Annotated in this window: 49 protein-coding genes (2 of these 49 running past the window's edge); 38 read left to right on the top strand and 11 right to left on the bottom strand. The window is 57.8% G+C overall.

Translation table 11 applies throughout. The annotated features are described in order from the left end of the window. From BEQ56_03730 to BEQ56_03760, 7 genes are all read left to right on the top strand, one after another. On the top strand, positions 1-288 hold the 3' portion of the coding sequence (locus BEQ56_03730) for a molybdate ABC transporter substrate-binding protein (protein ID AOH42663.1). 555 nt of this gene lie to the left of the window's left edge; the window shows 288 of its 843 coding nt (coding positions 556-843); the start codon falls outside the window, past its left edge; its stop codon occupies positions 286-288. Positions 289-445: 157 nt separating this feature from the next. After that, a complete protein-coding gene (locus BEQ56_03735; protein AOH42664.1) occupies positions 446-1138 on the top strand; it encodes a molybdenum ABC transporter permease subunit in 693 nt (230 codons plus the stop codon). 3 nt (positions 1139-1141) lie between these two features. Then, positions 1142-2185 carry a hypothetical protein gene (locus BEQ56_03740; GenBank protein ID AOH42665.1) on the top strand — a complete coding sequence of 348 codons (1044 nt, stop codon included), beginning with the start codon at positions 1142-1144 and terminating at the stop codon, positions 2183-2185. Between the two features lie 86 nt (positions 2186-2271). Beyond that, entirely contained in the window at positions 2272-3288 is a 1017-nt protein-coding gene (locus tag BEQ56_03745) for a molybdopterin-binding protein (protein ID AOH42666.1), read from the top strand. Between the two features lie 20 nt (positions 3289-3308). Further along, a complete protein-coding gene (locus BEQ56_03750) occupies positions 3309-3650 on the top strand; it encodes a hypothetical protein (GenBank protein AOH42667.1) in 342 nt (113 codons plus the stop codon). A 226-nt stretch (positions 3651-3876) separates the two neighbouring features. Next, positions 3877-7881 carry a hypothetical protein gene (locus BEQ56_03755; GenBank protein AOH42668.1) on the top strand — a complete coding sequence of 1335 codons (4005 nt, stop codon included), beginning with the start codon at positions 3877-3879 and terminating at the stop codon, positions 7879-7881. 1 nt (position 7882) lies between these two features. Then, a complete protein-coding gene (locus BEQ56_03760) occupies positions 7883-8551 on the top strand; it encodes a hypothetical protein (protein AOH44390.1) in 669 nt (222 codons plus the stop codon). Between the two features lie 110 nt (positions 8552-8661). Here the strand turns inward: BEQ56_03760 and BEQ56_03765 are convergent, their stop codons facing one another. From BEQ56_03765 to BEQ56_03785, 5 genes are all read right to left on the bottom strand, one after another. Further along, positions 8662-8862: a hypothetical protein gene (locus BEQ56_03765; GenBank protein ID AOH42669.1), complete on the bottom strand. Its 201-nt coding sequence runs from the start codon at positions 8860-8862 to the stop codon at positions 8662-8664. Then, positions 8859-9512, bottom strand: coding sequence for a transcriptional regulator (locus BEQ56_03770; GenBank protein ID AOH42670.1), 654 nt, complete (start codon positions 9510-9512; stop codon positions 8859-8861). Before BEQ56_03770 ends, BEQ56_03765 begins: the two co-directional genes overlap by 4 nt. Then, positions 9502-9912: a glyoxalase gene (locus BEQ56_03775; GenBank protein AOH44391.1), complete on the bottom strand. Its 411-nt coding sequence runs from the start codon at positions 9910-9912 to the stop codon at positions 9502-9504. Before BEQ56_03775 ends, BEQ56_03770 begins: the two co-directional genes overlap by 11 nt. A 45-nt stretch (positions 9913-9957) precedes the next feature. Next, the gene (locus BEQ56_03780) at positions 9958-10881 is read right to left on the bottom strand and encodes a DNA-binding transcriptional regulator (protein AOH42671.1); all 924 of its coding nucleotides are present in this window, start codon (positions 10879-10881) and stop codon (positions 9958-9960) included. Between the two features lie 246 nt (positions 10882-11127). Beyond that, on the bottom strand, positions 11128-11568 hold the full coding sequence (locus BEQ56_03785) for a hypothetical protein (GenBank protein ID AOH42672.1): 441 nt from the start codon (positions 11566-11568) through the stop codon (positions 11128-11130). Positions 11569-12139: 571 nt separating this feature from the next. On the opposite strand from BEQ56_03785, the gene BEQ56_03790 reads away from it, so the two are divergent. Beyond that, positions 12140-12607 (top strand): GNAT family N-acetyltransferase, encoded by a 468-nt coding sequence (locus BEQ56_03790; protein AOH44392.1) that lies wholly within the window; start codon positions 12140-12142, stop codon positions 12605-12607. Positions 12608-12790: 183 nt separating this feature from the next. Here BEQ56_03790 and BEQ56_03795 read toward each other — a convergent pair whose 3' ends face one another. Next, positions 12791-13741 carry a fructose-bisphosphate aldolase gene (locus tag BEQ56_03795; protein ID AOH42673.1) on the bottom strand — a complete coding sequence of 317 codons (951 nt, stop codon included), beginning with the start codon at positions 13739-13741 and terminating at the stop codon, positions 12791-12793. A gap of 42 nt (positions 13742-13783) precedes the next feature. Then, a complete protein-coding gene (locus BEQ56_03800; protein ID AOH42674.1) occupies positions 13784-14947 on the bottom strand; it encodes a phosphofructokinase in 1164 nt (387 codons plus the stop codon). Positions 14948-15379: 432 nt separating this feature from the next. Between BEQ56_03800 and BEQ56_03805 the strand changes: the two genes are divergently transcribed. From BEQ56_03805 to BEQ56_03825, 5 genes are all read left to right on the top strand, one after another. Next, complete coding sequence (locus BEQ56_03805) at positions 15380-16372, top strand: peptide ABC transporter ATP-binding protein (protein AOH42675.1); 993 nt, start codon at positions 15380-15382, stop codon at positions 16370-16372. Continuing rightward, positions 16372-17391 (top strand): peptide ABC transporter substrate-binding protein, encoded by a 1020-nt coding sequence (locus BEQ56_03810; GenBank protein AOH42676.1) that lies wholly within the window; start codon positions 16372-16374, stop codon positions 17389-17391. Before BEQ56_03805 ends, BEQ56_03810 begins: the two co-directional genes overlap by 1 nt. A gap of 81 nt (positions 17392-17472) precedes the next feature. Further along, positions 17473-19866 carry a hypothetical protein gene (locus BEQ56_03815; protein ID AOH42677.1) on the top strand — a complete coding sequence of 798 codons (2394 nt, stop codon included), beginning with the start codon at positions 17473-17475 and terminating at the stop codon, positions 19864-19866. 229 nt (positions 19867-20095) lie between these two features. Next, positions 20096-21151, top strand: a complete 1056-nt coding sequence (locus tag BEQ56_03820; protein ID AOH42678.1) for a hypothetical protein — start codon at positions 20096-20098, stop codon at positions 21149-21151. Positions 21152-21167: 16 nt separating this feature from the next. Then, entirely contained in the window at positions 21168-22208 is a 1041-nt protein-coding gene (locus BEQ56_03825; protein AOH42679.1) for a hypothetical protein, read from the top strand. Positions 22209-22288: 80 nt separating this feature from the next. On the opposite strand, the gene BEQ56_03830 is transcribed toward BEQ56_03825, so the two are convergent. After that, positions 22289-22585, bottom strand: a complete 297-nt coding sequence (locus BEQ56_03830; protein AOH42680.1) for a hypothetical protein — start codon at positions 22583-22585, stop codon at positions 22289-22291. 288 nt (positions 22586-22873) lie between these two features. On the opposite strand from BEQ56_03830, the gene BEQ56_03835 reads away from it, so the two are divergent. The 17 genes from BEQ56_03835 to BEQ56_03915 all read left to right on the top strand — a co-directional run bounded on the left by BEQ56_03835 (position 22874) and on the right by BEQ56_03915 (position 45595). Continuing rightward, positions 22874-24673: a hypothetical protein gene (locus BEQ56_03835; protein ID AOH42681.1), complete on the top strand. Its 1800-nt coding sequence runs from the start codon at positions 22874-22876 to the stop codon at positions 24671-24673. A 12-nt stretch (positions 24674-24685) separates the two neighbouring features. Beyond that, positions 24686-26488, top strand: coding sequence for a hypothetical protein (locus BEQ56_03840; protein AOH42682.1), 1803 nt, complete (start codon positions 24686-24688; stop codon positions 26486-26488). Positions 26489-26690: 202 nt separating this feature from the next. Continuing rightward, positions 26691-27446: a methyltransferase gene (locus BEQ56_03845; protein AOH42683.1), complete on the top strand. Its 756-nt coding sequence runs from the start codon at positions 26691-26693 to the stop codon at positions 27444-27446. A gap of 285 nt (positions 27447-27731) precedes the next feature. Then, complete coding sequence (locus BEQ56_03850) at positions 27732-28118, top strand: reactive intermediate/imine deaminase (protein ID AOH42684.1); 387 nt, start codon at positions 27732-27734, stop codon at positions 28116-28118. An 18-nt stretch (positions 28119-28136) separates the two neighbouring features. Continuing rightward, positions 28137-29168 (top strand): glycosyl transferase, encoded by a 1032-nt coding sequence (locus BEQ56_03855; protein AOH42685.1) that lies wholly within the window; start codon positions 28137-28139, stop codon positions 29166-29168. A gap of 102 nt (positions 29169-29270) precedes the next feature. Further along, complete coding sequence (locus BEQ56_03860; GenBank protein ID AOH42686.1) at positions 29271-30695, top strand: hypothetical protein; 1425 nt, start codon at positions 29271-29273, stop codon at positions 30693-30695. Between the two features lie 9 nt (positions 30696-30704). After that, positions 30705-32753: a hypothetical protein gene (locus BEQ56_03865; GenBank protein AOH42687.1), complete on the top strand. Its 2049-nt coding sequence runs from the start codon at positions 30705-30707 to the stop codon at positions 32751-32753. After that, entirely contained in the window at positions 32746-33774 is a 1029-nt protein-coding gene (locus BEQ56_03870) for a hypothetical protein (GenBank protein AOH42688.1), read from the top strand. Before BEQ56_03865 ends, BEQ56_03870 begins: the two co-directional genes overlap by 8 nt. Further along, positions 33771-34901 (top strand): hypothetical protein, encoded by a 1131-nt coding sequence (locus BEQ56_03875; protein ID AOH42689.1) that lies wholly within the window; start codon positions 33771-33773, stop codon positions 34899-34901. The genes BEQ56_03870 and BEQ56_03875 overlap by 4 nt, the downstream gene beginning before the upstream one ends. Then, entirely contained in the window at positions 34898-36100 is a 1203-nt protein-coding gene (locus tag BEQ56_03880) for a hypothetical protein (GenBank protein AOH42690.1), read from the top strand. The genes BEQ56_03875 and BEQ56_03880 overlap by 4 nt, the downstream gene beginning before the upstream one ends. A 103-nt stretch (positions 36101-36203) precedes the next feature. Next, positions 36204-36551: a hypothetical protein gene (locus tag BEQ56_03885; GenBank protein AOH42691.1), complete on the top strand. Its 348-nt coding sequence runs from the start codon at positions 36204-36206 to the stop codon at positions 36549-36551. An 87-nt stretch (positions 36552-36638) separates the two neighbouring features. Beyond that, positions 36639-37976: a hypothetical protein gene (locus BEQ56_03890; GenBank protein ID AOH42692.1), complete on the top strand. Its 1338-nt coding sequence runs from the start codon at positions 36639-36641 to the stop codon at positions 37974-37976. A 17-nt stretch (positions 37977-37993) separates the two neighbouring features. Then, positions 37994-39226 (top strand): hypothetical protein, encoded by a 1233-nt coding sequence (locus BEQ56_03895; protein ID AOH42693.1) that lies wholly within the window; start codon positions 37994-37996, stop codon positions 39224-39226. 45 nt (positions 39227-39271) lie between these two features. Next, positions 39272-40630: a hypothetical protein gene (locus BEQ56_03900; GenBank protein AOH42694.1), complete on the top strand. Its 1359-nt coding sequence runs from the start codon at positions 39272-39274 to the stop codon at positions 40628-40630. Continuing rightward, positions 40627-43227, top strand: a complete 2601-nt coding sequence (locus BEQ56_03905) for a hypothetical protein (GenBank protein AOH42695.1) — start codon at positions 40627-40629, stop codon at positions 43225-43227. Before BEQ56_03900 ends, BEQ56_03905 begins: the two co-directional genes overlap by 4 nt. Then, positions 43224-44348 (top strand): hypothetical protein, encoded by a 1125-nt coding sequence (locus BEQ56_03910; protein ID AOH42696.1) that lies wholly within the window; start codon positions 43224-43226, stop codon positions 44346-44348. The genes BEQ56_03905 and BEQ56_03910 overlap by 4 nt, the downstream gene beginning before the upstream one ends. After that, positions 44345-45595, top strand: coding sequence for a hypothetical protein (locus BEQ56_03915; protein ID AOH42697.1), 1251 nt, complete (start codon positions 44345-44347; stop codon positions 45593-45595). The genes BEQ56_03910 and BEQ56_03915 overlap by 4 nt, the downstream gene beginning before the upstream one ends. 87 nt (positions 45596-45682) lie before the next feature. Here the strand turns inward: BEQ56_03915 and BEQ56_03920 are convergent, their stop codons facing one another. Next, positions 45683-46531 (bottom strand): hypothetical protein, encoded by an 849-nt coding sequence (locus BEQ56_03920; GenBank protein AOH42698.1) that lies wholly within the window; start codon positions 46529-46531, stop codon positions 45683-45685. A 30-nt stretch (positions 46532-46561) separates the two neighbouring features. Next, positions 46562-47644, bottom strand: a complete 1083-nt coding sequence (locus BEQ56_03925) for a hypothetical protein (GenBank protein ID AOH42699.1) — start codon at positions 47642-47644, stop codon at positions 46562-46564. A gap of 172 nt (positions 47645-47816) precedes the next feature. On the opposite strand from BEQ56_03925, the gene BEQ56_03930 reads away from it, so the two are divergent. The 6 genes from BEQ56_03930 to BEQ56_03955 all read left to right on the top strand — a co-directional run bounded on the left by BEQ56_03930 (position 47817) and on the right by BEQ56_03955 (position 54857). Then, positions 47817-48830: a hypothetical protein gene (locus BEQ56_03930; GenBank protein ID AOH42700.1), complete on the top strand. Its 1014-nt coding sequence runs from the start codon at positions 47817-47819 to the stop codon at positions 48828-48830. 39 nt (positions 48831-48869) lie between these two features. Then, positions 48870-49631, top strand: coding sequence for a hypothetical protein (locus BEQ56_03935; protein ID AOH44393.1), 762 nt, complete (start codon positions 48870-48872; stop codon positions 49629-49631). Further along, the gene (locus BEQ56_03940; protein AOH42701.1) at positions 49622-50611 is read left to right on the top strand and encodes a hypothetical protein; all 990 of its coding nucleotides are present in this window, start codon (positions 49622-49624) and stop codon (positions 50609-50611) included. Before BEQ56_03935 ends, BEQ56_03940 begins: the two co-directional genes overlap by 10 nt. A gap of 173 nt (positions 50612-50784) precedes the next feature. After that, complete coding sequence (locus tag BEQ56_03945) at positions 50785-51204, top strand: hypothetical protein (GenBank protein ID AOH42702.1); 420 nt, start codon at positions 50785-50787, stop codon at positions 51202-51204. 24 nt (positions 51205-51228) lie between these two features. Next, positions 51229-52983 (top strand): ABC transporter, encoded by a 1755-nt coding sequence (locus tag BEQ56_03950; GenBank protein AOH42703.1) that lies wholly within the window; start codon positions 51229-51231, stop codon positions 52981-52983. Next, on the top strand, positions 52980-54857 hold the full coding sequence (locus BEQ56_03955; GenBank protein AOH42704.1) for a hypothetical protein: 1878 nt from the start codon (positions 52980-52982) through the stop codon (positions 54855-54857). The genes BEQ56_03950 and BEQ56_03955 overlap by 4 nt, the downstream gene beginning before the upstream one ends. Positions 54858-54911: 54 nt before the next feature. Here the strand turns inward: BEQ56_03955 and BEQ56_03960 are convergent, their stop codons facing one another. Continuing rightward, positions 54912-55568 (bottom strand): methyltransferase type 11, encoded by a 657-nt coding sequence (locus BEQ56_03960; GenBank protein AOH42705.1) that lies wholly within the window; start codon positions 55566-55568, stop codon positions 54912-54914. 149 nt (positions 55569-55717) lie between these two features. On the opposite strand from BEQ56_03960, the gene BEQ56_03965 reads away from it, so the two are divergent. Together BEQ56_03965 and BEQ56_03970 are read left to right on the top strand one after the other, a co-directional pair. Next, the gene (locus tag BEQ56_03965; protein ID AOH42706.1) at positions 55718-57625 is read left to right on the top strand and encodes an NAD(+) synthase; all 1908 of its coding nucleotides are present in this window, start codon (positions 55718-55720) and stop codon (positions 57623-57625) included. Continuing rightward, positions 57618-57671, top strand: the beginning of a protein-coding gene (locus BEQ56_03970; protein ID AOH42707.1) for a hypothetical protein. It continues 1218 nt past the right edge of the window; the window shows 54 of its 1272 coding nt (coding positions 1-54); its start codon is at positions 57618-57620; the stop codon falls past the right edge of the window. Before BEQ56_03965 ends, BEQ56_03970 begins: the two co-directional genes overlap by 8 nt.

Consider the following 57671-nt stretch of genomic DNA (forward strand, 5'->3'; position numbering starts at 1 on the left):
GCGGGAAGCGTCACCTACGGTTCGAACGTGAAAGAGGTCACGACGCAGGTCTCCGAAGGGACGGTCGACGCGGGAATTATTTATCAGACGGACGCGTATTCCGCGAAGCTGACCGTCGTTGATACGGCCACGAAAGAAATGTGCGGGCAGGTGATCTACCCTGCCGCGATCATGAAGCCGTCGAAGAACGTCGAGGCCGCCGAAGCGTTTCTCGATTTCCTTCAGAGCGACGAGGGTGGGAAGGTTTTTGAAGCGGTCGGGTTTACTCCGATTCAGGCCGAAAAGTAAGGGGTCCGCGATTTGTGCGAGCCATGAGGCGTTTCGAAAGTCGGATCCCGGCTTCCGAAACGCCTTTTTTCCGGGTCCGTCCGCGAGCTGCGGGCGAAATAATTGAATCGCGCCGCCGTCGAACGGCGGCGAAGCGCGTTCGGAAAGGCCGGTGAATTTGGATTTATTCCCATTGTGGAACTCGCTGCGAATTTCGGCGATCAGTACGGTCATCATCTTTTTCGTCGGAATCTTCGCCGCGTACACGATCGCGAAAGCGCCGAAGATCGTCAAAGGGGTTTTAGACGTTCTTTTAACGTTGCCGCTGGTTCTCCCGCCGACGGTTGTCGGTTACCTGCTCCTCCGCGTTTTGGGTCCGAAGCGCCTGATCGGGGCATGGTTCTTATCGGAATTCGGATTGAAGCTGACGATGACCTGGTGGTCGGCGATTTTCGCGACGACGGTCGTCATTTTTCCGCTGATGTACCGGACGGCGCGCGGCGCGTTCGAATCGTTTGACGAAACGCTCGCCTATTCGGGCCAGTCGATCGGCTTATCCAACACGTATATTTTCTGGCGGATCCGGATGCCCTGCTGCCGGCAGGGGATTCTGGCGGGAACGGTCCTGGCTTTCGCCCGCGCGCTCGGGGAGTATGGCGCGACGAGCATGATTACCGGGTATACCCCCGGGCGGACGTCGACGATTTCGACGACGGTTTATCAGCTCTGGCGGACGAACGACGACGCGCTGGCGTTCCGGTGGGTCCTGGTGAACATGGCGATTTCGTTCGTCGTCCTGATGACGGTGAACATGCTGGAGCGCAAGGCGGGCAAAACGACGGGTGTCCGGCAAAACGCGGCGGAGGAATAGCGCATGTCCATTTTCGCGGATATCCGCAAGAACTTTGGCGATTTCCGCCTCGACGTCCAATTTTCCGGCGGGAACGAGATCATCGCGCTGTTGGGGGCGTCCGGCTGCGGAAAGAGCATGACGCTGAAATCGATTGCGGGGATCGAGAAGCCGGACAGCGGAAAGATTATGGTCGACGGCGTGGATCTGTTCGATTCCGGGGCGCGGATCCATCTCACGCCGCAGCAGCGTCGGACCGGGCTGCTTTTTCAGAGCTACGCGCTCTTTCCGAATATGACCGTCCAGCAGAATATTCAGGCTGGGGCGCGGCGCGAAAAAAACAGTGCCCAACGCGCCAGACTGACCGAATCTGTGATCGAAAGCTTCGGGCTGCGCAGGCTGGTTAACCGGTATCCGAGCCAGCTTTCCGGCGGGCAGCAGCAGCGCGTCGCGTTGGCGCGGATCCTGGTCTCCGGACCGAGGATCCTGCTGCTGGACGAGCCGTTTTCTGCGCTGGACAGTCATTTACGCTTTCAGCTCGAACGCGAGGTCGGCGAGGTTTTACGCGGGTTTGGGAAAACGGTGATCCTCGTTTCGCATGACCAGGAGGAGGTTTATCGTTTGGCGGATAAAATCGCGGTTATGAACGCGGGGCGGATCGAGCGGTTCGGGTTGAAGGACGAGGTTTTTTCGGACCCGCGGACGAAAAGCGCGGCGCGGCTGACCGGGTACAAGAATCTTTCGCGGGGAGAGCGGCTCGGCGAGACGCGGTTTTACGCGGCGGACTGGGGCGCGGAGCTGACGGTCCGGGGCGAAAGCTCGGACGGGACGTACGCCGCGATCCGCGCCCGCGATCTCCGGCCGGCCGGGGACGGAGACGGGATCGATTGCCGAGTGGAACGGGCGGTCGAGAATCCGTTTACGTACACGCTGGTTTTGAAGGCGGCTGAAACGGCGGGGACGAAGGCGCTGCTTTGGGAGGTCGATAAAACGTGGTGGGAGGCGAACCGATCGGAACGCATCCGCGTCGAGCTTCCGCCGGAGCGTGTCGCGATCGTTGGCGATTAGAAGCTCTTCCTTCCGGATCGGTATTCAGGATCGGAAGGCCCCGGCGTTGAGGCGGGGGATCAGGAAGGGCAGGAAAGGGGAAAGTTATGAAAAAGGTCAGGGTAGAAGAAGCGGTCGGGATGGCGATTTGCCATGATATCACCGCGATGCGCGATGGGTTCAAGGGCGCGGCGTTTAAACGGGGGCACGTTATCCGTAAGGAGGATATTCCGAGCTTACTGGATATCGGGAAGCGTACGGTTTTCGTCTGGGAGGAGAACGCGGGCGAAATTCATGAGGAGGACGCCGCCCGGCGCATGGCGGCGATGGCGCCGGTCGAGGGCGCGGTTTACGAGGGCCCATCCGAGGGAAAAATGACGCTGATCGCGGAGCGCCGCGGGATGTTCCGGGTTGACCGGGAGCTGCTGCGGTTGATAAATCTGATCGGCGATCTGACGATTTGCACCCTCCCGGACCATTATCCGGTCGAGGCCGGGATGAAGCTCGCGTCGATGCGAATCGTGCCGCTGGTTACGAAGGAAACGCAGCTGATTCAGGCGGAAGAGCTCTGCGCAGGGAGGAAGCTGTTGAATCTCCGCCCGTATCGGGAATTGAAGGTTGGGGTCCTGATTACCGGGTCGGAGGTGTATTCCGGACGAATTCAGGACAGGTTTGAGGGGGTTGTTCGCGCGAAGCTGAGCCGGTATCCGGCGGAGATCGCCGGCGTTTCGATCTGCGACGACGATTTGGAGATGATTACGGCGGAGGCGGAGAAGTACCTGGCTCAGGGCGCGGATTTCCTGATTTTTACCGGCGGGATGTCGGTCGATCCTGACGACCTGACGCCGGGCGCGATCCGCCGGCTCGGCGCGGAAATCGTGACGCATGGCGTTCCGGCGCAGCCGGGGAACATGACGCTGATCGCGTATCGGGACGGCGTGACGATGATGGGCGTTCCCGGCTCGGCGATCAGCGTGCCGGTAACGATGTTTGACGTGCTGCTGCCTCAGGTTTTCACCGGCGACCGCTTTACGAAGGAGACGCTCGTCGGTTTAGGGGAAGGCGGCCTCTGTCAGCCCGGCTCGGGGGCTCATTTCCCCGACTGCACGTTTGGACGGTATTAATGAAGCGAAGGGCGGAGGAGATGAGGAAGACGGCGGCGGTAATTACGATCAGCGATAAGGCTTCGCGCGGCGAACGGGTCGATACGAGCGGTCCGGCGCTTTGCGCGCTGCTGGAGGCGGACGGATGGGAGATTGCCGCGCGGACGCTGGTCCCGGACGACGCGGCGCGGATCCGTTCGGAGCTGGTCCGCTGTTCCGACGAGTCAGGCGTTGACCTGATCCTGACGACGGGCGGAACGCTGATCATCAACCTGCCGGGAAGCGAGCGGGCGGCGCGGGAAAACTTCGCCGCAATTCGCGGCGTATTGGATCATGCGGTTGAGATGCTGCGATCGAGGGGATCGGCGGACTGCGCCGGGTGAAGAGGTGGAGAAAAACTGCGGCAAAGAAGTCTTGACAAGGCGCTCAGATTCGGATAAGATCATTGAAAATGACGGTTGTCGAAATGTTCGGAAATACCTATTTCTCTGTAGTCTGAGTGGCACGGTGGATTCTGCTTCGATGAAAGTAAACCGGCAGATTTTTTGAATTGGCGCGGCAGAGACCCGCCGCGCCAATTCTCTTAGCTGGATGGCTCTTTAAGGAAGTATGAAACGAAGCTTTCTTTTCCGGCGTTTTCCTCTTTCTTTCGCGATGCGGTTCCTGCTGGTCGCGATCGGGGCGGCCGCGTTCTCGATCCTCTTCAATACATTTCATACCGCAATTACGGAAACGGTCTCGAATCACTGGCGCGGCGGATATGATCTGCTGATCCGCGGGAATGATTCGCAATCCGCGACCGAAAAATCGAACGGGTTGATGGATGGGAATTTTTTAGGCGAGGCGACGTATGGGATTACGCTGGACCAGCTGCGCCTGATTCAATCGCTCGATGGCGTGGAGATCGCCGCGCCGCTGGCGCCGATCGGATACGCGCTGAACGATACGCAGGGAATCGTTTTTCAGCTCGCCGATCCGGAGCCCGATACGATTTATCGATTTTCATACCGGATTTCCGGGGATCAGAATCAGCTGATTGCCGAAAACGACGTAATCTGTCTGGATAGCGACGGACCGGTCGGTATTGATTGCCTTGGCGCCGACAGCCTGATTGGCGGGGGTCAGGAACCATTCCTGATATTAACCGGGTATCTTCCGGTCGGCTGGAAGCTGATCGCCGGGATCGATCCGGTTCAGGAAGACCTGCTGACCGGGCTGTCGGTCTCGGTTCCGCGGTCGCGCGGGAACCGGTATTTATCCGAGAACGAGAAGCTCCTGAACGTTCGATCGCATACGGCCCTGAAATCATTGGAGATTCCGCTGATCGTGAATCAGACGGCGTACGTCGATCAGACGTTAACCTGGTCCGCTTCGGCCCGCGAGACTCCGATTGAGCGGTTCGTGGAGAACGGCGCCGTCGATTGGGACGCGGTGGAGGAAATTTTTGCCGATTCGGACGCGGCTCCGTCCGCGTCTTATTCGGTCGATCTGGCTGACAATATTACCGCTCTGAATACAAGGAACGTTTTCCTTGATCCCGACGGGAATGTTTCCTTTTCAGCGAACGGGTTCAGTTTTTATTCGGATACGCAGCTTCTCCTTCTTCCGGATCCTTTCGAATACGAGGCGGATGCCGGCGGTTCGGTCTTTCGGGTCCGCCCCGTTGGAAGCTGGGGCGCGGACGTGGTCCCATATTTACATGAGCTGAAATTAAATCCGAATTATCAGGATCAGCCGTGCGATCTTCCCCCCGAGACGCTTTTATATCGAAAGCTCGCCGTCGTCCGTCCGTCCGGCTTCCGGCTGAACGTGATCGGGACGTACGATTTTGAGAAGTTGAATTCGTACGCCGATCCGCTGACGTACGTTCCGCTCGGAATTTACCAGCCGCCGCGCGCGCGCGGCGAGGACGGAACGGAAGTTCGTCCCGACCTGAATCCGGCGGGGTTCATTCCGCAGCCGGCTTTCGGGCTGACGAATTTGACGGCGGCGAAGTACCTGATCGGGCGCGAGGATTTTATTTCTTCGATTCGGGTCCGCGTCGGCGGGATCGATTCGTATACGCCGGAGAACGTCGCCCGGATCCAGCGCGTCGCGTCGCAGGTTCGGAGTCTGACGGGATTGCGCGTCGACGTCGTCGCCGGTTCCTCTCCGCGCGAAGTCCGGGTCGAGGTTCCCGACGCGGGCGCGGTTTGGGAGAATTGGACGACGCTGGGCGAGGCCGCGCGGATTACGTCCGGATTCAACCGGATTAACGCCGTCTTCTTTTTCTTATTTGCGCTGACCGCGGTTTCCTTCCAGATGACGATGGCGCGGCTGGAGGTTCAGAACAGCCGGATCCTTGTCGGCGTATTGAAATCCGTCGGCTGGCGCCGGCGCGATATCATTTCCGCCCTGCTCCGCGCTCAAATCGTGCCGTTCCTGATCGGGGTTACGGTTGCGACGCTGTTCGGCTTGATTTTCTCGGCGAGGCAGGGCGTTCGCTTCAACCCGGTCGGTTCGCTTCTGATTTTATTCGCGTTTGGCGTGATCCTGTTTCTTTCCGCTTATCTGGCGATCCGAAAGGCCGCCGTCCGGCCGCCGGCCGCCGATTTCGCGGTCGGGAGCGGCGTCGAAGATCCTGCGGCGGATCGATCGGCTCGTTTCGGCGATTCGCCGTCGAAAAATGTCTTCCGTCTGGCGCTGAGTCAGATCCTCCGGAGACCGCGGCGAATCGCGCTTTCGATTCTGGCTCTGGCGCTGAGCGTTTTCTGCGCCGTGTTTACCGGTTTTGCGATTTTGAATTATCACCGGCAGCTGACGGTCAGCCTCCTGGGGGCCCGGATCGGGATTGAGATCGGCGATGCGCATTTGCTGATCGTTCTGGCGATGAGCCTGATGAGCGCGCTGATCGTGTACGCGGTTTTGTGGATGAACGTTTCCGAGCGCGCCGACGAATACGCGCTGTTCCGGGCGTTTGGGTGGAGGCGGAGAACGATTCTTTCTGAAATCCTGATCGAGGGCGGCGCGGCCGGCGCGGCGGGGGGCGTGATTGGAAGCGTCGCCGGATTCGCCGCGTTTATCTTTCTGACCGGATCGGCGCTGAAGGTTTCGATGCTGCTGACTGCGTTGGCTGCTGCTGCGGCGGCGATCGCGGCGTCCCTCTGCGTCGCCGGGGTGATCGCGAACAGGATGATTTTCCGGACGAGCGCGAACCGATCGGCGGAACGCTCGATTCATGTTCAATTTCCGTGGATGGTTCCGCCGCGGAGAAACGGGATCGTCCTGTCGCTGCTGGCGGCGGTTTTTGCGATCGGATTCTCGTTTTTTCTGACGAGCTCCGACGCGCCGTTAAACGAACGCATCCCCTGGGTCAGGGAAGAGATTCACCGGCGCGCGGTTACGGACGAAAACATCTCCGGCTATCGAATCCTGAATCACCTGAACGCGCTGACGCGGTTGGGGGAGCGCAACGGCGGAAACGAGGCGGAGGCGAGCGCGGCGGATTATATTCAGGCTGCGCTGGAGAGATTGGGGTTCGACGTTTCCCGCGATGCGGTTCCGACGAATACGCTTCAGGTTCAGGTCGGGAACCGAATCGTGGAATTGTGGACGACGGGAAGTTTTGTTCATGAAAGCCGCTTGAAGCCCGGCGGGTCGATTATTGGCGAAGCTGTCTTTCTGACGGAGGATGACGGTTTCCCGGCGAAAGAAACGCTCAAGGGCAAAATCATTCTGTTCGGCGTCGAGCTGAATTCAGGTTCTACGTTCGAGACTTTTACGAAGCGTTTCTTCGAGGAATACGGACCGGAAGATCTGAAGGCCGTTTTCTTCTTCGAGCTGTCCCCGCCGCTGCGGCAGGTTTTAGCGCAGAATTCGACGGATCTGTTTGCGGAGATGCGCCTGGGTACGAATATCAGCGCCGCGCTCGCGGGAGAGGACGCTTCCGCTCCTGGGGTGATGCTGTACGCGCATTACGATTCGAATCCGGGCAGTCCCGGGGCGAATTCGGGAACGGGCGCGGCCGTGCTGCTCGACGTTGCGCGCCGTCTGGCTGAAAGAAGGACGGATCGATCTGTCCGGCTTGTATTTCTGACCTCGACGGAAAGAAAGTTTGCTTGGGGAGTTCCGTTCGGTCCGGAAGGCATGATCCGTTACGTGAAAAAGCATGACGCTGAATTTCGCGCGTACGGGACGATCGTGTCCGTCGACCACCTTGGCGTCTGGAAAAAGCTGCTGATCGGTTCGGCGGCGGAGCCCGCGGACCTGGCCGTGAAAGAAGATTTTTACAGCTTCTATTTTGAACGGGAATTGAGTTATCAGGACCTGGACGCTCTGCGTATTTTGAAAAAAGAGGTTCCGCCGCTCACGGCTGATCTGGAAACGGTTGAACGCTTTGTTTCGATCGGCGAAGGCCGTGGAATAGACGTAACGCCCGCCTCTGGCTATGGGGCCTGTCTGACGGATGGATTCCATGCCGCCGGGATTCCGGCGATCGGTTTTTGCGGCGATGGGGACGAGCTCGCCGATACGGCTTTAGACGACATGGCGAATATCCAGGTCGAACAATTGTATCAGGCGGCGGCGATCCTTTACGACGCGCTGTTTGGTCAGGGGGCGACGAATGAAAAATAAACTGTATGAAATTACCCAGCTTACGAAAATCTATCCGGGCGTGCGGCCCGTTACTGCGCTTTTCGAAATCAGTCTTGATATTTATGAAGGCGAATTTCTGCTGATAACCGGGCCTTCCGGCTGCGGTAAGTCTACGCTGCTGAACCTGATCGGGACGCTGGACGTTCCGACGTCGGGCGAGATTCTTTATCGCGGCGAACCGCTGACGTCAGCGTCGGAGGCGCGTCTAGCGGACTATCGCCGGAACGAGATCGGCGTCGTTTTCCAGCTGTTCCGCCTGATTCCTGGGTTGACGGTGTTGGAGAATGTCGTGCTGCCGACGCTTCCTTTTCGGAAAGAACTTCGGGAGGCCCCGGAAATCAGGGGCGAAGAGCTGCTGCGGCTGGTTGGGCTTGACGCGCGCGCGGATCATTATCCTTCTCAGCTCTCCGGCGGCGAGGCCCAGCGGGTCGCGATCGCGCGGGCGTTGATCCAGTCGCCGAGCGTTGTTCTTGCGGACGAGCCGACGGGAAATCTGGATTCGGAGGCCTCCAAAGAAATTATCCGCTTGTTAAAGAAAATTAATACGGAGGAAGGCAAAACGATTGTCTTGGTGTCGCATGACTTGAGGAACGAGGCCGTCGCGGATCGGAAAATCGAGCTGGTCGACGGGCGGATATCGGCGGGTTAGCGCGATTTCTGGTCGTTCCGCGCCGCGGTCATCGCGGGTATGGGACTGATATACAGGAAGGGCCGCGACTCGGGCGGCCCTTCCTGATTTGCCAGCGTTGAAACGGCGGGTTATTTCGCGACGAACCTGCGGACGTCGTCGAGCTGACCGGCGGAGCCGAGGAGCACGTTTTTATTGGCGATGAACTTGGCGTATTCATCCATGAAGACCTTCCCGATCGGGCGCAGGTCGAAGTTTCCCGGGTGATCGCGGAAGTATTCGCGATGGACGCGGGTCCAGACGAGGCGGCCGTCGGTATCAGGAGGCCTCAATGCGCTGACTTTGAATTGTCAGCTTTCTTTATCGGATGCCTGATGACAGTCTTCAGCTTTTCGGGCGTGGCCTTTCTGGCGTCTCCCAGGTAGATTTCGTGATGATGCCGCCGTTCCGTAATGTCGAGCGCATACCCCTGCTGTTCCATGAAGCTATGCATAAGCTTCACAGTCGCGGGCTCATCATCGTATGGGCCGATATGCAGACACTGAACGCAGATTCCTTCATCATAAGTCAGGAACTCTACCTTCGAGAAGTCCGCTTTCTTTTTTTTGGCTGCCTCGTTGATCGCCCAGTCGAGATCAGTCTTTGTGACGAAATCCGGCAGCCGGATGACGGAGATCCATTTGAAGGACTCCTTATGGGAATAGTCGACGCCACGCATACCGTCCTGCCACCAGAAACCTTCGAGCGGAGGAATCACATAATCGAAGTAACCGTCTATGCGGCGATCGCTTTTCTTGCTCATTTTAATTGTAAATGCTATGCCGTAGAGCAAGCCAATCGCCCGCTTGTATTCACCGTCTTCTTCATTCGGATTGCCCTGCCCACGGACGGCAATATAATTCATGCCCGGCACATTTATGATGCCGGGCGTGTTTTTCGGCATATAGAATTCCTTATACTCTTTTTTGTAGTCAAATGCCATCTTTGCCATCTCCTTTCACGAAAGAACCGATCTCGATCAGGTTCCCTTCCGGATCGGCAACATAACAAGTTCGCTGCCCCCATTCCTCAGTTGCCGGCGGCATGACAGGTGCTGCCCCTTTTTCAATCACTTCTTTATACGCTCTGTCGACAGCGGCGTAATCTTTGACGGATAACGCAATTTCATAATGCCCATTGATCTTATCTGCATAGGAAAAACCGCGGCCAGTCATTTTTTCAAAGTCGCTGCGCCGGAACAGGAGAAAAAGCGTGCCATCCTTTTCCAGATAAACATTGCTGGCATTCTCATCCTCTTGAATTTCAAATCCGAGAACGTCCCGGTAAAAGCGAACCATCGTTCCCATATCTTTTACAAAAATTCCAAATCCATCTAACCGCATTGTTTTATCCTCCATCGTCTTGATATTCTTATCATAGCAGAGGAATCAGGACACCTGTATGTCATGTTTAGAATATTTTTCTATTAAATCTTTCCCGAATCTCTTCAAATCTTCCCGTATCTCGCAAGGCTCCAGTAATTCAATTCCATCGCCAAATGACAACACCCATGACTTTATGGCGCTAAACTCTGTAAAGCCAAATGAAAACAGAAGTGTGCCGTCTGTCTGCTCTTTGAAGGATTCGGGGCCAAAGTCCTCCAGTATGCGAAAACGGTATTCAGATTGTATGACTGCCTTTACTATGTAACGATGCGGGAAAACACGCTCATTTGATAAATCGGGATATGGAACAGCGCGCGGCGTAAATGTTTCGCCGGACGATATTTTTGTTATTCTGTTCAGTTTAAACAATCTGAAATCATTTCGCTCTTTACACCAGCCCCATACATACCAGCTTGACCATTCGAAAATCAAATAGTAAGGTTCAATCTTTCTGTCGCTCTCTCCTGACGGAGATGAATAATGAAAATACAGGCAGCGTTTTCCCTCGATGGCTCCATGAATCATCTCTACTCGCGCGGACACAGCCGACTTGTTCCACGGCGCAAGGTTGATCAGGATATGACCGTCGCCGGGAAGCACAGTTGTTGTCCCGGCCGCTAACTTTTCCATCAGCTGCAAATATCGATTCGTTCCGCTTACGCTGTCCAAACTGCGAAGTCCGGCCAAGATAGCCTGCATATCAGCGTTTGAAAGAATGGTCCGGTCTACTCTGTACCCGTCCATGATCCGAATCCCGCCGTTTATTCCCTGTGTGGTCAGAATAGGAATCCCCGCGGTACAGAGTGCTTCAATGTCTCGATTAATGGTTCTTCGGGAAACTTCAAACAATTCCGCAAGTTCGGGAGCCGTGACTTTGTCCCTTTGAAGCAGCACGGAAAGAATACCGATCAATCTCTCTATCTTCATCCAATCCCCTTTACCATAACGATAAGTTCAGAATCAGGACATAGGCATGTCATGTTTATTCTAATCTGAGCCTTGACGATCTAAAAGCCGCCTTTGATAGAATCCTTTTTTTACATTCTGATGGGCTCAACAAAATCGTTCGGATAAGTTCAAAAACTGACATTTCCATAAACAGGATAAGAAAAAAGCACTCCACATTTTCTGCGGAGTGCGCCTCGAAATCATTCACTTTGTGTTCTTATCTTCTCAACCAGGGAAGCGTACTTCTTTTTTTTGTATCCTCTTGCCGATCGGCGTGGACAGGATACCTGCGGCGATGCCAATAATCCACACATATTTCCAGCCGATAAGAAATCCAATCAGGTTTATTGCCGCAATAACAATTAACCAGTATGTCAATAGGAATTTCCCATTCGCTTTATTCAATTCTCCGATAATATCCATACCATCCGAGGAATAAGGCGCATTTTCTATAAATCCCGCCGCTCCCGCGCAGGAACGAAAACCGGAGCGGCATTCTTCAGCGGCGCGTCCGTATGCTCTATTGTTCAGGACTTCCTGGACTGCGGATCGGATGCCGTTGGCAGAATCATCGTTCAGCATAAGTCCGGCGCCGATCTCTGTAACTCTTCTTGCGACAGCTTTTTGCTCGCTTGTCTGCGGATAGAGAGTCATCGGTGCGGCCATGTACAGGCTTTCAGAAACGCTGTTCATTCCGCAATGTGTAATAAAAACATCTGCGCAGGATAGAATATCAATCTGAGCGACGTAAGGGCGTTGAAGTTCTCGCCGGTAAACGCAATCGGCGTAAATATCTTGCGTCCCCGGTTATAAATCCGTTGACGGTCACTCGTTCCATCCCTCAATGCGGAAGGCAGGTCAATTCATGCCAAAATAAAGACAGAGATGACACAACCAAATCTCTAAAACTAAAGATTTTAAGCAAGCAAAAATAGATTACGCTCAATGTTTGCGATATAACAATTGATATTGTATTTGCAAAGAAAAGAGGAGTATGATAGCGCTAAACGATAAACCATTATGGGTACAACCTGCAAAAAAGGCTTAAAGAAAACAGATGTCATAGCTATGGCGGGACTTACAACCAATGTTATGGCTCAGGTGGATAAGAATAAGCCTATTACAATGAAAAATTTAGAAGGAATTTGCAAGGCACTTGATTGTACTCCTGATGATGTATTTTCATTTGATGATGAATATGAAGAATGAAGCAAGCTTGAAGTTGCGGAGGTGCGTTATGAATGTAGCGTTAGTAAGGGTAAGCGTTGACGACACAGAAAAAATATGGGCGATGCAAATCAAAGCGTTCCAAAACTTATTAGAAAAATATCAAGATTTTGAAACAAGTCCAGCAAATGAAACAAAAGAAAAAATCAAAACCAAATTGCTGCAAGAATATACTTTCTTTTATTACATTTATAAAGATGGAGATATCGTTGGCGCTGTTCGAGTAATTGATAGAAGAGACGGAAGTAGAAAGAGGATAGCGCCAGTTTTTATAATGGAGGAATTCCGTAATAAAGGGATAGCACAAAGAGCCTTTTGTGAAATAGAAAGAATTCATGGAAAAGATAGATGGGAGCTTGACACAATCTTTCAAGAAAAAGGCAACTGCTACTTATATGAAAAATTAGGATATAACAAGACAGGAGAGATTGAGAGAATAAATGATAGAATGGATATTGTTCACTATATAAAGAATTGACAAATGTCAGTTTGCCTGGCTCAAACAATTAAATAAAAAGCTGCAACATGGCAATTTATTAAACAGTATGTCGATCTGTCCGGTCCCTTGTCTCGGATCATGCCAGGGTGTGGGTGTTTAAAAAAAACGTCCTCCGCCCTGACCTCAGGGCGGAGGAATGATAACAGCTGTAAAGCGGATTGTTTATTTCGCGACGAACCTGCGGACGTCGTCGAGCTGACCGGCGGAGCCGAGGAGCACGTTTTTATTGGCGATGAACTTGGCGTATTCGTCCATGAAGACCTTCCCGATCGGGCGCAGGTCGAAGTTTTCCGGGTGATCGCGGAAGTATTCGCGATGGACGCGGGTCCAGACGAGGCGGCCGTCGGTATCGATATTGATTTTGGTGACGCCGAGCTTCGCGGCGGGGAGGAACTGGGTCGCGTCGACGCCTTTCGCGCCGAGGAGTTTACCGCCGGCGGCGTTGATCCGTTCGACTTCGTCCTGCGGGACGGAAGACGACCCGTGCATGACGAGCGGGAAGCCGGGGACGCGCTTCTGAATTTCGGCGAGGACGTCGAAATGGAGCGACTGTGACCCTGAGAACTTGAACGCGCCGTGGCTGGTCCCGATCGCGACCGCGAGAGAATCGACGCCGGTTTTATCGACGAATTCCTTGACGGAATCGGGGTCGGTGAGCTTGGCGTCGGCTTCGTTAACGGAGACATGCTCCTCGACGCCGCCGAGCTTCCCGAGTTCGGCTTCGACGACGAGACCTTTCGCGTGCGCCGCGTCGGCGACGCGCTTCGAAATCGCGACGTTCTCGTCGAACGGTTCGGCGGACGCGTCGATCATGACGGAGGAGTAAAAGCCGCTGTTGATACAGTCATAACAGGTTTTCTCGTCGCCGTGGTCGAGATGAACCGCGAAGATCGCTTCGGGGAACATCGCGTCGGCAGCGCGGATCAGCCCTTCAAGCATGATGGTGCTGGTGTAGCTGCGCGCGCCCTTGGAGATCTGGACGATAAACGGCGCCTTGGAATCGAGGTTGCCCCGGAAGAGGCCGACGATCTGTTCCGCGTTGTTGACGTTATAAGCGCCGATCGCGTATTTTCCATACGCATGTTCAAAAAGTTTTTTGGTGGTTACGATCATGAGAACACTCCTTTATGTTATTAATTAAGATCGACAGTTTAATTAACTGAGGAACATCGGCACGCCGAGGAAATCCTTAATCAGCGGCCGATAGTTTACGATATCATAAAACGCCGGAACGTCGACGATCTTCTTTCCGGCAAGGACCATCGAGACCGGAACGGTCGTGTATTTCCCGCCGTGGAGCGCGACCATGCGGCCGAAATCGTTACGCATGAGCGACTGCGCCGCGAGGTGGCCGAAGGAGGTGGCGACCATGCGGTCGAGGGAATCCGGCGCGCCGGAGCGCATCATATAACCAACCTGCTGGTACATGATGTTGATATTGGAGCGGCGCTTGATCGCTTCCGCGACGATCATGCCGATCCCGCCGAGCTTGCGATGCCCGTATGCGTCCATTTCGCCGGTTTCGATGACGTCTCCGCCTTCCATGATTGCGCCTTCGGAGATGGTCATGATCGAGTAGTGCGACGGGTTGCGTTTTTTATCATGAACGAGGAAATCGGTCAGCGTATCGATATTGAAATGGACTTCGGGAATGACCGCGCGGTCCGCTCCGGAGAGATACGCGGCGATCAGGCTGGTTTCTCCGGAGTTGCGGCCGAAGAGTTCGACGACGCCGATGCGCTCGTGCGAACCGAGCGAGGTCCGCATGTTGGTAATGACTTCAATCGAGCGGGTAATCGCGGTCGAGAATCCGATACAGTAATCGGTTCCGTAAACGTCGTTATCCATCGTTTTCGGGATGGCGATGACGGGGAAGCCTTCGTTATGCAGCCGGACAGTGAAGCTCAGCGTATCGTCGCCGCCGATCGTGACGAGGGCGCTGATACCTTTCTTCTCGAGGACTTCGAGAACGTGCGGCGTGTAATCGTAGGTATCTTCGTTGACCTTATGCCCCTGCGGCGAGTTCTTCAGGAATTCGGGAATGACGTTAGCCTTGACGCGCTGCGGGTTGGTTCGGGAAGTATGCAGGAACGTTCCGCCGGTCCGGTCGATCTTGCGGATTTCGTCTTCGGTGATTTCGAAGATCAGCGAATGCGACTCCGGGTCGTTAAAATCATATTCCAGCAGGCCCGCCCAGCCACGGCGGACGCCGTAGACTTTATAGCCGCTGTTGAGCGCGACGGCGATAAACGCTTTCATCGCGGGGTTCAATCCCGGGACGTCGCCGCCGCCGGTTAAAATGCCGATTGTTTTACTCATGGACAAGCTCCTTACAGTTTACGAATAAAAAGTTGCGATCGGTCCCTGTCGCTTTTCAGTGATCGAATACGTGAGCATCTCGCTGATACGAGTATTTGAATTATACTTGATGAGACGAGCATCCGCGAAAATACAGTGGAAAAATGGACGCGGTTTTTATGGATCCGGCCGCGTCGATGGCTTGGCTCGTCAATTTATCCGCTCGAATTCATGAATTTTCAAAAAAAGTCTGGAAAAATGAAAAAGGGTTGCGGTATAATTGGCTCAATTAAAATTGTACGTTATGTTGCTATATTTTTTACTTACGGCACGCTCTTTCAATTTCAGGTTCCAACAGTTGGTCGTCTTACGATGGTCGTCTTGCGAAAAATTGACTTTTGTAAAAAATGAAAGCGGCATCGATGAATTTCTTTGGAGTGAAGGGAACGAGTCATGGATGATATTTTGCGGGTAAGAGGACTCGAAACGCAGTTTCGCACCCGGAACGGAACGATTCACGCGGTAAACGGCGTTTCGTTTTCGATTCGCGAGGGAGAGACGCTGGGGATCGTCGGAGAGAGCGGCTGCGGCAAGACGGTATCGATGATGTCGATGCTGGGGCTGATTCCGACGCCGCCGGGAAAAGTTGTCGCCGGCGAAGCGCAGTTTGAAGGCGTCGACCTGCTGAAACTGAGCAACGACCAGATGCGGATGTATCGCGGGTCAAAGCTCAGCGTCGTCTTTCAGGATCCGATGACGTCGTTTAACCCGGTCCTGACGATCGGTCAGCAGACCGCGGAACCGTACATGATTCATCATAAATGCAGCAAGGCGGAGGCGTACGAGCGGGCGATTAAATATCTCGAGCTCGTCGGGATCCCGAAAGCGAAGGACCGGATCCATGAATATCCGCATCAATTTTCCGGCGGGATGCGCCAGCGGGTCATGATCGCGATGGGGCTGATCTGCGAACCGAAGATCCTGATCGCGGACGAGCCAACGACGGCGCTCGACGTCACGATTCAGGCGCAGATCGTCGAGCTGGTCAAGCGGCTTCGCGACGAGCTGGGGATGGCGATTATCTGGATCACGCATGATCTCGGGATTATCGCCGGGCTTGCGGATCGGGTGAACGTCATGTATGGCGGGTATATTATCGAGACCGCGCCGGTTAAGAGCCTTTACGCCAATCCGAAACATCCATACACGATCGGGCTGCTTGGATCGCTCCCACGGATGGACGAGCAGTCGTACCGCCGATTGACCTCGATCGACGGACTCCCGCCGACGCTTCTCGAAAAGCCGACATATTGTCCGTTTGAACCGCGCTGTACGCATGCGATTGAACGCTGCCGGAGGGAAAATCCAACGCTGGTAAAACGCGCGGACGACGATCATTTCGTCGCCTGCTGGCTCGATCCTACGACCTGGAAGGAGTACGAATAATGGCTGAAAGGGAAGTTCTTCTCCATGTTGAGCATCTGGTAAAGCATTTTCCGATCAAAAAAGGTATTATTTTCCAGCGCGCGGCCGGCGCTGTCCACGCGGTCGACGACGTGACGTTCGATATTTATTCCGGCGAGACGCTGGGATTGGTTGGAGAGAGCGGCTGCGGAAAGTCGACGACGGGCAGAACGATTTTGCAGCTGTATCGTCCGACGTCGGGAAAAGTCATTTTTGAGGGCGAGGATTTAGCGGCGCTCAAGGGCGAGACGCTCCGGCGCAAGCGCCGGGATATCCAGATGATTTTCCAGGATCCGTATGCGAGCCTGAATCCGCGGATGACGGTCGGGCGGATTATCGGCGAGCCGATGGAGATTCATGGAACGTACCGGGGCGCGGCGCGCGAGCGGCGGGTAGCGGAGCTGCTGTCGCTGGTCGGGCTGAACCCCGCGTTTGTGAACCGTTATCCGCATGAATTTTCCGGCGGTCAGCGGCAGCGGATCGGCGTGGCGCGCGCGTTGGCGCTGGAGCCGAAGCTGATAGTCTGCGACGAGCCGATTTCGGCGCTCGACGTCTCGATCCAGGCGCAGGTGGTCAACCTGCTGGAAGACTTGCAGAAGGAATTGAACCTGACGTATCTCTTTATCGCGCACGACTTGTCGATGGTCCGGCATATCAGCGACCGGATTGCGGTCATGTATCTGGGGATTATTGTCGAGCTGGCGGATCGGAATACGCTGTACAATAATCCGACGCATCCGTACAGTCAGGCGCTGCTGTCGGCGGTCCCGTTCCCGGATCCGTTCGTCGAAGAGACGCGCGAGCGGATTATTCTTGAAGGGGACGTTCCGTCGCCGATTAATCCGCCGTCCGGCTGCCGTTTCCGGACGCGCTGCCGCTATGCTGAGGAGATCTGCGCGGCGGAGCGGCCGGCGCTGAGCGAGGTCGCGTCGGGTCATTATTGCGCCTGCCATTTTCGCGATCGCTTCGCGAAGAAAGCGGACGCTCGGGCGTTTTTATAAGATGTGGATAACAGCAGTTCATTAAGATGATAATAAGGATGCTGCTGTAAAGTTTTTTTGAGCCTTAATTCAGGAGGAATGATGGGAAACAAAAGATTATCCGTATTATTGAGCCTTGTGCTCGTGCTGGGTCTGCTCATGGGAGCTTGCGCCCCCGCTGAGCCGACAAAGGAAGCGGCTGCCGAGCCTGCGGCTGAAGAAGTTGTCGAAGAAGCTGCCGCCGATGCGGACGCTGACGCTGACGCGAAGGTTGAAGAAGCGATCGAAGTCCCGGTTACCGACGCGGGTTCCGCGGTCGGAGAGGCTGTCGCTGCCGATGCGGCCGTTGACGCGGGAGCGAAGGTTGAAGAAGCTGCTATCGCTGTTGGCGATGCCGCTGCGGTTCTTGCCGACGCTGCGAAGGATATGGCTGCCGACGCTGCCGCCGATGCGGGCGCAGAGGTTGAAGAAGCCGTTGCCGTTGTCGGCGAAGCCGTTGAGGAGGCGATGAAAGCCGCGAAGGAAGCCGCCGACGCCGCCGCCGACGCTGCCGATACCGCGAAGGAAACGGCCGTCGATGCGGCCGCCGATGCGGGTGCGAAGGTTGAAGAAGCCGTCGCCGCCGCCGCCGAAGCCGTTGAGGAGGCGATGGACGCCGCGAAGGAGGCCGCCGACGCCGCGAAAGAGACGACCGGAGAAGCTGTCGCCGACGCCGCTGAGAAGGTTAAAGAAGCTGCGGATGCGGTCGCTGATGCCATGGCGTCCGCTGAGGCCGTGAAACCGGAAGATTTATACAAGGCCGAAGACGACGGTTCGTTCGAGACGATGTCCTGGTCGCTCGGCGCAAGCGACATCCCGACGATCGACCCGGCGCTGTCGACGGATACGAGCTCGAATCAGATTATTCAGCTGATTTACATGGGCTTAACGATGCAGAACGAAGTGACCGCCGAGGTTGAGAACGGGGTCGCGACGAAGATCGAAAAGAGCGAAGTCGCCGACGACGGATCGATTAAATATACGTATACGATCCGTACGGATATCCCCTGGGTCCGTTACAACGCGGAAACCGAAGAGGTTGAACCGGTTGTCGACTGCGACGGGAACGTCCGTTTCCTGACGGCGCATGACTTCGAATACGCGATCAAACGGTCGGCCGCTCCGGAGACCGCCTCGGATTACGCGTACATGGTCGGCGATTATGTCGTCGGGGCCGCCGATTATTTCGCCGGCGTTGAAGGCGTGACCGCGGACGACGTCATGGTCAAGGCCGTCGACGACGCGACGCTCGAAATTACCTGGGTCGCGGAATTTGCGGCGAATAACATGATCGCCGGTATCTGGACGTACAACGCGGTCCCGTCCTGGGTCATTGACGGCGACGAGGCCTGCGATCTTGAAGGCGCCGGCGATCTTTGGTCGTCGATCGAAACCGTTCAGACGTACGGTCCGTACGCCGCGAAGGAATGGATCCATGACGATTCGTTCACGGTCATTAAGAATCCGTACTGGCCGGCGGATATCGAAGCCGTTCCCCAGCCGAAAATTGAAGAGGTCGTCTTCCGTATCCTCGACAGCTCGGCCGCGTTAGCCGAATTCGAATCCGGGAACCTGACCGGCATGTCCGAGGTCCCGACCTCCGAGCTTGACCGGCTTAAGGCGGATCCGGAGCTGAGCGAGGCGCTTTCCATCGGCGAAGACATGTGCACCTATTATTATGGGTTCAACACGACGGCGCAGTTTGTGAACGACGCCCGCGTCCGCCGCGCGCTGTCGATGGCGATCGACCGGCAGTCGCTCGTCGATAACGTCACGAAGGCCGGACAGGTCCCGGCGCAGTGGTTCTCGCGCCCTGGCCTCCTCGCCGCGCCGACGCTCGAAGATCATCCGGACCTCGGCGTCAAGTTTGATCCGGAAGGCGCGAAGGCGCTGATCGAAGAGTACATGGCGGACGAGGGGATCGAAGACCCGATGGATATCACGGTCGAGATCGTTCATAACTCGAACGAAAATCATCAGCGGATCGCCGTGGCGGTTCAGCAGATGTGGAAGGATAATCTCGGAATCAACGCGCTGATCAGCAATCAGGAATGGGCCGTTTACCTGAAGACGATCCGCTCGCTCGATACGCCGCAGGTTTACCGGCTGGGCTGGTGCCAGGATTACATGGACGCCGCCAACTTCCTGAACGATTCCGTTTCTTCTGGCGGCTCGGCCAACCCGACCGTCGACGGTATCCCGGGGGCGAAGCCGACCGGCGGGCTGATGTGGTACAACGAGGAATATGAAAAACTCGTCGACACGGCTCAGACGCTGACGGACACGGCGGAGCGCCTCGATCTGTATGCGCAGGCGGAAGAAATCCTCGTTTACGAAGACGCCGCGATGGCGCCGCTGTACTGGTATACGCGCGCGGAGATGAGCAGTCCGGAGCTCGATCGGACTTACTCGATCCTCGGCGGTAAAGAAAACTTCTACAAGTGGTCTTATAAATAAATTGAGTTGACCCGGGGGTAGTCCGGCGAAGGCGTTCAGCCGCCTTCGCCGGCGCCCGCGGGCGTACTGCGTTCAAAGGCTGCCGTTCGCCGGTTGGGCCGGCGGTCGGGATTTTTTGAATCACGCGGCATGCGGCTTTTCGCCTGGGGCCCCGCGACCGGCGTTGCGGTCGGTACCCGGTCCGGAGAACCGCTGAGGAAAGTCCGCCGCGGAAATTTCGGAGGAAAACATGGGAAGGTATCTTGTCCAAAGGTTGCTTTACATGCTATTGGTTCTTTTCGTTGTCTCGGTGATAACGTTCGGGCTGATGCATCTCGTTCCGGGCGGTCCGTTCGATAAGGAAAAGCCGCTTCCGAAAGAGATTATCGCGAACCTTGAAAAGCGGTATCATCTGGATCAGCCGTTATCTATTCAGTACCTTGAATATATCAAGGCGCTCCTCGTTCCGCGATTCAGCGAGCAGAAATTCGCGAACAATATCGACAGCGACGCGCTTTTCAAGTTCAAGATCGGAAAATATCACGTGCGCTGGGTCAATTTCGGCCCGTCGTATACGTCGCGATCGCGGACGGTTAACGACATGCTCCGGGACCAGCTTCCGATTTCAATTCAGCTTGGTTTCTGGGCATTTTGTATCGCGATTTTGATTGGGATGCCGCTCGGCATTATCGCTGCAATCAAGCAGAATTCCTTCCTTGATTATTTTTCGATGGCGCTGGCGATTTTCGGGGTTTCGGTCCCGGTTATCGTCCTCGGCCCGATCCTGATCTGGGTTTTCGGGGTGTCGCTGCGATGGCTTCCGGTTACCGGCTGGGGCTCGAAGCCGCCGTTTACGTTGGGGATTTTCCCGAATAAATGGGGGTGGGAATATTGGAAGTTCGCGATTATGCCGATGTTCGGGTTGGGGCTGTCGTCGTCGGCGTCGATCGCGCGGCTGACGCGCGCGTCGCTCCTTCAGGTCATTCGCGAAGATTATATCCGAACGGCGCGGGCGAAGGGGCTGAAAGAGCGGCGGATTATCCGGCGGCACGCGCTTAAAAACGCGCTGATCCCGGTGGTGACGATTTTAGGCCCGATGTTCGCCGCGCTGCTGACCGGGACGTTCGTAACCGAGACGATTTTCGGGATCCCCGGGATGGGACGATATTTCGTCAACAGTATTACCAACCGCGACTACCCGGTTATCATGGGGACGGTCCTGATTTACGCCGTTTTTTTAGTGTTTTCGAACCTGATCGTGGATCTCGTTTACGGCGTGATCGATCCGCGGATTCGCTACGACTGAAAGGCAGGGGGAATATATGACAGCGGATTTAAGCAGCACGGTAAAGAACGCGCGCTCGGGTGGAAATCCGATCGCGGTGAAGTCTGAGTCGCTGGGGCAGGACGCGCTCAGGCGGCTGATGCGCAATCGGGCGGCGGTCATCGGGGCGGTTATTATCGTCCTGTTGTATTTGATGATGGTTTTCGCGGATAAGCTCGCGCCGTTTGATTACGCGACGCAGACGCTCGCGGAGCAGAACGCGGTCCCGCCGTGGCTGACGAAGGTTTTTCCGACGATGGCCCCGTACGCGAAAGCGCCGGCGGATAACCCGAATAAGTATATTTTGGGGGCGGACTACGTCGGGCGCGACCTGCTGTCGCGGCTTATTTACGGGGCGCGCGTTTCGCTGATCATCGCGATTATCGGACCGTTGATTTCGCTGCTGATCGGGGTCGTGTACGGGTGTATTTCCGGATATATCGGCGGCAGGACGGATAACGTGATGATGCGGATTGTCGACGTGCTGTACGCTTTTCCGAGCCTGCTGTTCACGATTCTGCTGATGACGTTTTTCCGGTCGGCGACGGCGAAGGCGGCGCCGGGCTCGTTCGTGTCGCTTATATCCGCGCTGGATAATTCGTTGGGCGGGCTGATGTTCATCTTTGTAGGGATCGGGATGACAGCGTGGCAGACGAAGGCGCGGCTGACGCGCGGGCAGGTGCTGTCGACGAAGGAGAAAGAGTATATCGAGGCGGCGCGTTCGATCGGCGCGACCGACGGGCGCATCCTGTTCGGGCATATCCTGCCGAATATTATCGGGCCGCTCGTCGTTTCGGAGACGCTGGCGATTCCGGGGTATATCAATACGGAAGCGTTCCTGTCGTTTATCGGGCTGGGCGTGAACCCGCCGACGCCGTCCTGGGGCGCGATGATCTCGGACGGGTCGAAGGTGGTTCGGACGTACCCGAACCAGACGATTTTCCCGGCGCTGATGCTGGCGGTTACGATGTTCGCGTTCAACTTCCTCGGCGACGGGCTGCGCGACGCGCTCGATCCGCAAATGCGCGGACGGACGTAGAGGCTTTGAACTATTAATAATTGAGGGATCAGGGCCCTGACCCTGTCCCTCAAAAACTCCCTTACCCAAGGGTTTATTTTTTAAAAAATTCCGCCGACGGCGCGCCAGCAGGCTTCTAAATGAGCCGCGCCTTCTTTCGATACCTTCCGGCGGATCAGTCGGACGCGGTCTTCCATCAGCGGGATCCCGCCGATTTCGAAGAAACGATTGCCGATTTCGCGCGCGCCCTTATGGCGGCAGTTCTGATCAAAGGGCCCGCCGCTCCGGACCGAGAGGTAATCTTCCTTTTTCCCGATCGAGATCAGGTTCTCGGTTAACCGCTCGACTTCCGCTTTGAATTCGCGGGGATATTTTGGAAATAAAAATGAGAAGCACATGATCTGAATTCCCTTTTCTCTTTACTGATTCAGCGCGCCATAATAACTTCAGGAAAAATCCACTGAAAACGACGGCGCATGTTAAAATAGCTCACAATGTCAATACGCTAATCTTATCAGATTTTGACGATCGTTTAACCTGAAACGGTTCGCGGATTAGCGGGAAGCGTTTCTGATCCGGCTGACAGGCGGATTTCTTTAAACGATTTTTATACTGTGCGTCTCAGCTATTTCCGGGTTCCGGCGATTGCTGTTTTTTTTAGATTTTTATTTTTATCAGGAGGAACGATGAGTAAGAAGAATAATTTTGTTGTTTCAATCTTTGCGCTTGCGTTGGTTCTTTTCGTCAGCGCGTCCGTCGCTTTCGCGCAGGTCAGGACGGAAGACCTGTACCGGGCTGAGGACGATGGGTCGTATGATACGATGTCCTGGCTGCTCGGAACGGGGGATATCCCGACGATCGATCCGGGACTGGCGACGGATACGACCTCGAATCAGGTTATCCAAACGATCTTCATGGGGCTGACGACGATCGACGAGGAAACGGCCGAGGTTCAGGACGGGGTCGCGATCGAGCTGACGAAGGGCGATATCGCTGAAGACGGTTCGATTACGTATACGTACCGGATCCGGACCGATATTCCATGGGTCCGATACAATCCGGAGACTGAAGCGGTTGAACCGGTGGTCGACTGCGATGGGAACGTCCGTTTCCTGACGGCGAGGGATTTCGAATACGCGATCAAGCGCGTCGTCGATCCGGCTCTCGCGTCCGATTACGCGTACATGGTCGCCGACCATGTCGTCGGCGCGACGGAATTCCTGACAGGCGCGGAAGGCGCGACCGCGGACGATATCCTGGTTAAGGCGATCGACGACGCGACGCTGGAAATTACCTGGCTGGCGGAGTTCGCAGCGAACAACATGATCGCCGGACGTCCGACCTACTTCGCGGTTCCGTCCTGGGTGATCGACGGCGATGCCTGCACGGAGGCGAGCGGGGATCTTTGGGCGACGGTCGAAAATATCCAATCCTACGGCCCTTATACGGCGGTTGAATGGATCCATGACGATTCGTTTACCGTGGTCAGGAATCCGTATTGGCCCGCCGATATTGAATCAGTCCCGCAGCCTCAGATCGAGGAAATCGTTTTTCGCTTTTTAGACAGCTCCGCGGCGCTGGCTGAATATGAGGCGGGAAACCTGACCGGGTCGAACCTCGTTCCGGCGTCGGAAATCGATCGGATCAAGGCGGATCCGGTTTTGAGCGAAGCGTATCATGCCGGCGAAGATATGTGCACGTATTTTTATGGCTTCAACACGACCGCTCCGTTTGTCGACGACGCCCGCGTGCGGCGCGCGCTGTCGATGGCGATCGACCGGCAGTCGCTGATCGATAATGTCGCGAAAGGCGGGCAGATTCCCGCGCAGTGGTGGACGCGTCCGGGGTTGGCCGCCGCGCCGACGCTCGAAGAATATCCGGATTTAGGCATTAAATATGATCCGGAAGGCGCGAAGGCGCTGATCGAGGCGTACATGGCGGAAAAGGGAATTTCCGATCCGTCCGAGATCAAGATCGAGCTGATGCATAATACCAGCGAGAATCATGCGAAGATCGCCGTCGCGGTCCAGCAGATGTGGAAGGATACGCTTGGGATTGGTATCACGATCTCGAATCAGGAATGGGCGGTTTATCTTAAAACGATCCGTTCCGAGAACGCGCCGCAGGTTTTCCGTAATGGCTGGTGCACTGGATACCCAGACGCCGCTTCGTTCCTGAACGACGGTATTTCGTCGGGCTCGTCGCTGAATCCGACGGTCGACAGCCTGCCCGGATCCAAACCGATCGGGATGGTGATGTGGTACAACGAGCGATTCGAAGATCTGATCGATGAAGCGCGGCTGACGCTGGACGTTGCGGAACGGACGAATCTGTACGCCGAAGCGGAGCAGATCCTGGTTTACGAGGACGCGGCCCTGGCTCCGATCTACTGGTACAAGAGCCTGCAGCTTTCCGATCCTGCGCTGAACCGGACGTACTCGATTCTCGGCGGCGTGGAGAATTTTTATAAGTGGTCCTATCAATAAATTGGAGAATGTATGAAAAAGGAAAAACTGTTTATTTGGGTAAGCCTGGCGCTTTTGTCGCTTCTCTTTCTTTCCGTTCCCGCTGTCGGTCGCTCCGGGATAAGTCCGGACGAGCTGTACCGCGCGGAGGACGACGGTTCTTACGATTCGATTTCCTGGCTTCTGGGCGCGAGCGACGTTCCGACGATCGATCCCGCGCTGGCGACGAATACAAGTTCGAACCAGATTATTCAGCTGATCTTTATGGGTCTGACGATGCAGAACGAGGAGACGGCCGAGGTTCAGAACGCGGTCGCGATCGGGCTTGAAAAAAGCGAAGCCGGCGCGGACGGTTCGATTAAATATACGTACAAGATTCGGACGGATATTCCCTGGGTCAAATACAATTTGGAAACCGGCGCGGTCGAGCCGGTCGTCGACTGCGACGGGAACGTCCGCTTCGTTACGGCGCGGGATTTCGAATACGCGATTAAGCGGTCGGCCGCCCCCGCGACCGCTTCGGATTACGCGTTTATCGTAACCGATTATGTCGCCGGCGCGGCGGATTTTTATTCCGGTACGGAAGGCGCGACAAAGGACAGCGTTCAGGTCAAGGCGCTTGACGACGCGACGCTGGAAATAACCTGGGTCGCGGAGTTCGCGGCGAATAATATGATCGCCGGGCTTTGGACGTATAACGCCGTCCCGTCCTGGGTCATCGAGGGCGACGCCTGCACGGAGGCAGCGGCGGATTATTGGATTTCGATTGAAAACGTTCAAACGTACGGTCCGTACGCGGCGAAGGAATGGATCCACGACGATTCGTTTACGATTGTCAAAAATCCGTACTGGCCGGCCGACGTCGAATCCGTTCCCCAGGCGCAAATCGAAGAAATCGTCTTCCGTTTCCTCGACAATTCGGCCGCGCTGGCGGAATTCGAAGCCGGAACGCTGACCGGCATGTTCGAGATCCCCACCGCCGAAGTCGACCGGATCAAGAACGATCCGGCGCTAAGCGAAGCGTATTCGGTCGGCGAAGATATGTGCACGTATTATTACGCCTTTAATACGAACGCGGCGTTCGTAAACGACGCGCGGGTCCGGCGCGCGCTTTCGATGGCGATCGATCGGCAGGCGCTCGTCGACAATGTTACCAAATCCGGCGAAGTCCCGGCGCAGTGGTTCTCCCGGCCCGGTCTCCTGGCCGCTCCGACGCTCGAAGCGTATCCGGAATTGGGGATTCGCTACGACGCGGAGGGCGCGCGGGAGCTGATTGCGGCGTACATGGAGGAACAGGGTATCGCCGACCCGGGGGAAATAAAGATCGAACTCGTCTATAACGCGAACGAAAACGAAGATAAAATCGCTCTTGCAATTCAGCAGATGTGGAAAGAGGTTCTCGGGATCGACGCGCTGATTACGAGCCAGGAATTAGCCGTTTACTATAAAACGGTCCGATCGCTCGAAACGCCGCAGGTTTACCGTCTCGGCTGGTGCCAGGATTACATGGATGCGGCCAACTTTTTGAACGACGCGGTTTCATCAGGCGGGTCGGCGAATCCGACGGTCGACGGCGTCGCCGGGAGCGAACCGTTGGGCGGAATGATGTGGTTCAACGAGGAGTACGAAACGCTCGTCAACCGCGCCCAGACGCTCGAGGATACGGCGGAACGGACGAAGCTTTACGCCGACGCTGAACGGATCCTGGTCTATGAGGACGCGGCCCTGGCTCCGATTTACTGGTACACCCGTTCGCAGCTCTGCGACCCCGCGGTGAATCGGACGTATTCGATTCTGGGCGGGAAAGAGAATTTTTATAAGTGGTCCTATAAATAAACAGGGACGAAGGCCCGTTCAGGACCGCTCCTCTGGTTGAGGAGCGGTCTTTTTATGCGGGACAGGTATGATGTCGCCGGCGGAAAGGCTTGTAAAACGGAGAACCTGCGCAGACGGGAAAGTATGCATTGAAGCCGCGGGACAGGACGAAAAAATGATATCATATCAGCGAATATATATGAATCTGAGGAGCGTATAAATTGTGAAGGCATATCAGGATATCAATAAAGAAACGATTGATCGATGGGTTGAAGAAGGCTGGGAATGGAGCAGGCCTGTTTCCCATGAAGAATATCTTCAGGCAAAGCATGGGAATTGGAATGTTCTGCTGACGCCGACTGTTTTTGTTCCCCATGAATGGTTTGGAAATCTGAAAGGAAAGAAGATCCTGGGATTGGCGTCGGGTGGGGGACAGCAGATGCCGATCTTTATCGCGCTTGGCGCTGAATGCACAGTGCTCGATTATTCATCCGGGCAAATAGAATCCGAAATCTTCGTCGCGGAAAGGGAGGGATACAAGATAAACGCTATCGAAGGGGACATGACCAAAAAATTTCCTTTCGCTGACGAGAGCTTTGACCTGATATTTCATCCGGTTTCAAACTGCTTTGTCGAAGATGTACGGCATGTTTTTAATGAGGCTTACAGAGTTTTGAAAAAAGGCGGTATTTTACTTTCCGGATTGAACAACGAGATAAATTATATTGTCGATAATGAAGAAAAGGAGATCGTGTGGAAAATGCCGTTTAATCCGTTAAAGGACGAAAAAGCCTGGGAATACATGATCGCGGAGGGTTCCGGAATTCAGTTTTCACATAATATGACCGAGCAGATAGGCGGCCAATTAAAGGCGGGATTCACGCTTCTTGATTTATATGAAGATACGAATGGCGCAGGCAGGCTTCATGAAATGAATATTAAAACATATATCGCGACCCAATCCGTCAAATCGGTTTAAACGGTCAATTAAAGCCTGACAGTTCTGTCCGCCCGGCCAGGCTGCTGACGAATCGGGAGGAGGCGGACGATACGGCCCTTTACCGGAAAACGCCGGCGGCGCCGCGCGAAGGCGGCGCGAATTTTCAGCTGTACGCGGACACATGGTAGAATAGGTAGATAGCTTATTGCGTTAATCATCTCAGGTTTGCGCCGGACTTTTTTCGATTTGATCGGCCGTTTCTGGCCGCCGACGGCGTTCCGTCCGGGAGGGGCTGGCGCGCAATAACCACGAAGGAGTGAAAACATGGCAGAGAAAAAAATAATCACAACGAAGAAAGCCCCGGCGGCGTTAGGTCCCTATTCGGTCGCCGTCGCTTTTGAGAAGCTGGTCTTCGTATCGGGGCAGTTAGGTATCGATCCGGCGACGAATGAGGTTGCCGGCGACAGCGTCGAAGCGCAGACGCGGCAGGCGCTGACGAACATCGCCGGAATTTTGGAAGACGCGGGGACGAACCTGGAAAACGTGTTAAAAACGACCGTCTTTTTATGCGATATGAACGATTTCGCCGCCATGAACGCGGTTTATTCGGAATTTTTCAAGACGGACTGCCCGGCGCGCTCCGCCGTTCAGGTCGCTAAACTTCCGAAAGGGTTGGCGGTCGAAATTGAAGTCATCGCCGCGATTCCGTAATTGTCTTTGATTGATTGTATGATCCGGGAAACTGTTTCGGTGATCGTCCCCTGCTTCAACGAAGAGCGGACGATCGGCTTGCTTTTAGACGCGCTGGCGGGTCAGACGTTCCCTGCCGAGGCGACTGAAGTCCTGATCTCTGACGGAAGGTCGACCGATCGGACGCGCGACGTGATTCGCCGCTGGGCGGAGGCGCGCGCGTTCCCGCGCGTTGCCGTCGTCGATAATCCGGAACGGAATATCCCGGCGGCGCTGAACCGCGCGATTGAAGCTTCGTCCGGTTCGATTGTTATCCGACTGGATGCGCATTGCGTCCCGAATCCGGATTATATTGAACGCTGCGCCGCGACGTTGGACGCGGGAACGGCGGAGAACGTCGGAGGAAGATGGGATATCCGGGCTGACGGAAACGGCTGGCAGGCGCGTTCGATCGCGGCGGCGGCGGCTTCTCCGATCGGGGCGGGCGACGCAAAATACCGGTATTCCGAGGCGGCAGGGTTCGTCGATACCGTTCCGTTCGGCGCGTTCCGGCGCGAAACGCTCGACCGGTTCGGCGGATACGACGAATCGCTCCTCAGCAACGAGGATTACGACCTGAACGCGCGGATCCGTTCCGCCGGAGGAAAGGTTTTTTTCGATCCGGCGATCCGATCCGTTTATTTCGCGCGCCGTTCTTTTTCCTCGCTGGGGAAGCAGTATTTCCGGTACGGTTACTGGAAGGTCGCGATGCTGGAGAAGGCGCCGAAAAGCCTGCGCTGGCGGCAGCTTCTTCCGCCGCTTTTCGTTCTGGGCGTATTGCTGCTTGCGCTGATGTCGCTGTTCTGGGCGGAGGCGCGGGCGCTGCTGCTCCTGACGGGGATTTTTTATCTGGGCGCGCTGCTTTTCGTCTCGATCCGCAGCGCTGGGAAAAAGGACGATCTCGGGTTAATCGTGGGAATGCCGATCGCGGTATCGATTATGCACTTTTGTTGGGGAGGCGGTTTCCTTTTTCATGCTGCCCGGCGGCTTTTTCGTCGGCCGCGCGGCGGAAAGGCGGAAAACGCGGGATAACCGGGACGATCCCGTCCCGCCCGGTGGCCCGGACAGGGCGGAGGGTTCCCCGGCGTTTCGTTTCGGCGGGATCGGCGACACGGATTCGGTGTGAGCGAGGGTATGGCGAATAATGCTTTCAGGCGATCCTTGAGGTCGCGGTTAACGGCGTCGGAACGCCGGACGGTTCTTTTCCTGGGCGACTTGACGGCGACGAGCATGGCGCTTCTGATCGCGTTGATTACCTGGGCGCGCGGGGATGATTGGTTCGGGTTCTCTCCTGAGTTTTTCGCGGAACGTCCGGAAAACTGGTTTTACCTGCTGCCGATTTTGTGGCTGCTGCTGATGGTCCCGCTGTACGACGTGAAGCGCGCCGCGTCGGTCCGGTTTTCGATGACGGCGGTTTCGCTCGTTACCACGATTGGATTCCTGACGTACCTGATTATCTTTTTCGTCGCGCCGCCGAAAGCACTTCCTCGCCGGGGCGTCGCGGTCTTTATCCTGACCTGTTCGCTGTTTACCTCGGTCTGGCGGATCCTTTATATCCGGTTCCTGACCGGGGCGAACCTGAAAGCGCGGACGCTGGTCGTCGGCGCGGGGAAGGCTGGCTCGCGCATTGCGCAAATTATCCGCGACGCGAAGGATTCGCCTTACGACCTCGTCGGTTTTATTGACGACGATCCCGAAAAGATCGGGAAGACGATCGAAGGGATCCCGGTTCTGGGCGATTCCTATTCGTTTTATAAAATGATCGCGACGTATAACGTCAGCCACGTGATCATGGCGATCAGCAACCGTATGAATAAGGACCTGTTCGAGTCGCTGACGATCGCGGAGGAAACGGGGCTGACGGTCGTGACGATGCCGCGCGTGTATGAGGATTTATTGAAGCGGGTCCCGGTCTACCTGCTGGGGACGGACTGGATGGTTCGGGATTTTTACGACCAGGCGCATTCCAGCGTCCTTCAGGACGTCGTGAAGCGGGTTTTCGACCTGACGGGCGCGGGGATCGGGATGATCCTGACCGGGATCTTTTTCCCGTTTATCGCGCTGGCGATCCTGATCGACTCCGGCCGGCCGGTTTTTTATACGCAGGAGCGGTTGGGGCTGCGCGGAGAGCCGTTTAAGATCCTGAAGTTCAGGACGATGTTTACCGACGCGGAAGCGGACGGGGTCGCGCGTCCGGCGTCTGAATCGGATTCGCGGATTACGCGGACGGGAAACTTTTTACGCAGGAGCCATCTCGACGAGCTCCCGCAGTTTATTAATGTGCTCCGCGGCGACGTTTCGCTCGTCGGACCGCGAGCCGAGCGGAAAGAAATCGTCGAGCAGCTTCAGAAAACGATCCCGTTTTACCGCGGCCGGCTCCTCGTCCGTCCGGGAATTACCGGCTGGGCGCAGATCAACTACGGCTACGCTTCCGGCGCGGAACAGAACGCCGTCAAACTCGAATACGACCTGTACTATATTAAGCGGCGAAGTCTTCCGCTCGATATTTCGATCCTGTTCAAAACGGTCAAATCGGTTTTCGGGCTGAAGGGCAGGTAGGAGAGCGGTATGTTTTTTCGGTTTATTAAATCTTTCCGGAATCGGCATGTCATGGCGGTCGATCTCGTCCTGATCCTGATTGTTGTCAATCTTGCTTTTCTGACCCGTTTCGAGCAATCGTATCTCTATTACAAATTTATCCCGGTGATGCGGCGCATGATGGCCGTGTCGTTCGTTATCAAACCGATAATTTATTGGAGCTTCGGACTGTACAGCCGTCTCTGGTCGCACGCCGGGATTCAGGAAGGGCTCCTGGTCGCGATCGCGGTTTTCGTCGCTTCGGGAGTCGTCGGAATTATCATGATTCTGATGAACTGGATGAACTTTCTGGTCGGGTTCCCGCGCTCGGTGATCGCGATCGACGCGCTGTTATCGCTGATCGCGGTCGGCGGGATCCGCTACCTGATCCGCGTGGCGCATGACAACGAACAGCAGCGCGACTTCGTTAATCGAAAGTTCCACCGTAAAGGCGTTATCATTGGCGCCGGCGACGCCGGGGTCATGGTCCTGAACGAGATTCTCCGCAATCCGCAGCTGGGGATTACGCCGGTCTGTTTCGTTGACGACGACGCGAAAAAGCGGAAGCTGATGATCCGGTCGATCCGCGTCGAAGGGACGATCGTCGACCTTCCGCGGATTATCGAGAAAAACCGGATAACCGACTGTATTTTCGCGATCCCGAGCGCTCCCGCGAGTATTGTCCGCGCCGTTGCGGATGTCTGCCATGAGCGGAAGGTGTCGTTTATGATCATGCCCGGGATTTATAATATCCTGAACGGGACGGTCGCGGTTTCGAAGATCCGCGAGATCGATATTACCGACCTGCTCCGGCGCGACCCGGTCAAGCTCGACGAGCGGAATATCCGGTCGGTAATCGTGGATCAGGTCGTTCTGGTGACCGGGGGCGGGGGGTCGATCGGGCGCGAGCTCTGTTTCCAGGTCGCGGCGTATCGGCCGAAGGCGCTGGTCCTGCTGGGGCATGGCGAAAACAGTATTTTCGAAGCGGTTAACGATCTTCACGATCGCTATCCGCAGCTCAACGTCGTCGGGAAGATCGCGGACATCCGTGACGCGGGGCGGCTCGACGCGATTTTTTCGGAGCTGAAGCCCGACGTCGTATTTCACGCCGCGGCGCATAAGCACGTTCCGTTGATGGAACAGAATATCGTCGAGGCGGTCACGAATAATATTTTCGGGACGCGGAACGTCGTCCGAACCGCGTCGGCGCACGGGGTCAGGCGATTCGTCATGATTTCGACGGATAAAGCGGTCCGGCCGGCGAATATCATGGGGGCGTCGAAGCGGATCGCCGAAAATATCGTCCTGAACGAATCGCGTTTCTCGGACGCGACGTTTACCGCGGTCCGTTTCGGGAACGTTTTAGGGTCGCGCGGGAGCGTCGTCACGATTTTCAAACGTCAGATCGCGAACGGCGGCCCGGTCACGGTTACCCATCCGGAAATCGAACGCTATTTCATGACGATCCCGGAGGCGGTTTACCTCGTTCTCGAATCGGCGGGCCTGGCGCGGAGCCGCGAGACGTTCGTATTGAATATGGGGATGCAGGTCCGCGTTTTCACGCTCGCGGAGGACCTGATCAAGCTGTCCGGGCTGGAGGTTGGAAAGGATATCGAGATCGTTTTTACCAGGATGCGCCCCGGGGAGAAGCTCCGCGAGGACCTCTGGAACGAGGGTCAGACGCTCGACCCGACGATTCATCCCGATATTTTCAAGCTTCAGCGCGACGACCTGCTCCCGCCGGAGGAGATCGACGAGGCGCTCCGACGGCTGGCGGAGCTGGTTGAGGCGAACGATTCCGATGGGATCCGGGTATATCTGAATCAGGTTATCCCGGACGCGAGCCTTGAACGTCCGGATATCCCCGCCGAGGCGGCGGACAGCGCGGACGCGCCGCCGGCGGTCCCCGCCTTGAAGGAGGCGGGGACCGCCGGGAAAGGGAAGCCGGGCGCGAAGAACGGGCGGAAGCCGCTCTTCTTTTCAGCGCGGAAATCGAATCGAAAACTGAACGGGAAAGCGGGGAACGCGGCGCATGGCTGAAGCAACGGCGGAGCGATGGCGGTCGTTCGTGAACGGGGAGCCGAATTGTTCCGTGCTTCAATCGGCTGAATGGGCCGGGGTTAAGGAACGGTTCGGCTGGCGCGCGCGTTACGTGATCTGCGACGCGGCGGCGGCGGTGATCCTGTTCCGGAGGCTGCCGCGCTGGACGCTGGGAGCGACGATCGCGTATATCCCGCGGGGACCGATCCTGCGGCGGAAGAACGTTTACGAGCTGGGCTTGTTCTGGCGTGAGGTGGATGCGATCTGCCGCCGGGAGCGGGCGATTTTTTTACGCGTTGAGCCGGAGATTGAGGAAAATACGGAGGAGGGCGCGGCGCTGATGGCGTCGATGCGCGCCTTTACGGACGCGTTCGCAACGGTTCAGCCGCCGCGGACGATCCTGCTGTCGGTCAATACGCCTGAGACGGACTGGCTGTTGCGAATGAATCAGAAGACGCGCTATAATACGAATTTTTCGATGCGCGAGGAGCAGGGGCTGACGCTGGAAAAGCCGGATGACGTCGGGACGTTTTATTCGCTGTTCGCCGAAACGGGCGCGCGCGATGAATTCGGGGTGCATTCGCAGTCTTATTATCAGGCGGTCTACGACGCGTTCCGCCGCGAGAACAGGGGGTTTAACCTGGTCGCAGCCGCGGAGGGGAAACCGATCGCCGCTTTGATGCTCTTTATTCAGGGACGGCGCGGATATTACCTGTACGGGGCGTCGGCGAACGCGGAACGAAAGCGCATGCCCAATCATTTTTTGCAGTACCACGCGATGCGGATCTGCGCGGAGTACGGCTGCTCGGATTACGATCTCTGGGGAATCCCGGACGAGGAACCGGCCGTTTTAGAGGCGCAGTTCCGCGACCGTTCCGACGGACTTTGGGGTGTGTATCGGTTCAAACGCGGTTACGGCGGACGAACGGTTCGCATGCTGGGGAGTTTCGATCGGGTTTACGCGCCGCTCGCGTACCGGCTGGCGGCGCTGATCGACCGGTTCCGCCGGAGGCGGTCGTGACCGGGGGGACGATCACGTTCCGGGCTGACGACGCCTGTCCGGCGGATTGGAACGGGACGATTTCCGGTCTTCCCGGCGCGTCGATCCTGCAAACGGCGGAATGGGGCGCGTTAAAGGGCGCGCATGGCTGGAGGCCGCGCTGGCTGCGCTGGATCGGGGCCGACGGACGGACCGCCGCCGCGGCGCTCGTTCTCCGAAAAAAGATCGCCGGACCGTTTGAATTTCGCTACGTTCCGCGCGGTCCGCTGGTCGAGGCTGCCGATTGGGCGTTCTGCGAGCGGGTTTTCACGGACCTGACGGCGGACGCGCGGGCGGGCGGGGCGATCTTCCTGAAAACGGACCGCGACGTCCCTATCGGGTACGGCGTCCCCGGGAGCGAAACGTACCGGGAGGACGCGGATGGGGCCGCATGGCTGAGTTTATTGAAGCGGCGCGGGTTCCGTTATTCCGAAGCGCAGGTCCAGTTCGCGAATTCAGTCTGGATCGACCTGACGCCGGATGAGGAGACGCTGTTGGCGAACATGAAGCAGCGGGCGCGGTATAAAGCGCGGCTGGCGCTGAAAAAGGGCGTTTCGGTCCGGCGCGGCGCTGAATCGGAGTTTGAAGAATTTTACGAGCTGTACCGGGTTACGGCGCGGCGCGACGGGTTTATTATCCGTGAAAAGGCGTATTACCTGGACGTGTGGACCCGGTTTTACAGGGCGGGGATGATGATCCCGCTGGTCGCCGGGGTCGGGAACGAAACCGTCGCGGTGGTCCTGCTGTTCCTGTTCGCCGGGAAAGCCTGGTACGTTTACGGGATGTCGTCGGGGACGCATCGCGAGAAAATGCCGAATTATGCGCTGCAATGGGAGGCGATCCGGACCGCAAAGGCGGAGGGCGCGCGCGTATATGATCTCTGGGGCGCGCCGGACGTTTTCGGCGAGGGGGATCGGATGTGGGGCGTGTACCAGTTCAAGCGCGGGCTGGGCGGGTACGAGGTTTTATCTCCCGGCGCGTATGACTTGCCGCTGCGCCCGTTCCTGTACCGCGCTTACGCGGCCGGGCTGCGGCTGCTGACCGGGGTGCGGCGATTCCTGTACCGGGTCCGGGAGCGGGGCGGCGAGAGCGACGGAGGCGAAGCGTGAGCGGGACGAAGCGGCGGATCCTGATCCTTGGCGCGATCGGATTGCTGATGATTTACTATGGGTTGAAGCTGTATCGCGCGCCGCTGGAGTCGTATACCTGGACGGAGCTGCTGATCAACTATGCGGCGGGGTTCATCCGACGCGGGCTGGTCGGGCGCGTCGCCTATTATTTTTCGCAGTTTGTATCGCCGGTCTTCTTCCTGACGCTGACGGTAATCCTGGGGTACCTGATCCAGTTGATCCTGTTCTTCGTTCAAACGCGGTCGGTCCCCGACCGCGAATGGCTGTTGTTCGCGTTGTCGCCGACGGGGTTTTTATTTACCGCCTATAATTTCGACGCGTACGGGCGGAAGGACGTATATCTTGTCGTCCTCTTCCTTCTCGCGTATGAGCTGATTCGTCGGCGCGTAAAGCTGCGGATCGCGTTCCCGCTGATTCTGGTCCTGTATGAAATCGGCGCGCTGATCCATGAATACGCGCTCTTTTACTTTCCGTTCGTTTTAGCGCTGCTGCTCGTGACGGAGAGCGGGCGATCGCGGCGGAGCCGGGCGCTGATCGCCGTCGTCGGGATCGTTTTCCTGATCGGGAATCTGGTCTGGCTTTTCGGGCTGTCGAACCAGTATTTCGATCTGGACCGGATCGCTTCGTCCTGGGAAGGGCTGATCCCGAATTATGAGCTGACGGCGCAGAGCGGCGCGATGGGGTGGCTGGGGATCCCGCTGAAGGACGGGCTTCAGCCGGTTTTCGATAAGCTGACCTTTCCGCAGACGTTTTTCTCATACCTGACGGCGGCGGCGCTGAGTCTGGTCCCGATGGCGCTGCTCGAACGGCGATTCGGGATCGCGCGGGCCGTTCGTGCCAGGCTTCAGGGCGAACCGCCGTTCGGCTGGCTGGCCGGCGCTTTCGCGCTGAGTACGGCGGCGATCTCGTTTTTCAGCTCGGACTGGGGGCGGCTGATCTACCTGTATGGAATGAACCTGTTCCCGATCGGGACAGTGACGATCGAGCGGTTCGGGCTGACGGACCGCGCCGCGGCCGAGCCGGACGACGGTTATTCGCGGCTGAGCTTCGCGCTGCTGCTGATCCTGTTTACCTCGACATGGATGGTGAAGATGTATGTTGACGGGGGGCATATCGCGCTTCAGGGCGGGGCGATCTATCGTCTGATGGACTGGATCGAACGGATCCAGGCAGGTTAAAGATCACCTTTTCTCCCGCATATCCATGACAAATTTGACTCTATTTCGCATTCTCCGGCGGGAACCTATGGTAAGATAAAGACGTGTAATAGGAAAGACAGGCATGAATAACAAGATATCAATCGTAGAAGGACCGCCGCCGACGTTCGAACCTGTTCCCGGCGACTGGGCCAGCGCCGTGATCAACGGGACGCGCGCGTATGGCGTTGTGATGACGCACCTGCGCACGATGAACGGGACCGGGTTGATCGAACGCTGCCATCAGACCTGGAACCAGCAGGATACGATGGTTCTCCAGTACCGGAACGAATATGGGGAACATGAGATGCCGATTATTGCGGCGCGGGCGTTCGATACGGACGAAGGCCAGAAAATTACGCTCTGGCTCCGCGTTCGCCCGGAGCAGATTAAGTTCGAAGTCAGTTACGGAGACGACGAGACGCAGGATTAATCATCAGGGCGAACGCCGCGTGAGCGAAGGCCTCCGTCGCGGTTTCGTTCCCGTCCGAAAGACGGATTCAGGATCACTTTTCCCTTTATGCATTCAGATCGAGAATACGGACCTCCCATCTTTTTTATCCTCATTGTCATTTTTATCGTCTGCGTGGCGACGGTTACGCCGGCGCGTCTGATCCTGATGGCCAGGATCGACGAGCTGAAGACGCGGCTGTTTTTCATGACGAATCATCCGGGCGAAAGCGTCTTTATTCCTGTCGAGGCGCGGACGGCTACGGCGAACGCGCTGATCCCGCTGACGGCTCTCGCGACGCATACGCCGACGCCTTCGCCGACGCCGACGCAGCCGACGTCAACCCCGCGTCCGGAGGATACCGAGGTCCCGACCGCGACCCCTTCGCCAACGCCCGCGCCGACCGAAACGCCGTATCCGCTCCCGTCGAGCTACCGGATCGAAGGGATAAAATACGAAACGCAGCATGGTATCTGGAATTACTGCGCGCCGACAAATCTGTCGATGGCGCTGACGTATTGGGGCTGGCAGGGAGACCGGACGGTCACCGGGAAAGCGCTCAAGCCGTTCGATAAGGATAAGAATGTGATGCCGAGCGAGATGATCGAGTACGTGCAGTCGGAAACCGGTTATCGCGCGATCCTGCGGACCGCAGGAACGGACGAGTTGATAAAAAAATTGATCGTCAACGATTTCCCGGTCCTGATCGAGAAGGGCGCGTTCATGCATGAAGTCGACGGGACGCTGAGCTGGATGGGGCATTTCAATGTCGTGAGCGGGTATGACGATTTGAAGCGGCAGTGGATCGTCCAGGATTCCTACTACGAGGCCGATTGGCGCGTCGATTATACTCAGCTGGCGGAAGAATGGATTTCGTTTAATAACGCGTTTCTGGTCGTTTACCCCGCCGAGCTGGAGAGCGATCTTTACCGGCTCCTCGGACCGTACACGAATAACGATTGGGCGAATAAAAACGCGTATAAATTCGCCGAAAAGCAGGTCGAAGAGGCCGTTTCCGATGAGCAGAAGTTCTACGCGCTTTTCAACCGCGGCGACGCGCTTGTCGACCTGAACGATTATGCCGGCGGGGCCGCGTCGTTCGATGAGGCGTTTACCTGCTATAACTCGATTGGCGTGAAACGACGTCCGTACCGGATGATCTGGTATCGGACGGGGCCTTTCCTCGCGTATTATTACAGCGGACGGTATCAGGACGTTATCGAGCTGGCGAATCTGGCGATCGCGAGCACGAAAGAGCCCTATCTCGAAGAGGCGTATTATTGGCGGGCGATGGCGAACCTGGCGCTTGGGCGGTACGCCGACGCGAATAACGATATCGCGACCTGCCTCGATATCCATCCCGGCTTTGGCGCCTGCGAAACGGTGAAGGCGAATAACGGGTTTTAGACGGAAATGAAAACGACATGCCGGTAAGAATCCTTCATTTTGCGGACGCGCATATCGACTGTGTCTCCGGCGGAAAGCGCGATCCGGCGACCGGGTTCTCCTATCGGACGCTGGACTTCCTGAAAGCGTTTGATACGATCGTTGACACGGCGATCGACGAAAACGTCGATCTGGTCTTATTCGCCGGCGACGCTTACCGCGACGCAACGCCGAGCCCGACGTTTCAGAGAGAATGGGACCGGCGCATGATGCGGCTGTCGGCGGCGCGGATCCCGACGCTGATGATCCCCGGGAATCATGATCTGACTCCGACGTCGACGAAAGCTGACGCGCTTCAGGAATTTGCCTCGTTCGATATTCCTTACCTGCACCTGGCCAGCGGGGAGCCGCGGCTTTGGACGCCGGCGGAGCTGGACGGGGCGGCGGTTCAGGTGATTACCGTCCCCTGGATTACTCGTTCGCGCGTGATCCTGAACGCGCTGGAGCTGGAAACGACGGCGGACGAGCTGACGGACCGGGTCGTCGACGCGTTTGAAGGCTGGATCGAGGCGCTTCTCGCCAAGACCGATCCCGCGCTCCCGACCGTCCTCATGGCGCACTATGCGGTCGCGGGCGCGCGTTACCCGAATCAGCAGATGGTCACGCTGGGCGGAGAAATTACGCTTCCGGTCGCGCTGACGCGCGATCCGCGGATTACGTATACCGCGCTGGGACATATTCATCTTTTTCAGGACCTTAATCCCGGCGCGCAGCCGCCGGTCGTTTATCCCGGCTCGATTGAACGCGTGAATTTCGGCGAAGCGGGCGACCCAAAGGGTTTCGTGATTGCCGAGCTTCAGCCCGGTAGCGCGACGTACACGTTCCGCGAGATTCCCGGGCGAAGGTTCTTCAGCCGGGATATCCGGATCGCCAGCGAGGAGACGTTTCAGGACGAGGTCCTGGCGGCGCTACCGAGCGAAGCCTTCGCTCAGGACGCGATGGTCCGGCTGACGATCCGTTATCCGGCGGATTGGGAAGCCGCGTTCGATCCTCGCGAAGCGAGGCGGCGAATGCGGGGTGCGCTCGAATTTCATCTTATTCAGCGCCCCGAGCGTCCCATGCGGCAGCGGATCAGCTCGGATACCCCGGTCAGCAGCCTGTCTCCGGCTGACCTGCTGCGAAAATATTGCGAGACGTTGGGTATGGCCGACGCGGATATCGCGGCGCTTCAACGCGGCGCCGCCGAAATCTTCGCCGGGATGGATATTTGATTTGGCGCTGCGTCAGGGAAACGGACAAACAGAGAGTTAAGATACATGGGTGCGAAAATTCTATTGATGCTCGTTCTGATCGTTATCAACGGGCTTTTTTCGATGACAGAGATGGCGGTCGTGTCGCTTCGAAAGTCGAAGCTTCAAAGTGAAATCGCTAAGGGGAACCGGAAGGCTCAGGCAGCGCATGATCTTTCGGAGCACCCGTCCGATTTTTTTTCAATGATTCAGATTGCGATTACGCTCGCGGGCGTGGTCTCCGGCGCGATCGGTTCGATCGCCTTTTCGGCTCCGATCGAAGCGCAGCTTTGCAAGGTCCGTTTTTTAGCGCCGGTCGCCGATACGCTTTCGGTCCTGATCGTTTCGATCCTGGTTACTTATTTATCGCTGGTTATCGGCGAGCTCGTCCCCAAGCGGATCGCGATCGCTTATCCGGAAAAAATCGCGATTCAGGTCGGCGGTTTCATGACCGGGATCGCCAACGTCGCCAAGCCGCTCGTCCGTTTCCTGAGTTTTTCGTCGGATATCGGGATCCGTCTTTTGGGCGTCAGGGAGAACAGCGAGCCGCCGGTTTCCGAGGACGAGGTGAAAGCGATGATCGAGCAGGGGAAGCAGTCGGGCGTATTCGAAGAAACGGAACAGGATATCGTCGAATCGGTTTTCCGGATGAGCGATCGCGCGGTTCATGCGATGATGACGCCGCGGACCGACGTGACCTGGGTCAATATCGCCGAACCGATCGAGGATATCCTGGAAGAAATCCGCGCGTCGAACGAGACGTATTTCCCCGTCGTCCGGGACCATCCGGATAACGTCCTCGGAATCGTCAGCGTCAAGAAAATTCTTGACCGGTATATTTCCGGTCAGGAAATCCGTCTTGAAGAGCTTATCGATACGCCGCTCTTCCTGCCGGAGTCGACCCCGGCGCTCTCCGCGCTGGATTCGCTCCGCGAGTCCGGGAAGCAGGCGGCGATTATCATTGACGAGTATGGCGGGTTTTCCGGGCTGGTAACGCCGGTCGATATTCTCGAAGAGCTCGTCGGAGAAATCCCTTCGGCGGACGACGAAACGTATGAGCCGGAGATCGTAACCCGGGAGGACGGGTCGTTCCTGATCGACGGAGGCCTCGATATCGAGGATATGAAAGACATGCTGGGAGTGGATCAGCTCGAAGATCAGGAACGCGTCGATTATCAGACGGTCGCCGGGTTCCTTCTTTCGCGCTTCGGGTTTATCCCGAAGGCGGGGGACACGATCGAAATGGGCGATTACCGTTTTGAAGTGGTCGACATGGATGGGCGGCGGATCGATAAAGTCCTCGTCGAACGTCTCCCGGCTCAGGATCCGGATTCGGCGCCGACCGAGGGCGGCGTTCAGCCCGACGCTGAAAAGGAAGACGAATGATCCCTGTTTGGCTGAAAATTCAGGGCTTCCTGTCGTACCGCGAGGCGGTCGAAATCGATCTGCGCCCGCTGCGGATCGCCTGTATCACCGGTGAAAACGGCGCGGGAAAATCGTCGCTGCTGGACGCGATGACCTGGGCGCTCTTCGGCGAGGCGCGAAAGAACGACGCTTCGGTCGTGAACAGCGTGACCGCCGGGAGCGGCGGCGCGGGCGATAAGCCAACCGCCGAGGTCGCGTTTGAATTTAAATATGAAGGCGTCCTGTACCGGGTTATCCGGCGGTACGTGATCGGGAAATCCGGCGCGGCGATGAGCGTTGAGTTTCATAGTTATAATCCGGCGGATGCAAGCTGGACGATCCTGACCGAGAAGACGCGGCGCGAAACGGATAAAAAAATCTGCGGCATGCTCCATCTCTCGTACGATACGTTCGTTAACGCGTCGTTTTTTCTTCAGGGCAAGGCGGATAATTTCACCCGCGCCAACGCGACCGAACGGAAGCGCATCCTCAGCGATATCCTTAATTTATCGATTTGGGACGTTTATAAAAAAAAGGCTCAGGCGATCGAGTCGGCGCTCAAAACGGATCAGCGCTCGCTCGTGGATCAGGCGGCGTCGATCGACGCCGAGCTTTCCGAAGAAGACGCGCGGATCGCGCGGTTCGAGGAGATTCAGGCGGAAGCGAACCGCGCTCAGGAGCGTTTCGAGCTTGCGATCCAGCGGCTTCAGAACGCGCGTGACGCCGAGGCGATGTTTACCGGGCGGCAGTCCGCGATCGAGGAGGAAGAGCGCGAGAATAACCGCCGCTTCCGTCAGCTCGAATCCGATCAGCGGATATTCGACGAGCGGACGGGTGAGCTCGAACGGACGCGGGCGACGCTTTCGAACGCGGACGCCGTTCGCGCCGATTATCAGGAGCTTCAGGCGGTCCGGGCGCGGCTGGCTGGGCTTCAGGCGTCTTCGCGGCGGTTTTACGAGCTGACGCAGGCGGTTCAAACCGCGGAACACGCGCTGCAGCTCGAAGAAACGCGGCTGACGAACCGGCTGGACGCGCTGGAGGAACAGCTGGCGCAGTTGGCCGAATTGGGGGCGGCGGTTGAGGCGGAGCGCGAGCGCTTTGTCGAAATCGAGCGGGATCTCGAAGCCGCGAACCTTCGGATTCAAACCAAAGCGGCGCACGAAAAGGCGCTGGACGAATTGAATGGACGCATGACCGGGAACAGCGTTGACAATAAACTGCTGCGCGAGAGGATGAAGCAGATCGAGAAGCATCTGAACGAGGTCCGGGAGGCGGCGGGCGCGGTTTGTCCGTTCTGCGGACGGGAGATGAACGAGGATCACTGTAAAAAATATGAAGCTGAGCTGTCCGCCGAGGGGAAGAAGCTCGGCGACGCGTTTCGCGCGAACAAGGCGGAAAACGAGCAGCTCAGCGCCGAAAAGGCCGCGCTGGACCGGGAGCTTGCGCTGATTCGTTCGTCCGAACGGGAGAAAATCGCGCTCGAAAGCGAACGCGCCCCGCTTGTCGCCCGCCGCGAAGGGTACGCGGCGGCGAAGGCGTCCTGGGACGGGCGCGAAGCGGAAGAGCGGGACAGGCTCGCGCTCGTTCTCGCCGGGAAATCGTTCGGGCGGGACGAACGCGAAGCGATCGCCCGGTTTCAATCCGAGATCGACGCCCTGGGGTACGATCGCGCGGCGCATGAAGCCGCCTCGACGCGCGGTCAGGAACTGGCCGGCGCGGAAGACGCTTATCGAGCGGTCGAACGGGCGGCGGCGTCGTTCGCGCAGCTCGTTCGTGAGATCGGCGAGCGCGGCGACCGGCTCGAGACCGACCGGGCCGATTATCATCGCCGCGTTGAGGCGTTAGCGGGAAAGCGGGCGGAGCTCAACGAGATCCGCAAGGGACTCCCGGATTTACAGCAGGCTCAGAACGAATATGAACTCGCGCACAGCGCCAGCGCGCAGCTGCAAACGGAGCTGGGCGCGGCGCGGCAGCGGCTCGAAGCGCTTAAAGAACTCAAGCGTCAGCGGGATTCTCTTCAGTCCGAATTGGCCGGGCTCCGGAAACGGCTCGGCGTGGTCGAGAAGCTGAACGTCGCCTTTTCGCCGAAGGGGATCCCGGCGCTCCTGATCGACGAAGCGCTCCCGGAAATCGAGGAAAACGCTAACCGCGTTTTAGGCAGGCTGACGGAGGAACGGATGTCGATTCAGCTTACGACGCAGGGCGAATATAAAGATAAGAGTCGGACCGACGCACGGGAGACGCTGGATATCCTGATTCAGGATGAGACCGGGACGCGCGACTATGAGCTTTTTTCCGGCGGGGAAGCGTTCCGCGTCAACTTTGCGATCCGATTGGCGCTGTCGGCGATGCTGACACGCCGCGCCGGGTCGCGGCTCAGCCTTCTCGTTATCGACGAGGGATTCGGGTCGCAGGACGCCGACGGGCGCCAGCGCCTGATCGAGGCGATTCACGCGATTCAGGACGATTATGAAAAAATCCTGGTTATTACGCATCTCGAAGAGCTTAAAGACGCGTTCCAATCGCGGATCGAGGTCGTCAAAGGCGAAAACGGTTCTTCCGTGAAGGTTATTCCGTGAGCGGGACGCCGTTGAAAGGATCGGACATGAAAATCGGGGTGCTCCAGCGCGTTCTCGCCGGTTACCGCGTTCCGTTTTTTGACGAATTGGCGGCGCGCTTCGGAGGCTCGCTGACGCTTTTCGCGGGTCATGCGCGGCGGGAGGAGATGATCGACGAGTCAAGGCTTCCCGAAATCGCGAAGGTCTATCCGGCGAAAAATCTGTACGTGCTCCCGGGCGTCCTGAACGGGAGAGCGTATTTTTGCTTCCAGTTGAACGTTCTGGAATGGCTCGGGAGCGGGGACCCTGACGTATTGATCTGCGAGGCGAATCTCCGGTATCCGACGACGCTGGCCGCGATCGGCTGGATGCGCCGGCGGGGGCGTCCGGTTATCGGCTGGGGGCTGGGGTCGGGGTCCGCGACAGGGCTTTTCAAGCGGGCGTTTATCCGGTCGTTCGACGCGCTGCTGACGTACGGCGAGCGCGGGGCGGAAACGTACCGGGAGCTGGGGTTTCCCGGCGAACGGATTTTTATCGCGAAGAACGCGGTCGCGCCGCGGCCGCGGCGCGACCCGCCGGCGCGACCGTCTGGGTTTTCCAGCGAGGGGCCGCTCCTTCTTTCCGTCGGCAGGCTCCAGGCGCGGAAACGGATTGATCTGCTGATCGAGAGCTGCGCCGCGCTGGAAAGCGAGTTCAGTCCGCGGCTCCGAATCGTCGGCGACGGTCCGGCTCGCGGCGAATTCGAACGGCTCGCGGCGGAACGCTATCCGCGGACGGAATTTCCCGGCGCGCTTTACGGCGACGAGCTCGCGGCGCAATTCGCCGCGGCGGATCTTTTCGTCCTTCCGGGTACCGGCGGTTTAGCGCTGCAGCAGGCAATGGCGAGCGGGCTTCCCGTTATTGCGGCGGAGGCGGACGGGACGCAGTCGGACCTCGTCCGCGCGGATAACGGACGGACGATCCAAAGCGGCGACGGCGTGGCGCTGACGGCGGCGATTCGCGAGCTGCTGACCGATCCGGCGCGGCTCCGCGAGATGGGGGCGCGGTCGTTCGCGATCGTCCGCGACGAAATCAATTTAGAGAAGATGGCCGATCGGTTTGAAGCGGCGATCCGTTTCACGGCTACGGAGAAATCGCGATGAGGATTCTTTTTTTAGCCGACGGGCGCAGCCCGACGACGGTTCGTTATCTCGCGGCCGTGGCGGCGTTGGGGCATGAGATTCATCTGGTTTCGAGTTATCCTTGCGAAGCTCCGGATCCGGTCGCGAGTTTCGCGACGCTCCCGATCGCTTTTTCGAATTTCGTTTCCGGAAAAAGCGTCGGGACGCGCGTTGGAATGATTTCGGGCGGAACGGACGAGTCTCGCGGGCTCGATCCGGGAAGCCGGATGACCGCGAGCGCGCTCGCGGTTCGGCGGTTCCGCGATTTTTTCCTGACCTTTCGGTACCAGTCGGCGCCGTTTTCGATCCCGTTCAGCGGCCGGCGTTTCGCGGCGATCGCGAAAAAGATTCGTCCCGACCTGATTCATGCGCTGCGGATCCCGTTCGAGGGAATGACGGCGTCGTACGCGCCGGCGCGTTATCCGCTGGCGGTTTCGGTCTGGGGAAACGATCTGACGCTGCATGCGTATGGGTCGGCCGGTATGATGCAGCTGACGCGGCGGACGCTCGCCCGTACGAACGGGTTAGCCGCGGACACGCGCCGCGATATCCGGCTGGCGCGGGCGTTGGGGCTGGCGGATGGAAAGGCGACGGCGGTCGTTCCGGGAAACGGCGGGATCGACATCCCGAGCCTGGTCCTTGCGTCGGAGGCGGACGCGCCGATTTTACGGCGCCTCCCGCCGAATCGCGAATTCATCCTGAATCCGCGCGGCTTCCGTCCCGGTTCGGTTCGGACCGATACGTTTTTCGGCGCAGTTCCGATCGTCGCGCGGCAGTTCCCGAACATCCTGTTTGTCTGTCCGGCGATGGCGGATCAGCCAGAGGCGCTGGACTGGGTCCGCGAGCTGAAAATCGAGCGGAACGTCCTGCTCCTCCCGTCGCTCCCGCAGCCCGATCTCTGGGCGCTCTTCCATCATGCGCTGATGACGATTACGGTCAGTCAGCATGACGGAACGCCGAATTCGCTTTTGGAAGCGATGACGATCGGATGCTTCCCGGTGGCGGGCGATATTGAATCGCTTCGGGAGTGGATTACGCCGGGCGTGAACGGGCTCCTCGTCGATCCGAATTCGCCGGAAGAGCTGGCGAACGCGATTCTGAGCGCGATGTATAACGAAGGGATGCGGTCGCGGGCGGCGCGGTTGAACCGCGGGATCGTTCAGGAGCGCGCCGAGGCTTCCCGGGTTCAGACTGAAATCGAGGTTTTTTATCAGTCGCTCGTCGGCTGACCGCTTTTTGGCTTTACCTTTTCCGCGGGCGACGCTGGATTCGAAGCGCGCGCGTTTCGGCGCTTTATCGCTTACGCGTCCGGCGGGTCAGAATTTACCGCTGCTTCCGCCATGGGTGCGCCCGGATGAACTGGTATGCGTCCCGCTCGTGCCGCCGCTGGACGAACTGGTTTCGCGTTTTGTTCTCGATTCGCGGGAATACATGAAGAGATCGTTCCCGCCGGTGACCTGAAAGCTCTCGTCGCGGACGTACGTATCGGCATGGGTTTGGGAGCGGATGGATTTATGGGCGGACGCCAGGAGCGCCAGCGGAATCAAGGCCAGCAGGACGGAGATCGCGGCGCTGATCAGGATCCGGACGGCGCGTTCTTTCGGGGATATTTCCGGCTTTGGCAGCGTTTCCGCGACGTAGGGGGCGTCGTTTTTCGCCTGTTCAAGGAATCGATCCGTCAGGTCGGAAAATTTGCTGAACGCCTTGAAGAAGTCGCCTTCGCCGAGGCTCGGGAGAACCTGCTCCATGATGTAGGCCTGTCCCGCGTCGGTAAACGCCGTGATCCCGAAGCCGTGCGTCGAGATCGCCCAGTCCCGGTCCTCCATGCTGATCATCAGCAGGATCCCATCAGCGTTCGGGCCGATCCCGAAGCCGTTGTAATCAAAAAAATCGTCGGCGAATTCCGTGGGGGTTTTCCCTCCCAGCCCGTTCGTCGTCACGATGACCACGTCGCAGGCCTGCCGGACGCTGATTTCGTCAAGCTTTCCCAGGAGTTCTTCATTTTCGACGCTGCTGAGCAACTCGGCGCTGTCGGTCAGACGTTCCTTCTGCCTTTCGGCAGGGATTGAATCAGTCTCGAAGATAATCTGCGCCGCCGAGGCGGGGAACGCCAGCGCTGGAACGAGCAGCCAGATCAGGAGGAACCACGCAAGCTTTTTTTTCATTTTTATATCGTCCTTTGCGCTCCGCGTTGGTCAGCTGTTGAGAACATACTGGATCAGGAAGTAAACGATCGGCATGAATACGGCGGCGGAGATCAGCATCCCGATCAGCCAGGCGACCCTGCTGATCGGAAGATCGTCTCCTGCGAGCGCGCCGGTCTGTCCGTTCATGGCGAACATATAGCGTTTCCCTTTCCAGTTCGTCCCCAGCAGCCAGACAGGAAAAAGCGCGTAGCGAACGGCTCCGCTTTTCAGCTGAACGCTGCTGCTTTGCAACGTTACCGTATGATAGCCGGTTACCGTAGCGGTAAAGGCGTCTTCGGCGCTTTTTTTGATGCGCGCGTTGGCGCGCTCGACGCAGCGATCCGCCTCAACGTCATATTTGTCCGCGAGGTACCCCGCAAGATAGGCGGTCTGAAAATCGACCGCATCCTGGAGATGGTACGGTTCGATGGACTCCATCAGCGCGTCGGGCATCTTTGAGGCCCCGTCTGCCGGAACGTTTTCAAAACCGATATGGCCCTGACGGGACACGTGAAAATAGGATGTTTCCGTGTAATTGTATTCAGAATCGCTCCAGCTCCGGATTTTTGTCGCCTGACAGCGGATATCGACGTCGGAATCCGCGTTAAACAGCCAGAACGGCACGTACATCCCCTTGATTTCTTGAATATGGTTATCTTCTTTGAATACCCTGGGGAGGAGCGGCTTTCTTTTATAATGCCGTTTGAGCGCTTCGACCGCCGCGTTCTTATCCAACTTGAACGGGATCACGAGGTTGGGACGCAGCGCGCCGGAGAACTGACCTGCGATGACGACATGGCTTCCGCAGTAGGGGCAGCTCGTCGCCGCCGTCGTTTCATTGCCGATGATTTCGCCGCCGCAGGACGCGCAGGCGTAAATCCGCATGTTATCCAGCTCGCCTTCGCGCCAATGATTTTCCGGCGGACGCCATTCCATGCGATCTTCGGTCGTTTTCGAAAGTGCCTCGTCGAGCGATTTCAGCGCTTCGACGTCAGACTTCACGCCGCAGTAAGGGCATACCATCTGCTGGGTTCCGCTGTCGAAGGAAATTGACCCGCCGCAGGACGGGCATTTATACTCGATGATATCCATCCATACCTCTTTTCATGCCGGGCGACAGAGCCGCTTAAAAACTATTTTACTTTATTTTGTTGAAAAACCGGCCCGCTCGATTTATGGGAGGGGGGCTATTCAAATATTAAATATGGTTTTACAATCGTGCATGATGAGCGGACGGTGGAATTGGATTCCGAGGAAAGGCGGCATGCCTTTCAAGGCTGAAGATCTGATAGGAATGAAAAAAAAGCGCGGCGCGTTGTGCCTGCTTGTCCTGATCCTGATCGGGACCGCCGCTGCTGCGCTTTGGTCGGGACGTTACCCGAAATTGGGGTGGACGCGATGGCGCGATCTGGCGGACGATCCGATCGCGGCGAACCTGTTCTGGCGGCTTCGGTTCCCTCGGGTCGTGATTGCATTGCTGTCTGGCGCGGTTTTAAGCGCGGGCGGCCTGGTCTGTCAGACTGTCTTCAATAATCCGTTAGCCGGTCCGGATATCGTCGGCGTTTCGCAGGGCGCGGCGATCGGCGCGGCGACGGCGATCATCTTCTTTCCCGGTTCGGCGGCGGTACGGCAGCTCGCGGCGTTTATCGGCGGCGGTATGGGGTTGATTTTATCGCTGGCGATCGCGCGGCGGCTCCGGTACGGTGGGTGGACGCTGCGTTTTCTCTTAGCGGGAATAACGGTTTCGGCTTTTTTTACCGGAGCGCTGACGGTTTTAAAGCTGATGGCGGATGGGAGAAATCAGCTGCATGCGATCGAGTTCTGGATGATGGGGGCATACTGCTACGTGACGGCGAACGGTTTTATCCCGGTCGTCCTCTTAGCGCTCGCGTCGCTGATTTCAGTCGGGCTTTTTCGCTGGCGAACGAATCTTTTTTCGCTTCCGGACGAGAGCTCGTCGTCGCTGGGCGCGGCGCTGGCTCTCGAACGGACGCTCCTGATCGGCGCGGCCGTCGTCGGGATATCGGCGGTGACGTCGCTGAGCGGGATTATCGGCTGGGTCGGCCTGATCGTTCCACATCTGGCGCGGATTCTTTTCGGCGCGGACAGCCGTTTCGCGCTTCCGGGGTCGATTCTTCTCGGCGCGCTGATTACGCTGTCTTCCGATACGGCGATCCGGCTTCTCAGCCCACGGGAGATTCCGGTCGGGATCATGACGTCGCTGCTGTGCGTCCTGATCTTCTGTGCCGCGGTTCTGACGCGAAAAATTCGCTTTTAGGAGGCGCTTTTGAAGGGTTCCGGCGAAAGGGGAAAAGAGCTGGTTTTTGAACGGGTGCGGTTCGCGTACGATTGGGGGACGCCGTTCGCGCTGAACGATTTTACCGTCGGTTTCAGCCCCGGCGAGGTCACGGCGCTGCTGGGGCCGAACGGGTCGGGAAAAACGACGATGATGAAGCTGGCGAACCGCCGGCTGGTTCCGGCGTCGGGGCGGGTCCTTTATGGCGGCCGGCCGCTTGCGGAGCTGACGCGGCGGGAGGTCGGCCGGTCGATCGGCTTCGTTCCGCAGTCGGAACGGATCGCGTTCGATTATTCGATCCTGGATTACGTCCTGATGGGCCGCGCGCCCTGGCTTTCGCCGTTAGCCGCGCCGGGCCGTGCCGACGCCGGTATCGCCGCGGAGGCGATTGAGGAAGTCGGGCTGACTTCTCTGATCCGACGGTCGGTCCGGACGCTGAGCGGGGGGCAGGTCCAGCTGGTCCTTCTGGCGCGGGTCCTGGTTCAGTCGACGCAGGTCCTGCTGCTCGACGAGGCGTCGTCGGCGCTCGATTTAGCCAACAAGCGGCGTTTTCTTGATATTATCCGTTCGCTCGCCCGGCGGGGAAAAACGATTCTCCTCTCGACGCACGAGCCGGCGGTCGCCGAGGCGGTCGCCGATCGGATGGTCCTGATGAAAGGCGGGCTGGTTCAGGCGGCTGGCCCGGCGTCCGAGGTCTTTACGGAAGCGAACCTGACGTCGGTTTACGAGACGCCGATCCGGATTTTTTCGGTCGGAGAGCGAAAAGTCGTCTTATGGACCTGACACGGACGAGCCATTGGCGGATGGTGAGCCTGGCGCTGATCGTTTTGGCCCTGGTCCTGGCGTCGCTCTGCCTGGGGCGGTACCCGGAAGCAGGGCTGCGCAACCCGCTGGTTGGCGACGAGATCGAACGGATCGTGTTTTTTAACGTTCGCGCGCCGCGTGTTCTCTTTTCGTTTCTCGTTGGAGCGGCGCTTGGGGTTTCCGGACTGACGCTGCAGACGCTGATGAATAACCCGATGGTTGAGCCGGGGTTCATGGGGATTTCGCAGGGCGCGACTTTCGGGGCGGCGTTCGCGATTTTCGCTCTGCCCGGCGGCGTCCGCGTGGTCCAGCTTTCCGCGATCGCTTTCGCTTTCGCCGCGTTCGCCTTGACGACGGTTTTCGCGGCGCGGATTTCGGGCTTCCACTGGATCCTGCGGCAGGTCTTAGCCGGAATGGCTTCGTCGGCGATCTTCTCGTCCGCTTTGGGGCTGATGAAGTATGCGCTGGATCCGGACGATCGGCTGTTAGTGCTGTATTATTGGATCTTAGGCGGGCTGAAGGGGGTGACCTGGGCGGAGATTGGGCCGCTGATCGCGCCGATCCTGATCGTTCTGACGCTGATGTCGATTTTTCGCTGGCGGCTGAACCTGCTGTCGCTGGATGACGAGACGGCGGCGTCGATGAGCGTTAATCTGCGGTTGGAACGTCCGCTGTACCTTGCCGGGACGGTCATCATCACGGCGCTCTGCATGTCGGTCGCGGGGACGATCGGCTGGGTCGGCCTCGCCGCCGCGCATCTCGCGCGGGCCTTTTTCGGGGCGAACGTCGAACGGAGTTTTCCTGCGGCGGGTCTGATCGGCGCAGGGATGCTGACGGGCTGCGACATGGTCGCGCGGGTCGCGTTTCCGATTGAAATCCCGGTCGGGGTACTGACCGCGGGGTTGGGCGGCGCGCTTTTCCTGACGCTGATCGTTCGGAAAGAGGGCGCGGAACGCTGAACGGATCCCATGTGAAATACCCGGTTACGGCTGTCACGGATTAAAAATTTTTCGAAGCGCTGAAATAATTAATCGATTATCATTTTCTTCGCGCAAACCCCGACGCGTTTCGCGAGCGGGAGAGAGGACGGAAAATGACCCATTTCCCGGAAAGTCGTTCCGATTTGGAACCGATGATGAAGCATGCGATGAAGCTGTATCGGTATCGGATGGACGCCGTCGCGCGTCAGCACGGGCTTTTTTTCGGCCAGGCGCCGATTCTCCATGCGATTGCGAAAAATGAGGGCTGTACTCAGGCCGATATCGCCGGACGGCTGGGCGTCAGCGCGCCGTCGATCGCCGCTTCGGCGAAACGGCTCGAAAAATCCGGGCTGATCCGGAAAGAGACGGATATGAATAACTTACGCAGGAACAAATTGTACCTGACCGAGGATGGCCGGAAAGCGCTGAGCGCGGCGAAGGCGGACATGGAACAGGTCAACGCCGAAATCTTTTCGCGGCTCGATGAAGCGGATCGGGCGGCGCTGCCGCGAATCCTGTCAGTCCTGATCGACGTTCTGACCGACGGTGAGACGATGGTGGATCTGCGGTAAAAGGGGAAAGGAAGCGGGTTGCCGATGAATTTGGGAAAAAGGTTCCATATTGCCCGGATGTTCGGGTATTCGGGCGAATACCGAAAGTACGCGATCCTGACGCCGCTGCTGGTATTGGTCGAATGTTTTTTTGATATTCTGATCCCGTACCTGATGGCGATGATGATCGACGTCGGGATCGTCAGGGGCGACGTGGATTACGTCGTTAGAATCGGGCTGCTGATGATCCTGTTCGCGGTTATTTCGATGATTTTCGGGACGATCGCGGCGCGGACGGCGGTCGTCGGATCGTCCGGCTTCGCGATGAATATCCGGCGGCTGATTTTCGGGAAGATCGAGGATTTCGCGTTCAGGAATACTGAAAGGTTTGGGACGGCATCGCTGATAACGCGGCTGACGACGGATATTTCCTTCGTTCAGCAGATGTACCAGATGGTGACGCGGCTGTTCGTACGCGCACCGGCGATGGCGTTGTTCGCGACGGTTATGGCCGTTCGGATCAATCGAACGTTGTCGTTCGTCTTTTTCATATCTATTCCGCTCCTGCTCTTCGCGATCGTTTTTATGATCCGCAAGGCGCATCCGCGCTTTATCTCGTACCTGGATAAGATGGACAGCATGAACGCGAACGTTCAGGAGAACCTGATCGCGATCCGCGTCGTCAAGGCGTTCGTTCGCGAACGGCACGAGAAAGAGAAATTTGAAATTACGTCGAAGGAAGTCCGCGCGGCTCAGGTTTTAGCGGAAAAGGTGGTGATTTGGGGAATGCCGATGATGATGTTCATGATGAACGCGTCGATCGTAGCGATTCTCTGGTTCGGCGGGAAGCTGATTGTCGGCGGCGGGATGCTTCCCGGAGAGCTTTTCAGCTTCCTGACCTATTCGCAGCAGATCATGATCGCGTTGATGATGATTTCGATGGTTTTCGCGATGTACGTTATTTCGCAGGCGTCGGTCAGGCGGATCCTCGACGTAATCGACGAACCGCTTTCGATGACCGACGAGGCGGGAGACCCGGATCTGAAGGTTCCCGACGGTTCGATCGAGTTCCGGAACGTTAATTTCAGTTATGCCGCGGACGCGGAGAAGTTGACGCTGAAGAATATCAACGTCCGGATCGAGTCGGGCGAGACGATCGGGATTATTGGAGGGACCGGGTCGGGAAAATCGACCTTCGTTCAGCTTATCCCGAGGCTTTACGACGTTTTATCCGGCGAGGTCCTTGTCGGGGGGCATGACGTCCGTTCGTATAAGTTCAGGGAGCTGCGCGATTCGGTCGCGATCGTGCTGCAGAAAAACGTCCTCTTTTCGGGGACGATCGAATCAAACCTGCGTTGGGGCGATCCGGATGCGACCCAGTCGGAGATCGAGCTGGCGGCGAAGACGGCGCAGGCGCATGACTTTATCCTGAGTTTCCCGGAGGGGTACCAGACCGATCTGGGGCAGGGCGGGGTTAATGTCTCCGGCGGCCAGAAACAGCGGATCAGTATCGCGCGGACGCTGCTCAAGAAGCCGAAGATCATCATTCTGGACGATTCGACGAGCGCGATCGACGTGGCGACGGAAGCGAAATTCCGGCGTGCGTTCCGCGAAAACTACGCCGATACGACCAACCTGATCATCGCGCAGCGGGTCAGTTCGGTCATGAACGCCGATCGGATCCTCGTTATCGACGAGGGGAAGATCGTCGCTTTTGGGAAACATGCAGAGTTGATGGAAAGCTGCGCGATTTATCGGGAAACCTACGAATCACAGCAGAAAGGGGTTGTGGGCGAATGAACCAGGAGAAAGGGACGGCTGAGAAAGAGGCGCTGCGGAACGCCTCGGTATGGAAGACGCTGCTGCGGATCCTGGTTTACCTGAAGGACTACAGGCTGCAGCTGGTCCTGGCGCTGCTGATGGCGGTTGTGACGGCGGTCGCTTCGGTCGGGGGAACGTACCTGCTCCGGTCGGTTATTAACGACGCGATTGTCCCGCTGATTGGAAGCGAATCCCCGGACTTCGCGCCGCTGATCCGGATCCTGACGCGGATGGGAGCGATTTACCTGATGGGGATCGCGACGAGTTATTTTTCCGGACTGATTATGGTTTACGTCAGTTCCGGCATGCTGCTGCGGCTGCGGATCGACATGTTTTCCAAGGTCGAGTCGCTTCCGATCGGCTATTTTGACAGCCGGACGCACGGCGAGATCATGAGCCATTTTACCAACGATGCGCAGACGATGCGCGAGATGGTTGGGAATTCGCTCCCGAACCTGATCAACAGCCTGATTTCGATTATCGGCGTGGTCGCGATGATGATCGTCTTGAGCTGGAAGCTTTTCCTGCTGGTCCTGATCCAGGTGGGGTTTATTTTCCTGGTTGTCCGGATCGTCGGCGGCCGCGGTCAGAAATATTACCGCGCGCAGCAGACAGATCTGGCCGCGGTTAACGGTTACGCCGAGGAATATATCGAGGGCCAGAAGGTCGTCAAGGTCTTTTCGCACGAGGCGGAGGTCAAGAAGCAGTTTGACGTCCTGAGCCGGGATCTTTTCGATTCAGGTTCAGAATCGCAGTCGTTTTCGCTGATGGTGATGCCGATCCTGGCGAACGCGTCATACGTTCATTACGCGTTAACCGCGATGGCAGGGGCAGTGCTGACGATTCATGGGATGATGGATATCGGGACGATCGGGTCGTTTCTTCAGTATACGCGGAACTTCACCATGCCGATCAATAACATTTCGCAGCAGCTGAACGCGATTTTCGCGGCGGTCGCGGGGGCGGAACGGATTTTCAGCCTGCTGGACGAGCGTCCTGAGATCGACGATGGCGGAGTCGAGCTGGTCGAGGCGCCGGCGGACGATCCGGCGATGAGCGAGGCGGTCGGGGGAATGGCCTGGCGAACGGTTCGCGACGGGAAGCCGGCTTTGATTCCGTTCCGCGGGGACGTCCGTTTTCATGACGTCACGTTTTCTTACGTTCCCGGCGAGCCGATCCTGAAGAACGTCAGCCTCTACGCCAAGCCGGGTCAGAAAATCGCGTTCGTCGGTTCGACGGGCGCGGGGAAAACGACGGTGATCAACCTGATTACGCGGTTCTACGACGTCGATTCGGGAATGATTACGATCGATGGGATCGATATCCGTGAAATCCGAAAGGACAGCCTGCGTTCGTCGCTCGGGATGGTCCTTCAGGATACGCACCTGTTTACCGGGACGGTCATGGAAAATATCCGCTACGGGCGGCTGGCGGCGACGGACGCCGAGGTTATCGCGGCGGCGAAGGCGGCGAACGCCGATTCGTTCATCCGCCATCTTCCGGACGGGTACCAGACGATGATCGTGAACGATGGGATGAACCTGAGCCAGGGCCAGCGCCAGCTGCTGGCGATCGCGCGGGCGGCGGTCGCGGATCCGCCGATCCTGATCCTGGACGAGGCGACGTCTTCGATCGATACGCGGACGGAAATGCTGATTTCGCGAGCGATGGATCGGTTGATGGAAAACCGGACAGTCTTCGTCATCGCGCACCGGTTATCGACGGTCCGGAATTCGAACGCGATTATTGTCCTGGAACATGGCGAAATTATTGAGCGCGGGGACCATCAGGCCCTGATCGATTCGCGCGGGCGCTATTATCGCTTATCGACCGGTCAGGCGGAATTAGCTTAGCGGCGGACCAGCGGAAACGAAAGACCGCGCGATGATGCCGCACGGTCTTTGATCTTAATTCAGGCTGGCTTCGATGAAATAATGTTTGCTGTTCCTCGGCTTTCCGTTGAAGAGACAATGATCTACGTGACGGACGTTGATCAGGCTGAACCCGGCGAACAGGCGCGGTATATCGTCGAAATCAACGAAAACATGCGGAATCCCGTTTTCCGGGCCGTCCTCGATCTTGACGATCGTGTTTGCGTCGATTTTGGGGAACCCCGCGTCCCTGAACGCCCAGGTTTCTTTGGAGCCGAGGGTCAGGTATAGCTGGCCCTTCGGCTTCAGGACGCGCTTTATTTCGTTGATGATTTTCCGGATCCCGACCGAATCGGTGTGGAACACGGTGTGAAAGGCGAAAATTGCGTCGAAAGCGTTATCGCTATACGGAAGATTGAGCATGTCGGCGGTTTCGGTTTTGATCGGCAGGTTTTCGCGTTTGGCCCAGGCGTTGAGATGATCCACGGCGTCCTGGGAAAGGTCGAAAGCGCTGACGCGGAAGCCGCGCTGGGCGAAGAAGATAGCGTGCCGCCCCAGGCCGCAGCCGAAATCGAGGACGCTTTCAACGCCGTGGTTTTTCCAGCGTTCGGCGATCGCGCGACCCTCGTCGGAGGGCTCGAGCCAGGCGGGGTTTTCGGAGAGCGCCCAGTTCCAGGGTTTCGATAGAGTCATAGAGGACTGCCTTTCTTTCGGTACGTCAGGTTTTGGGCCTATTATACTTCTTTAAAAGAGCGGGGGTTCTGCCGTCGAGAATTGCGGGATGAGGATGATGCGGTTAAGATTTAAGCGGGAAGGTTCAGCGGGATACAGGACGGGAATTTATGGACTATGGATTTATTAAGGCCGCGGCCTGTTCGCCCGAGGTGATCGTGGCGGACCCGGGCGCGAACGCCGAGGCGGTAATCGCCCGGATCGCGGAGTCCGTCACGGCGGGCGCGCGGATCGCGGTTTTTCCGGAATTGGCGCTGACCGGGAATAGATGCGGCGATCTGCTGCGGCAGCGTGCGCTGTTGGACGCGGCGGAGGCGTCGCTCGCGCGGATCGTTTCGGCGACGGCGGGGTCGGAAATCTTCGTCGTCGTCGGGCTGCCGCTCCGGCGGGAGGGGCGGATTTACAACGTCGCGGCGGCGGTCGCGAACGGCAGGATTTCAGGCGTCGTCCCGAAGAGCTGGATTTCCGGAAACGGAGACGTTTTCGCTTCAGGGCAGGGACTGGGCGGAACGGCGAGGATTCTCGGCGAAGAGGTCCCGTTTGGGACGGACCTGCTGTTCCGTTGCGTCGAGCTGCCGGCGCTGACGATCGGGATCGAAATCGGCGACGATGCGGAGCTTCCGGTCCCGCCGTCGATTGCGGCCGCGGCGGCGGGCGCGACGGTTCTTGCGAATAGCTCCGCCTGTCCCGAGGTCGTTGGAAAGGCAGGGGCGCGGCGTGCGTTCCTTCGCGCGGTCTCGGCGCGGCTTCAGGCCGGATATATCTCCGCGGAAGCGGGATTCGGAGAGTCGACGACGGACGCGGTCTTCTCGGGCCAGGATCTTATCGCCGAAAACGGCGAGATCCTCGCGGAGAGCGAACCGTTCGGCGCCGGATTCGCGGTCAGCGAACTCGATCTGGAGCTGATCCTGAATGAGCGGCGGCGGACGCGGCGGCCCGACGCGGCGGGGGAGCGCAATTTCCGGATGATCCCGTTTTCGCTGACGAAACGGCGGACGGCGCTGACGCGGCGGTTCAGCGCGACGCCGTTTGTCCCGGACGACGATGCTGAGCTGGCGGCGCGCTGTGAAACGATTTTCGCGATTCAGCGGACCGGGCTGGCGACGCGGTTGGAACGGGCGCGCGTTCATTCAGCGGTTCTGGGAATTTCCGGCGGGCTGGATTCAACGCTGGCGCTCCTGGTTGCGGCCCGGGCGATGAAAGCGCTGGACTGGCCGATGAGCCGGATCGTGGCGGTGACGATGCCCGGGTTTGGGACGACGGCGCGGACAAAGTCGAACGCGGTAAAGATGTGCGAGGCGATCGGCGCGACGGTCCGGGAAATCCCGATTGGGCCTGCCGTGCGGCGGCATTTTGAGGACCTGGGGCATGATCCGAACAATTATTCGCTTTTGTACGAAAACGCGCAGGCGCGCGAGCGGACGCAGATCCTGATGGACGTCTGCCATCAGGTGGACGGGCTGGTCGTTGGAACGGGGGACCTTTCGGAGCTGGCGCTGGGCTGGGCGACGTATAACGGGGATCATATGAGCATGTACGGGGTTAACGGCGGGGTCCCGAAGACGCTGGTCCGCTGCCTCGTCCGCCATGCCGCGGCGACAACGGAGAATGGGGCGCTGAAAGCGGTCCTGTTCGACGTATTGGATACGCCGGTCAGTCCGGAGCTGCTTCCGTCCGCGGGCGGAACGACGACGCAGCTGACCGAGTCGATCCTGGGATCGTATGAGCTGCATGACTTCTATCTGTACATGACGGTCCGGCGCGGGTTCTCGCCGCGGAAGACGCTGTACCTGGCGGAGCGCGCGTTCGCCGGTCGGGCGGATCGGGCGCGGCTGCGCGGGACGTTGACGACGTTCCTGAAGCGGTTTTTCACGAATCAGTTCAAGCGTTCCTGCCTTCCGGACGGTCCGAAGGTCGGATCGGTCGGGCTTTCTCCGCGCGGCGATTGGCGGATGCCCTCGGACGCGGCGGTTCAGGTCTGGCTGGACGATCTGGCGCGGGAGGACGAGCTTGATTAGACGGCTGCGCTGGGTTCTTTTGGCGGCGCTGCCGCTGCTTTGCGGG

It is taken from the genome of Anaerolineaceae bacterium oral taxon 439, assembly GCA_001717545.1.
Taxonomy (GTDB): Bacteria; Chloroflexota; Anaerolineae; order Anaerolineales; family Anaerolineaceae; genus Flexilinea.

Bases quoted from the DNA above. Each gene is read 5' to 3' on its own strand.
- BEQ56_03740 (AOH42665.1), top strand. From the start codon at position 1,142: ATGTCCATTTTCGCGGATATCCGCAAGAACTTTGGCGATTTCCGCCTC.
- BEQ56_03745 (AOH42666.1), top strand. From the start codon at position 2,272: ATGAAAAAGGTCAGGGTAGAAGAAGCGGTCGGGATGGCGATTTGCCAT.
- BEQ56_03750 (AOH42667.1), top strand. From the start codon at position 3,309: ATGAGGAAGACGGCGGCGGTAATTACGATCAGCGATAAGGCTTCGCGC.
- BEQ56_03755 (AOH42668.1), top strand. From the start codon at position 3,877: ATGAAACGAAGCTTTCTTTTCCGGCGTTTTCCTCTTTCTTTCGCGATG.
- BEQ56_03770 (AOH42670.1), bottom strand. From the start codon at position 9,512: ATGGCATTTGACTACAAAAAAGAGTATAAGGAATTCTATATGCCGAAA.
- BEQ56_03775 (AOH44391.1), bottom strand. From the start codon at position 9,912: ATGCGGTTAGATGGATTTGGAATTTTTGTAAAAGATATGGGAACGATG.
- BEQ56_03780 (AOH42671.1), bottom strand. From the start codon at position 10,881: ATGAAGATAGAGAGATTGATCGGTATTCTTTCCGTGCTGCTTCAAAGG.
- BEQ56_03785 (AOH42672.1), bottom strand. From the start codon at position 11,568: ATGGCCGCACCGATGACTCTCTATCCGCAGACAAGCGAGCAAAAAGCT.
- BEQ56_03790 (AOH44392.1), top strand. From the start codon at position 12,140: ATGAATGTAGCGTTAGTAAGGGTAAGCGTTGACGACACAGAAAAAATA.
- BEQ56_03795 (AOH42673.1), bottom strand. From the start codon at position 13,741: ATGATCGTAACCACCAAAAAACTTTTTGAACATGCGTATGGAAAATAC.
- BEQ56_03800 (AOH42674.1), bottom strand. From the start codon at position 14,947: ATGAGTAAAACAATCGGCATTTTAACCGGCGGCGGCGACGTCCCGGGA.
- BEQ56_03805 (AOH42675.1), top strand. From the start codon at position 15,380: ATGGATGATATTTTGCGGGTAAGAGGACTCGAAACGCAGTTTCGCACC.
- BEQ56_03810 (AOH42676.1), top strand. From the start codon at position 16,372: ATGGCTGAAAGGGAAGTTCTTCTCCATGTTGAGCATCTGGTAAAGCAT.
- BEQ56_03815 (AOH42677.1), top strand. From the start codon at position 17,473: ATGGGAAACAAAAGATTATCCGTATTATTGAGCCTTGTGCTCGTGCTG.
- BEQ56_03820 (AOH42678.1), top strand. From the start codon at position 20,096: ATGGGAAGGTATCTTGTCCAAAGGTTGCTTTACATGCTATTGGTTCTT.
- BEQ56_03825 (AOH42679.1), top strand. From the start codon at position 21,168: ATGACAGCGGATTTAAGCAGCACGGTAAAGAACGCGCGCTCGGGTGGA.
- BEQ56_03830 (AOH42680.1), bottom strand. From the start codon at position 22,585: ATGTGCTTCTCATTTTTATTTCCAAAATATCCCCGCGAATTCAAAGCG.
- BEQ56_03835 (AOH42681.1), top strand. From the start codon at position 22,874: ATGAGTAAGAAGAATAATTTTGTTGTTTCAATCTTTGCGCTTGCGTTG.
- BEQ56_03840 (AOH42682.1), top strand. From the start codon at position 24,686: ATGAAAAAGGAAAAACTGTTTATTTGGGTAAGCCTGGCGCTTTTGTCG.
- BEQ56_03850 (AOH42684.1), top strand. From the start codon at position 27,732: ATGGCAGAGAAAAAAATAATCACAACGAAGAAAGCCCCGGCGGCGTTA.
- BEQ56_03855 (AOH42685.1), top strand. From the start codon at position 28,137: ATGATCCGGGAAACTGTTTCGGTGATCGTCCCCTGCTTCAACGAAGAG.
- BEQ56_03860 (AOH42686.1), top strand. From the start codon at position 29,271: ATGGCGAATAATGCTTTCAGGCGATCCTTGAGGTCGCGGTTAACGGCG.
- BEQ56_03865 (AOH42687.1), top strand. From the start codon at position 30,705: ATGTTTTTTCGGTTTATTAAATCTTTCCGGAATCGGCATGTCATGGCG.
- BEQ56_03870 (AOH42688.1), top strand. From the start codon at position 32,746: ATGGCTGAAGCAACGGCGGAGCGATGGCGGTCGTTCGTGAACGGGGAG.
- BEQ56_03885 (AOH42691.1), top strand. From the start codon at position 36,204: ATGAATAACAAGATATCAATCGTAGAAGGACCGCCGCCGACGTTCGAA.
- BEQ56_03890 (AOH42692.1), top strand. From the start codon at position 36,639: ATGCATTCAGATCGAGAATACGGACCTCCCATCTTTTTTATCCTCATT.
- BEQ56_03895 (AOH42693.1), top strand. From the start codon at position 37,994: ATGCCGGTAAGAATCCTTCATTTTGCGGACGCGCATATCGACTGTGTC.
- BEQ56_03900 (AOH42694.1), top strand. From the start codon at position 39,272: ATGGGTGCGAAAATTCTATTGATGCTCGTTCTGATCGTTATCAACGGG.
- BEQ56_03905 (AOH42695.1), top strand. From the start codon at position 40,627: ATGATCCCTGTTTGGCTGAAAATTCAGGGCTTCCTGTCGTACCGCGAG.
- BEQ56_03915 (AOH42697.1), top strand. From the start codon at position 44,345: ATGAGGATTCTTTTTTTAGCCGACGGGCGCAGCCCGACGACGGTTCGT.
- BEQ56_03920 (AOH42698.1), bottom strand. From the start codon at position 46,531: ATGAAAAAAAAGCTTGCGTGGTTCCTCCTGATCTGGCTGCTCGTTCCA.
- BEQ56_03925 (AOH42699.1), bottom strand. From the start codon at position 47,644: ATGGATATCATCGAGTATAAATGCCCGTCCTGCGGCGGGTCAATTTCC.
- BEQ56_03930 (AOH42700.1), top strand. From the start codon at position 47,817: ATGCCTTTCAAGGCTGAAGATCTGATAGGAATGAAAAAAAAGCGCGGC.
- BEQ56_03940 (AOH42701.1), top strand. From the start codon at position 49,622: ATGGACCTGACACGGACGAGCCATTGGCGGATGGTGAGCCTGGCGCTG.
- BEQ56_03945 (AOH42702.1), top strand. From the start codon at position 50,785: ATGATGAAGCATGCGATGAAGCTGTATCGGTATCGGATGGACGCCGTC.
- BEQ56_03950 (AOH42703.1), top strand. From the start codon at position 51,229: ATGAATTTGGGAAAAAGGTTCCATATTGCCCGGATGTTCGGGTATTCG.
- BEQ56_03955 (AOH42704.1), top strand. From the start codon at position 52,980: ATGAACCAGGAGAAAGGGACGGCTGAGAAAGAGGCGCTGCGGAACGCC.
- BEQ56_03960 (AOH42705.1), bottom strand. From the start codon at position 55,568: ATGACTCTATCGAAACCCTGGAACTGGGCGCTCTCCGAAAACCCCGCC.
- BEQ56_03965 (AOH42706.1), top strand. From the start codon at position 55,718: ATGGACTATGGATTTATTAAGGCCGCGGCCTGTTCGCCCGAGGTGATC.